This window comes from Micromonospora sp. CNZ285 (genome assembly GCF_004637285.1).
In genome coordinates, this window is sequence record NZ_SPQD01000001.1 from 2088689 (window position 1) to 2145953 (window position 57265).

General features: G+C 73.9%; 54 protein-coding genes (2 of these 54 cut by a window edge). 29 read left to right on the top strand and 25 right to left on the bottom strand.

Features of this window, described 5'->3' with window-relative positions; all coding sequences use genetic code 11:
- Together CLT75_RS09660 and CLT75_RS09665 are read right to left on the bottom strand one after the other, a co-directional pair.
- Positions 1-581 carry the start of an extracellular solute-binding protein gene (locus CLT75_RS09660; protein WP_135240482.1) on the bottom strand. It extends 763 nt beyond the left edge of the window, so 581 of the gene's 1344 nt are visible here — the first part of the coding sequence; it begins with the start codon at positions 579-581; the stop codon falls past the left edge of the window.
- Between the two features lie 97 nt (positions 582-678).
- Positions 679-1725 (bottom strand): LacI family DNA-binding transcriptional regulator, encoded by a 1047-nt coding sequence (locus tag CLT75_RS09665; RefSeq protein WP_135240483.1) that lies wholly within the window; start codon positions 1723-1725, stop codon positions 679-681.
- Positions 1726-1966: 241 nt separating this feature from the next.
- On the opposite strand from CLT75_RS09665, the gene CLT75_RS09670 reads away from it, so the two are divergent.
- The 8 genes from CLT75_RS09670 (at position 1967) to CLT75_RS09705 (ending at position 11580) form a co-directional block, all read left to right on the top strand.
- Entirely contained in the window at positions 1967-3295 is a 1329-nt protein-coding gene (locus CLT75_RS09670; RefSeq protein WP_135240484.1) for a Gfo/Idh/MocA family protein, read from the top strand.
- Between the two features lie 16 nt (positions 3296-3311).
- A complete protein-coding gene (gene uxaC, locus CLT75_RS09675) occupies positions 3312-4745 on the top strand; it encodes a glucuronate isomerase (RefSeq protein WP_135240485.1) in 1434 nt (477 codons plus the stop codon).
- Positions 4742-6043, top strand: coding sequence for an enolase C-terminal domain-like protein (locus tag CLT75_RS09680; RefSeq protein WP_135240486.1), 1302 nt, complete (start codon positions 4742-4744; stop codon positions 6041-6043). The genes uxaC and CLT75_RS09680 overlap by 4 nt, the downstream gene beginning before the upstream one ends.
- The gene (locus CLT75_RS09685; RefSeq protein ID WP_135240487.1) at positions 6034-7518 is read left to right on the top strand and encodes a mannitol dehydrogenase family protein; all 1485 of its coding nucleotides are present in this window, start codon (positions 6034-6036) and stop codon (positions 7516-7518) included. The genes CLT75_RS09680 and CLT75_RS09685 overlap by 10 nt, the downstream gene beginning before the upstream one ends.
- 52 nt (positions 7519-7570) lie before the next feature.
- Positions 7571-8737, top strand: a complete 1167-nt coding sequence (locus CLT75_RS09690) for a Gfo/Idh/MocA family protein (protein WP_135240488.1) — start codon at positions 7571-7573, stop codon at positions 8735-8737.
- Between the two features lie 26 nt (positions 8738-8763).
- The gene (locus CLT75_RS09695) at positions 8764-10107 is read left to right on the top strand and encodes a pectate lyase family protein (protein WP_135240489.1); all 1344 of its coding nucleotides are present in this window, start codon (positions 8764-8766) and stop codon (positions 10105-10107) included.
- A gap of 281 nt (positions 10108-10388) precedes the next feature.
- Positions 10389-10847, top strand: a complete 459-nt coding sequence (locus CLT75_RS09700; protein ID WP_135240490.1) for an ATP-binding protein — start codon at positions 10389-10391, stop codon at positions 10845-10847.
- A 7-nt stretch (positions 10848-10854) separates the two neighbouring features.
- Positions 10855-11580 (top strand): HD domain-containing protein, encoded by a 726-nt coding sequence (locus CLT75_RS09705; RefSeq protein WP_135240491.1) that lies wholly within the window; start codon positions 10855-10857, stop codon positions 11578-11580.
- Between the two features lie 183 nt (positions 11581-11763).
- Here CLT75_RS09705 and CLT75_RS09710 read toward each other — a convergent pair whose 3' ends face one another.
- From CLT75_RS09710 to CLT75_RS33115, 7 genes are all read right to left on the bottom strand, one after another.
- The gene (locus tag CLT75_RS09710) at positions 11764-12189 is read right to left on the bottom strand and encodes a barstar family protein (protein ID WP_135240492.1); all 426 of its coding nucleotides are present in this window, start codon (positions 12187-12189) and stop codon (positions 11764-11766) included.
- 59 nt (positions 12190-12248) lie between these two features.
- Complete coding sequence (locus CLT75_RS09715) at positions 12249-12689, bottom strand: ribonuclease domain-containing protein (protein ID WP_135240493.1); 441 nt, start codon at positions 12687-12689, stop codon at positions 12249-12251.
- A gap of 186 nt (positions 12690-12875) precedes the next feature.
- The gene (locus CLT75_RS09720) at positions 12876-15785 is read right to left on the bottom strand and encodes a M36 family metallopeptidase (RefSeq protein WP_486485109.1); all 2910 of its coding nucleotides are present in this window, start codon (positions 15783-15785) and stop codon (positions 12876-12878) included.
- Positions 15786-16012: 227 nt separating this feature from the next.
- Entirely contained in the window at positions 16013-16696 is a 684-nt protein-coding gene (locus CLT75_RS09725; RefSeq protein ID WP_486485110.1) for a DUF6642 family protein, read from the bottom strand.
- Positions 16697-16897: 201 nt separating this feature from the next.
- Positions 16898-17677, bottom strand: coding sequence for an IS5/IS1182 family transposase (locus CLT75_RS09730; RefSeq protein ID WP_030275477.1), 780 nt, complete (start codon positions 17675-17677; stop codon positions 16898-16900).
- A 43-nt stretch (positions 17678-17720) separates the two neighbouring features.
- Positions 17721-18224 (bottom strand): hypothetical protein, encoded by a 504-nt coding sequence (locus CLT75_RS09735; RefSeq protein ID WP_486485337.1) that lies wholly within the window; start codon positions 18222-18224, stop codon positions 17721-17723.
- Between the two features lie 119 nt (positions 18225-18343).
- A complete protein-coding gene (locus tag CLT75_RS33115; RefSeq protein ID WP_486485111.1) occupies positions 18344-18556 on the bottom strand; it encodes a hypothetical protein in 213 nt (70 codons plus the stop codon).
- Positions 18557-19304: 748 nt separating this feature from the next.
- On the opposite strand from CLT75_RS33115, the gene CLT75_RS09750 reads away from it, so the two are divergent.
- Positions 19305-20207 carry a hypothetical protein gene (locus CLT75_RS09750; protein ID WP_135240498.1) on the top strand — a complete coding sequence of 301 codons (903 nt, stop codon included), beginning with the start codon at positions 19305-19307 and terminating at the stop codon, positions 20205-20207.
- A 112-nt stretch (positions 20208-20319) separates the two neighbouring features.
- Here CLT75_RS09750 and CLT75_RS09755 read toward each other — a convergent pair whose 3' ends face one another.
- Together CLT75_RS09755 and CLT75_RS09760 are read right to left on the bottom strand one after the other, a co-directional pair.
- A complete protein-coding gene (locus CLT75_RS09755; protein ID WP_135240499.1) occupies positions 20320-20877 on the bottom strand; it encodes a M23 family metallopeptidase in 558 nt (185 codons plus the stop codon).
- Between the two features lie 103 nt (positions 20878-20980).
- Positions 20981-22771, bottom strand: a complete 1791-nt coding sequence (locus tag CLT75_RS09760; protein ID WP_135240500.1) for an ABC transporter ATP-binding protein — start codon at positions 22769-22771, stop codon at positions 20981-20983.
- A gap of 81 nt (positions 22772-22852) precedes the next feature.
- Here CLT75_RS09760 and CLT75_RS09765 point away from each other — a divergent pair, with 81 nt between their 5' ends.
- From CLT75_RS09765 to CLT75_RS09780, 4 genes are all read left to right on the top strand, one after another.
- Positions 22853-23269 carry a MarR family winged helix-turn-helix transcriptional regulator gene (locus tag CLT75_RS09765; protein ID WP_013286718.1) on the top strand — a complete coding sequence of 139 codons (417 nt, stop codon included), beginning with the start codon at positions 22853-22855 and terminating at the stop codon, positions 23267-23269.
- An 83-nt stretch (positions 23270-23352) separates the two neighbouring features.
- Positions 23353-23730 (top strand): SCP2 sterol-binding domain-containing protein, encoded by a 378-nt coding sequence (locus CLT75_RS09770; protein WP_135240501.1) that lies wholly within the window; start codon positions 23353-23355, stop codon positions 23728-23730.
- Positions 23723-25810, top strand: coding sequence for a glycogen debranching N-terminal domain-containing protein (locus CLT75_RS09775; protein ID WP_135240502.1), 2088 nt, complete (start codon positions 23723-23725; stop codon positions 25808-25810). Before CLT75_RS09770 ends, CLT75_RS09775 begins: the two co-directional genes overlap by 8 nt.
- 10 nt (positions 25811-25820) lie before the next feature.
- Positions 25821-26408 carry a cysteine hydrolase family protein gene (locus tag CLT75_RS09780; protein ID WP_135240503.1) on the top strand — a complete coding sequence of 196 codons (588 nt, stop codon included), beginning with the start codon at positions 25821-25823 and terminating at the stop codon, positions 26406-26408.
- A gap of 63 nt (positions 26409-26471) precedes the next feature.
- On the opposite strand, the gene CLT75_RS09785 is transcribed toward CLT75_RS09780, so the two are convergent.
- The 8 genes from CLT75_RS09785 to CLT75_RS09820 form a co-directional block, all read right to left on the bottom strand.
- A complete protein-coding gene (locus CLT75_RS09785) occupies positions 26472-27098 on the bottom strand; it encodes a TetR/AcrR family transcriptional regulator (RefSeq protein WP_135240504.1) in 627 nt (208 codons plus the stop codon).
- 95 nt (positions 27099-27193) lie between these two features.
- Complete coding sequence (locus tag CLT75_RS09790; RefSeq protein ID WP_135240505.1) at positions 27194-28465, bottom strand: ABC transporter substrate-binding protein; 1272 nt, start codon at positions 28463-28465, stop codon at positions 27194-27196.
- A gap of 50 nt (positions 28466-28515) precedes the next feature.
- Positions 28516-29661 carry a branched-chain amino acid ABC transporter permease gene (locus CLT75_RS09795; RefSeq protein WP_135240506.1) on the bottom strand — a complete coding sequence of 382 codons (1146 nt, stop codon included), beginning with the start codon at positions 29659-29661 and terminating at the stop codon, positions 28516-28518.
- Positions 29658-30536: a branched-chain amino acid ABC transporter permease gene (locus CLT75_RS09800; protein WP_135240507.1), complete on the bottom strand. Its 879-nt coding sequence runs from the start codon at positions 30534-30536 to the stop codon at positions 29658-29660. Before CLT75_RS09800 ends, CLT75_RS09795 begins: the two co-directional genes overlap by 4 nt.
- 13 nt (positions 30537-30549) lie before the next feature.
- Positions 30550-31266, bottom strand: a complete 717-nt coding sequence (locus tag CLT75_RS09805) for an ABC transporter ATP-binding protein (RefSeq protein WP_135240508.1) — start codon at positions 31264-31266, stop codon at positions 30550-30552.
- Positions 31263-32069: an ABC transporter ATP-binding protein gene (locus CLT75_RS09810; RefSeq protein WP_135240509.1), complete on the bottom strand. Its 807-nt coding sequence runs from the start codon at positions 32067-32069 to the stop codon at positions 31263-31265. Before CLT75_RS09810 ends, CLT75_RS09805 begins: the two co-directional genes overlap by 4 nt.
- Before the next feature lie 139 nt (positions 32070-32208).
- Positions 32209-33414: an RNA polymerase sigma factor gene (locus tag CLT75_RS09815; RefSeq protein ID WP_135240510.1), complete on the bottom strand. Its 1206-nt coding sequence runs from the start codon at positions 33412-33414 to the stop codon at positions 32209-32211.
- Positions 33411-33761 (bottom strand): YciI family protein, encoded by a 351-nt coding sequence (locus CLT75_RS09820; RefSeq protein ID WP_135240511.1) that lies wholly within the window; start codon positions 33759-33761, stop codon positions 33411-33413. Before CLT75_RS09820 ends, CLT75_RS09815 begins: the two co-directional genes overlap by 4 nt.
- A gap of 123 nt (positions 33762-33884) precedes the next feature.
- Here CLT75_RS09820 and CLT75_RS09825 point away from each other — a divergent pair, with 123 nt between their 5' ends.
- The 7 genes from CLT75_RS09825 (at position 33885) to CLT75_RS09855 (ending at position 39270) form a co-directional block, all read left to right on the top strand.
- Positions 33885-35210 carry an NAD(P)/FAD-dependent oxidoreductase gene (locus CLT75_RS09825; protein WP_135240512.1) on the top strand — a complete coding sequence of 442 codons (1326 nt, stop codon included), beginning with the start codon at positions 33885-33887 and terminating at the stop codon, positions 35208-35210.
- 126 nt (positions 35211-35336) lie between these two features.
- Positions 35337-36083, top strand: a complete 747-nt coding sequence (locus CLT75_RS09830) for a lysozyme (protein WP_135240513.1) — start codon at positions 35337-35339, stop codon at positions 36081-36083.
- An 88-nt stretch (positions 36084-36171) separates the two neighbouring features.
- Complete coding sequence (locus CLT75_RS09835) at positions 36172-36846, top strand: peptidoglycan recognition protein family protein (protein WP_135240514.1); 675 nt, start codon at positions 36172-36174, stop codon at positions 36844-36846.
- A 92-nt stretch (positions 36847-36938) separates the two neighbouring features.
- Positions 36939-37304, top strand: a complete 366-nt coding sequence (locus CLT75_RS09840; protein ID WP_135240515.1) for a metalloregulator ArsR/SmtB family transcription factor — start codon at positions 36939-36941, stop codon at positions 37302-37304.
- Positions 37301-37942 carry an SRPBCC family protein gene (locus tag CLT75_RS09845; RefSeq protein WP_135240516.1) on the top strand — a complete coding sequence of 214 codons (642 nt, stop codon included), beginning with the start codon at positions 37301-37303 and terminating at the stop codon, positions 37940-37942. Before CLT75_RS09840 ends, CLT75_RS09845 begins: the two co-directional genes overlap by 4 nt.
- A gap of 217 nt (positions 37943-38159) precedes the next feature.
- Positions 38160-38726 carry a riboflavin biosynthesis intermediates N-glycosidase gene (gene ybiA / locus CLT75_RS09850; RefSeq protein ID WP_486485112.1) on the top strand — a complete coding sequence of 189 codons (567 nt, stop codon included), beginning with the start codon at positions 38160-38162 and terminating at the stop codon, positions 38724-38726.
- A gap of 34 nt (positions 38727-38760) precedes the next feature.
- Entirely contained in the window at positions 38761-39270 is a 510-nt protein-coding gene (locus CLT75_RS09855) for an NUDIX domain-containing protein (RefSeq protein ID WP_135240518.1), read from the top strand.
- 21 nt (positions 39271-39291) lie between these two features.
- On the opposite strand, the gene CLT75_RS09860 is transcribed toward CLT75_RS09855, so the two are convergent.
- Positions 39292-40458: an LLM class flavin-dependent oxidoreductase gene (locus CLT75_RS09860; RefSeq protein WP_135240519.1), complete on the bottom strand. Its 1167-nt coding sequence runs from the start codon at positions 40456-40458 to the stop codon at positions 39292-39294.
- 143 nt (positions 40459-40601) lie between these two features.
- On the opposite strand from CLT75_RS09860, the gene CLT75_RS09865 reads away from it, so the two are divergent.
- From CLT75_RS09865 to CLT75_RS09890, 6 genes are all read left to right on the top strand, one after another.
- Complete coding sequence (locus CLT75_RS09865) at positions 40602-41573, top strand: sulfonate ABC transporter substrate-binding protein (protein WP_135240520.1); 972 nt, start codon at positions 40602-40604, stop codon at positions 41571-41573.
- Positions 41570-42406, top strand: a complete 837-nt coding sequence (locus CLT75_RS09870; RefSeq protein ID WP_135240521.1) for an ABC transporter permease — start codon at positions 41570-41572, stop codon at positions 42404-42406. Before CLT75_RS09865 ends, CLT75_RS09870 begins: the two co-directional genes overlap by 4 nt.
- Positions 42379-43104: an ABC transporter ATP-binding protein gene (locus CLT75_RS09875; protein ID WP_135240522.1), complete on the top strand. Its 726-nt coding sequence runs from the start codon at positions 42379-42381 to the stop codon at positions 43102-43104. The genes CLT75_RS09870 and CLT75_RS09875 overlap by 28 nt, the downstream gene beginning before the upstream one ends.
- Before the next feature lie 16 nt (positions 43105-43120).
- Positions 43121-44527 (top strand): selenium-binding protein SBP56-related protein, encoded by a 1407-nt coding sequence (locus CLT75_RS09880; RefSeq protein WP_135240523.1) that lies wholly within the window; start codon positions 43121-43123, stop codon positions 44525-44527.
- Positions 44524-45162: a hypothetical protein gene (locus tag CLT75_RS09885; RefSeq protein WP_135240524.1), complete on the top strand. Its 639-nt coding sequence runs from the start codon at positions 44524-44526 to the stop codon at positions 45160-45162. The genes CLT75_RS09880 and CLT75_RS09885 overlap by 4 nt, the downstream gene beginning before the upstream one ends.
- A gap of 82 nt (positions 45163-45244) precedes the next feature.
- The gene (locus tag CLT75_RS09890) at positions 45245-46528 is read left to right on the top strand and encodes a sulfite oxidase (RefSeq protein ID WP_135240525.1); all 1284 of its coding nucleotides are present in this window, start codon (positions 45245-45247) and stop codon (positions 46526-46528) included.
- A gap of 7 nt (positions 46529-46535) precedes the next feature.
- Here the strand turns inward: CLT75_RS09890 and CLT75_RS09895 are convergent, their stop codons facing one another.
- From CLT75_RS09895 to CLT75_RS09905, 3 genes are all read right to left on the bottom strand, one after another.
- On the bottom strand, positions 46536-47078 hold the full coding sequence (locus CLT75_RS09895) for an RNA 2'-phosphotransferase (RefSeq protein WP_135240526.1): 543 nt from the start codon (positions 47076-47078) through the stop codon (positions 46536-46538).
- A gap of 272 nt (positions 47079-47350) precedes the next feature.
- Positions 47351-48400 (bottom strand): aldo/keto reductase, encoded by a 1050-nt coding sequence (locus CLT75_RS09900; protein ID WP_135240527.1) that lies wholly within the window; start codon positions 48398-48400, stop codon positions 47351-47353.
- Positions 48401-48477: 77 nt separating this feature from the next.
- Positions 48478-50415: an ABC transporter ATP-binding protein gene (locus CLT75_RS09905; protein ID WP_135240528.1), complete on the bottom strand. Its 1938-nt coding sequence runs from the start codon at positions 50413-50415 to the stop codon at positions 48478-48480.
- A 247-nt stretch (positions 50416-50662) separates the two neighbouring features.
- On the opposite strand from CLT75_RS09905, the gene pgi reads away from it, so the two are divergent.
- Positions 50663-52297, top strand: coding sequence for a glucose-6-phosphate isomerase (gene pgi, locus CLT75_RS09910; RefSeq protein ID WP_135240529.1), 1635 nt, complete (start codon positions 50663-50665; stop codon positions 52295-52297).
- Positions 52298-52341: 44 nt separating this feature from the next.
- On the opposite strand, the gene CLT75_RS09915 is transcribed toward pgi, so the two are convergent.
- Positions 52342-52752: a hypothetical protein gene (locus CLT75_RS09915; RefSeq protein WP_013286745.1), complete on the bottom strand. Its 411-nt coding sequence runs from the start codon at positions 52750-52752 to the stop codon at positions 52342-52344.
- Positions 52753-52789: 37 nt separating this feature from the next.
- Complete coding sequence (locus CLT75_RS09920; RefSeq protein ID WP_135240530.1) at positions 52790-53332, bottom strand: GNAT family N-acetyltransferase; 543 nt, start codon at positions 53330-53332, stop codon at positions 52790-52792.
- Positions 53333-53391: 59 nt separating this feature from the next.
- Between CLT75_RS09920 and CLT75_RS09925 the strand changes: the two genes are divergently transcribed.
- A complete protein-coding gene (locus CLT75_RS09925; RefSeq protein WP_135240531.1) occupies positions 53392-54726 on the top strand; it encodes an SWIM zinc finger family protein in 1335 nt (444 codons plus the stop codon).
- Positions 54723-57265, top strand: the 5' portion of a protein-coding gene (locus CLT75_RS09930; protein ID WP_135240532.1) for a hypothetical protein. It continues 7 nt past the right edge of the window; only the first 2543 of its 2550 coding nucleotides appear in the window; its start codon is at positions 54723-54725; its stop codon lies off the right edge, out of view. Before CLT75_RS09925 ends, CLT75_RS09930 begins: the two co-directional genes overlap by 4 nt.

Below are 57265 nucleotides of genomic sequence, written 5' to 3' on the forward strand. Positions count from 1 at the left end.
CCGGTGGTCGGCTCGGGCAGCCCGTTCTTGGTCAGCAGCGTCTTGTTGTAGACCAGCCCCTGGGTGTTCTCCCCGGCGGCCACCCCGGCGAGCTTGCCGTCGACCACGCCGTACTCCAGCAGGCTCTTGGGGAACTTCGACACGTCGAGCTTGCCGGAGTCGCGGTAGCTGCTCAGGTCGAGCGTGGTGCTGCGGCCGGCGTACTCGGCCAGGTAGTTGTCGTCGATCTGGAACAGGTCCGGCGGGTTGCCGCCGGCGGTCAGCGTGGCGAGCTTGTCGAAGTAGCCCTGGTTGGCCTGCCAGGTCTTCTCGAACGTCACCTCGGGGTGCTTCTTGGTGTAGAGGGCCAGGGCGTCCTCGGTGAGCTTGGCCCGGGCCTCGCCGCCCCACCAGAAGGCGGAGAGTTTGACCGGGCCGCCGTCGCCGCCGGCGGAGTCGTCGCCGCAGCCGGCCGCGCCCAGGGCGAGCGGCACGGCGAGCGCGACGGCGGCCAGGCCGCGCACGAGTCGGCGTCGAGTCAGGGGGGTACGGTGATCCCGCCCGGCGGGTACGCCGGCGGTGGGGGACGTTGCGGGGTGCATCTGCGCTCACTCCTCGGCTGTGGGAGGCGACGACGTCACCGGCGGCCGTCCACGGGCCGCCCGGGTCCGCAGTGCTGTGCGGGCCCGGGCCACCTGCTCAGGCCCCGGTGCCGTCCCGGCCGGGCGCGGGGACGGGCCCGGTCGAGTCGCGGACGACCAGTTCGGTCTGGAGCATTACCTGTGCGGTGGTGCGACGGTCGCCGGCCGCCGCGCCCCGGCCCCGGGCGCCGCGTGGCGCGTCGGAGTCGAGTTGCAGCAGCATGTCGACGGCCGTCCGGCCGGCGGCCGCGGTCGGCGTGGCCACCGTCGTCAACTTGGGGCGGGTGAGCCGGCTCAGCGCGATGTCGTCGACGCCGACGACGCTCACGTCGTGCGGCACCCGCGCCCCGATCGCGTCCAGCCCTTCGATCAGGCCGATCGCCATCAGGTCGTTGTAGGCGAGCACGGCGGTGACGCCGCTGCGGCGTACCTGTTCGGCCAGGGCGCCGCCGCCGGTCTCGGTGGGCTGGTTGGGTCCGAGAATGGTCAGGTCCGCTCCCCCGCCCCGGGCGGCGGCGGTCGCGGCGCGGCGCATCTCCCGGGCGGTCCAGGAGCCGCGCGGGCCGCCGAGCAGCGCGATCCGGCGGTGGCCGAGCCCGAGCAGGTGCTCGATCGCGGCCCGGGCGCCCTGCCCGACGTCCATCATCACGCAGGGCAGGCCGGCGACCTGGCGGTTTATCACCACCACCGGGACCTCGCGGCTGACCTGCTCGATCAGGCTGTTGCTCATCCGAGGGCTGCACAGCAGCACGCCGTCGACCTGCTTGGCCAGGGCGTGGACCAGGTCCTCCTCGGCGACCGGGTCCTCGTTGGTGTCGGCCACGAACACGTGGTAGTCGCGGTGCCGGGCCTGCCCCTCCGCCGCCTTGATCAGCGGCGGGAAGAACGGGTTGGCGATGTCGGCCACGATCAGGCCGATGTTGTGCGTACGGCCGGTGATGAGGGCCCGGGCGGCCCGGTTGGGCCGGTAGCCGAGGTCCTCCGCGCAGGCCAGCACCCGGACCCGGGTCTCCGGGTTGACCAGGTGCGGGGCCGAGAACGTCCGGGACACGGTGGAGATGTGCACACCGGAGGCGCGGGCGACGTCCCGGATGGTGGCTGGCACGGCGGGCTCCCTCGTCCGATGTGGTGGGCGTCACGGGTGCCGCCCATTAATGCAAACGGTTGCGCCCGTGTCAACGGTCCATTGTTGCGGCTCGATTGCGCCGGCGTTCCCGCCACGTGCATGAATGCCCATCAATGCGGATGGATAGGACGGCTTGGGCGGCAACCGTTGACGATGCATCCATCGTCATGGTTTCTTCGGCTGCAAACCTTTGCAGCCGACTGGCGGGGAGGCCGACGTCATGTCACCACCGGCCCGGGAACGGGTCCGCCACGCCCTGGTGGGTGCCGGGGCACGCGCCGAGATGTTCGTCCGTGCCCTCGCGCTCGACCACGCCGACACCGCCGAGCTGGTAGCGCTCGCCGACGTCAACCAGACCCGGATGGACGCCCACAACCGCTGGCTGGCCGAGCTGGGCCACCCGCCGGTGCCCACGTACGCCGCCGCCGACTTTCCCGCCATGCTCGCGAAGGAACGGGTCGACGTGGTGCTGGTGACCAGCGTCGACGCCACCCACGACGAGTACGTGACGGCGGCGCTGCGGGCCGGCTGTGACGTGGTCGTGGAGAAGCCGATGACCGTCGACGCGGCACGGTGCCGCCGCATCCTGGACGCGGTCGCCGAGACCGGCCGGCGCGTCACCGTCGCGTTCAACTACCGCTACAACCCGCTGCACGAGCAGTTCCGGCGGCTGCTCGCCGACGGCGCGGTGGGCGAGATCGGGTCGGTGCACTTCGAGTGGCTGCTCGACGTGCGCCACGGCGCCGACTACTTCCGCCGCTGGCACCGCGACAAGTCCGTCTCCGGCGGCCTGCTCGTGCACAAGTCCGGCCACCACTTCGACCTGGTCAACTGGTGGCTGGACGCCCGCCCGGTCGAGGTGCACGCGTACGGCCGGCTGTTCTTCTACGGCGCGGACGGCCGCCGGCACGGCTACGCCCGCGACTACGACCGGGCGCACGGCTCCCCCGCCGCCGACGGCGACCCGTTCGCGCTGCGCCTGGCCGACCACCCGAGGCTGCGCGAGCTGTACCTCGACGCCGAGGCCGAGGACGGCTACCACCGCGACCGCAACGTGTTCGCCCCCGGCGTGACCATCGAGGACGACCTGGCGGTGCTGGCCCGCTACGACACCGGCGCGACGATGACCTACCACCTCACCGCGTACGCCCCCTGGGAGGGCTACCGGGTCATGGTCAACGGCAGCCGGGGCCGCCTCGAGCTGGAGGTGACCGAGAGCGACCACGTCAGCCCGTCCGTCGCCGGTGCCCTCAAGGGCGCGGCGCTGCACGGCGACGAGGCCGCCGTCGAGCAGGGCGCGGCCCGGCTCACGCTGCGCCCGTTCTGGGCGCCGCCGCAGGAGATCCCGGTCGAGGGCTGGACCCGGCGCGGGCACGGCGGCGCGGACGCCCGGATGACCCGGGTGCTGCTCGGCGGCGAACCCGACCCGCTCGGCCGGGCCGCCACCGCCCGCGACGGCGCGCTCGCCCTGCTCACCGGCCTGGCCGCCAACCGCTCGCTGGAGACCGGCGCGCCCGTCCGGGTCGCCGACCTGCTCACCCTGCCCTGACCGAGGAGCCCTCGCTGTGCCGATCATCCCCCGCGGCGACCTGCTGCTGCCCGCCGAGCCCGGGCTGCGCGCCCTGGCCCGCGAGCTGTACGCGCTCGCCGCCGAGCAGCCGCTCATCTCCCCGCACGGGCACGTCGACCCCGGGCTGCTGGCCGAGGACCAGCCGTTCCCCGACCCGGCCCGGCTGCTCATCGTGCCCGACCACTACCTGACCCGGATGCTGCTCAGCCAGGGCGTACCTCCCGCCGACCTGGGCGTGCCGAGCGTCGACGGCAGCCCGGTGGAGACCGACGGGCGGACCATCTGGCGGCGCTTCGCCGCGCACTGGCACCTGTTCCGCGGCACCCCGTCGCGGCTGTGGCTGGAGCAGACGTTCCGGCACGTGTTCGGCGTCGACACGCCGCTGAGCCCGGCCACCGCCGACGCCGTCTACGACGCGCTCGCCGCGCGCCTGGCCGAGCCGGGCTTCCGGCCCCGGGCGCTGTTCGAACGCTTCGGCATCGAGGTGCTCGCCACCACCGAGTCGCCGCTGGACGACCTGGGCCGGCACGCCAAGCTCGCCGCCGACGGCTGGGGCGGGCCGGGCGGCCGGGTGGTCACCACGTTCCGCCCCGACGACGTGGTGGACATGGAGTTCGAGAACTGGGCCGCGAACGTGGACCGGCTCGCCGAGGTCTCCGGCGAGGACACCGGCACGTACGCCGGATACCTGGCCGCGTTGCGGGCACGGCGGGAGGCGTTCGCCGCCGCCGGGGCCACCTCGTCCGACCACGGGCACCCCACCGCCCGTACCCTCGATCTCGGACCGGCGCAGGCCGCGGCGCTGTACGACAAGGGCCGGCGCGGTCTGGCCGACGCCGCCGACGCCGAGGCGTTCCGGGCGCACATGCTGCTGGAGTTCGCCCGGATGTCGCTCGACGACGGCCTGGTGATGCAGCTGCACCCGGGCGCTGTGCGCAACCACAACCGCTGGCTGCACGCCCGGCACGGCCGCGACGTGGGCGGCGACGTGCCGCAGGCCACCGAGTACGTGCACGGCCTCGCGCCGCTGCTCGACGCGCACGGCAACGACCCCCGGCTCACAGTGGTGCTCTACACGCTCGACGAGGACACGTTCACCAGGGAACTCGCGCCGCTCGCCGGCGGGTACGCGGCGCTGCGCCTCGGCGCGCCCTGGTGGTTCCTGGACTCCCCCGAGGTGCTGCGCCGGTTCCGGGAGGCGGTCACCGAGACCGCCGGCTTCTACAACACCGCCGGGTTCGTCGACGACACCCGCGCGTTCTGTTCCATCCCGGTACGCCACGACGTGGCCCGCCGGGTCGACGCCGGCTTCCTCGCCCGCCTCGTCGCCGAACACCGGCTGACCGGGGACGAGGCCGCCGAGACCATCGTCGACCTGGCGTACCGGCTGCCGAAGCAGGTCTTCAAGTTCGGAGGTGGGCCCGCATGACCACAATCGTCGACGTCGAGGTGCACGACGTGCGCTTCCCCACCGCCGCCAGCGGCGACGGCTCGGACGCGATAAACAGGGGCGACTACTCGGCCACGTACGTGGAGCTGACCACCGACGGCGGGCCGACCGGCACCGGGTTCACGTTCACCAACGGCCGGGGCAACGAGATCACCTGCGCGGCGGTCCGCGCGCTCGCCCATCACGTGCGGGGACGCACCGTCGCCGAGATCGCCGCCGAGCCGGTGGCGTTCTGGCGCTCCCTGGCCGCGGACGTGCAACTGCGCTGGCTCGGCCCGGAGAAGGGCGTGATCCACATGGCCACCGGCGCGCTCGTCAACGCGGTGTGGGACCTGCGCGCCAAGCTCGCCGGCAAGCCGATGTGGCGGTTCCTCGCCGAGGCGCCCACCGACGAGCTGGTCGCGACGATCGACTTCCACCACATCACCGACGCGCTCACCCCCGACGAGGCGGCGGCCATCCTCGACAAGGGACGCGACGGCCTGGCCGACCGGCTCGCCGCGCTGGAGCGCGACGGGTTCCCCTCGTACACCACGTCGGTGGGCTGGCTCGGCTACCCGGACGAGCAGGTGCGCGCGCTGACCCGCGACGCGTACGCGCAGGGGTGGCGCGCGATGAAGATGAAGGTCGGCGGGCGGATCGAGGACGACCTGCGACGGGCCCGGATCATCCGGGCCGAGATCGGCCCGGACGCGCTGCTCATGATGGACGCCAACCAGGTGTGGGACGTGGACGAGGCGATCGCCGCGATGGGCGTGCTCGCCGAGGTCGACCCGTACTGGATCGAGGAGCCCACGCACGCCGACGACGTGCTCGGGCACGCCCGGATCGCCCGCGCGGTCACCGAGCTGACCGACGGGCGCTGCCGGGTCGCCACCGGCGAGGTCGCCGCCAACAAGGTGATCTTCAAACAGTTGCTCCAGGCCGAGGCGATCGGCGTGATGCAGATCGACGCCTGCCGGGTCGGCGGCGTGGACGAGGTGCTCGCCGAACTGCTGCTGGCGGCGAAGTTCGGCGTGCCGGTGTGCCCGCACGCCGGCGGCGTCGGCCTGTGCGAGTACGTGCAGCACCTCGCGATCTTCGACCACCTGCGAGTCGGCACGAGCCTCGACGGCCGCATGGTCGAGTACGTCGACCACCTGCACGAACACTTCACCGACCCGGTCCGCACCCGGGGCGGGCGCTACCTGCTGCCCACCGCGCCCGGCTACAGCGCCACCATGCGTCCGGAGTCGATCGCGCGGTTCCGCTTCCCGGACGGCCCGGCATGGCGCTGACCCCCGACCGGCTCGGCCTGGCCACGCTGCGCCACCTGCCGCCGGAGTCCCGGCCGCTGCTGCGCCCCGGCACCGTACCGGCCGGCATCGTCCACCTCGGCCTCGGCGCGTTCCACCGCGCCCACCAGGCCGTGCACACCGAGGCGGCGGTCGGCGCGGCCGGCGGCGACTGGGGCATCATCGGCGTCGCGCCGCGCAGCACCGACGTGGTCGACGCCCTCGCCTCGCAGGACTGCCTGTTCAGCGTCACCACGCTCGCCGCCGACGACGCGGCCACCCGGGTGGTCGGCGCGCTCGCCGGGGTACGGCACGCCGCGAGCGACCCGGACGCGGTGGCCGGCCTGCTCGCCGACCCGGCGATCCGGGTGGTCACGCTGACGGTGACCGAGAAGGCGTACCGGCTTGATCCGGTGACCGCCGCGCTGACTGTGGACGCGGACCTGACCGCCGACCTCACCACCGGCCGTCCCCCGCGTACCGTGCCGGGCCTGCTGGTCCGCGGGCTGCTCGCCCGCGCCGCCGCCGACGCCGGGCCGATCGCGCTGGTGAGCTGCGACAACCTGCCCGCGAACGGGCGGCGGCTACGCGGGCTGGTCGAGCAGTGCCTCGCGCTGGCCCGGGTGCCGGACGCGAGCGCCGAACGGGTGCTGGCGGCGGTGACCTGCCCCGGCACCATGGTGGACCGGATCGTGCCGGCCAGCACCGACGCCACGCGGGACACCGCGCGGCGGGCGCTGGGCGTGACCGACCTGGCGGCGGTCGCCGCCGAACCGTGGTCGCAGTGGGTGATCGAGGACGACTTCCCCGGCGGCCGTCCGGCCTGGGAACGCTCCGGCGCGATCCTCACCGGCGACGCCGGCCCGTGGGAGCGGCTGAAACTGCGGGCACTCAACGGCGTGCACTCCGCCACCGCGTACCTCGGTGCGCTCGCCGGCGCGGAGACGGTGGCCGAGGCGCTGACGCTGCCGCACCTGGACGCGGTGCTGCGGCGGCTGCTCGCCGAGGAGATCGCGCCGAGCTTCACCCCGCCGCCCGGCGCCGACGTGGCCGACTACGGCGAGCAGGTACTCGCCCGTTTCGGCAACCCGGCGATCCGGTACCGCACGACGCAGGTCGCCATGGACGGCTCGCAGAAGCTGCCGCAGCGGGTGCTGCACACCGTCGCCGACCTGCGGGCCGCCGGCCGGTCGGCGCGGTGGAGCGCGCTCGTGGTGGCCGCCTGGCTGCGGTTCCTGCTCGGGTACGCCGACGACGGCCGGCCGCTGCCGCTGGACGACCCGCTCGCCGACCGGCTGCGCGCCGCGCTGGCCGCCGGAGCGCACACCCCGGCCGGGGTGGTGGACGCGGTCTTCGCGCTGCGCGAGGTGTTCCCCGCCGGCCTGGCCGCCGACGAGGAGTTCCGCGCCGACGTGACCGGCTGGCTCACCGCGCTGGAACGCCACGGCGTCCGGGCCACGCTGGCGGACGCCCGGTGACCGGCGGCGGGCCGGGGACGCCCGGCGGGCGGCGACCGGGCGGGGGCCGCCGGTGAGCGCCGGCGGGCCGCCGCGGGTGGCGCTGATCGGGGCGAACGGGCACGGCCGCTGGCACCGCCGGGCCATCGCGGAGCTGCACGCGGCCGGGCGGGCGCGCCTTGTCGCGCTGGTCGACGTACGCCCGCTGGAGGCCGAACCGGACGCGCCGGTCCCACCGGAGGCGGCCGTCCTCACCGACCACCGGACGATGCTCGCCGACTCCCGGCCCGACGTGGTGGTGGTCTGCACGCCGCCGCACACCCACCTGCCGATCGCGCTCGACGTGCTCGCCGCCGGGGCGGACCTGCTGCTGGAGAAGCCGCCGGTGCTCGACCTCGCCGAGCACCGGACGCTCGCCGACGCCGCGACCGCCGCCGGCCGGGCCGTGCAGGTCAACTTCCAGGCGCTCGGTTCGCCCGCGCTCACCGAGCTGACCGGCGCGCTCGGGCGGGTCGGCCCGGTCACCGGCATCGCCACGCTCGCCGCCTGGCAACGCCCGGACGCCTACTACGCCCGCTCCCCCTGGGCGGGGCGGCGGTCGGTCGACGGCCGCCCGGCGCTGGACGGCGCGCTGGCGAACCCGCTCGCGCACGCGCTCATGCAGTGCCTCGCCGTCGCCGAATCGGTCACCGGCGCGCCGGTGCGGCCGGCCCGGATCGAGGTGGAGCGCTACCGGGTCCGCCCGATCGAGGTGGACGACACGACCGTGCTGCGGCTGACCCCGCACGCCGGGCCGCCGGTGCTGGCCGCGCTCACCCTCGCCGCCGAGCAGCACGTCCCCGGGGAGGTGCTCGTCACCGGCGAGCGAGGGCGGGCGGTGCTGGAGTACCCGACCGACCGGCTGCGGCTACCCGGCGACGACGCGCTCCGCCCGGTGCCCGGCCGCCGGGGGCTGCTGGCGAACCTGCTCGACCACCGCGCGGACGGCACGCCGCTGATCGCGCCGCTGGCGCGTACCGAGCCGTTCACCGCGGTGCTGGACGCGCTGCGGGACGCACCCGTCCCGGCGCTGCTCGACGGGGACCTGGTGCGCGAGGCGGGCGACGGCCTGCAGCGGGTGCGGATGGTGCGGGGCGTCGGCGCGGTGCTGCGGGCCGCCGCGGAAACCGGCGCGCTGCCGTCCGAGGCGGGCGTGCCGTGGGCGGTCCCGCCGTACGTGGTGGACCTGCCCGCGCAGTGAATGTCCCCGAGAGAACGGAACGAGTCATGCGTACCCGAACCGCAGTCGTCGCGGCGCTGGCCGCCGCGCTCGTCCTCACCACCACCGCGCCCGCGCCCGCCGCACCCGGTCAGCCGTCCCGGGCCGCCGAGCTGATCGGCCGCCAGGCCCTTCCCGCGAACGACGGCTGGGCCGCCGCGGGCACCGGCACCACCGGCGGGTCGGCCGCCGCGCCGGACCGGGTACGCGTCGTGCGGACCCGCGCCGAGCTGGTCGCCGCGCTCGGCGGCGACAACGCCACGAACGCCGCCGACGCCACCCCCAAGATCGTGTACGTGGCCGGGACAGTCGACGGTTTCGAGGGACCGGACGGCACGCCGCTGGACTGCGCCGACCTCGCCGACCCGGAGTACTCGCTGCCCGCTTACCTGGCCGCGTACGACCCGGCGACCTGGGGCCGGGTCAACCCGAGCGGACCGCTGGAGGCCGCCCGGGTGCGGTCGGTGGCCGAGCAGACCCGGCAGACGCAGATCAACGTCGGCGCCAACACCACGATCGTCGGGCTGCGCGGCGCCCGGCTCACCGGCCTGACGCTGATGATCGACCGGGTGGACAACGTGATCGTGCGCAACATCGAGTTCGCCGACGCCCGGGACTGCTTCCCGGCCTGGTCCCCCACCGACGGCGACACGGGCAACTGGAACTCCCAGTACGACCAGATCTCCGTGCGTCGCAGCGAGCACGTCTGGATCGACCACAACACGTTCACCGACGGCGACAACCCGGACAGCGCGCAGCCCGTCTACTTCGGCCGGCCCTACCAGGTGCACGACGGCTCGGTGGACGTCACGCACACCGCCAGCCTGGTCACCGTGTCCTGGAACCGGTTCACCGGCCGGGACAAGGTGATGCTGATCGGCTCGTCGAACACGGTCGGCCCGGACGTGGGCCGGCTCAACGTCACGGTGCGGCACAACCTGTTCGACGGCACGCTGCAACGGCTGCCCCGGGTGCGGTTCGGCCAGGTCGACGTGCACGAGAACCACTACCGGCTCGGCGGGCCCGGCTTCGCGTACGCCCTCGGCGTCGGCGTGCAGTCCGCGCTGTACGCGGAGAACAACTTCTTCACGCTCACCGGCGACACCACCCCCGCCGACCTGCTCTACGACTGGGGTGGCACCGCGCTGACCGAGCGGGACAGCTGGGTCCGGCAGGGTGACCGCCTGCCCCGGCCGGTGGACCTGCGCGCCGCGTACAACGCCGTCCACGACCCGGACCTCGGCGGCGACGCCGGATGGACGCCCACGCTGCGCGCCGCCCGGCCGCTGCCGGCCCCGCTGGTCCCGTTCGTCGTGGACGTCTGGGCGGGAGCCGGGCGGCTGCCGCTCTGACCTGCGCCTAAGCCTGCACGCGCACCACCTCGACGCCGTCGGGACAACCGCGACCGCTCGTCCCGGGCCGGCGTCCCCTCGGGGGCGCCGGCCCGCCCCGTTGCCGCCTCTGCCGGGCCGCCGGCTGACACGCCGCCGCCGATGCGCGATGATCACGTTGACGGACATCGCCGCCGGGGGAATGAACCGGCGGCCACCGGGGACAACAGGGTGAGAATCAGGCGGTGAGAGCGCGAGTGGGCGCCCAGGCCCGGGGACGGGCACGGGACGGAGGGCCGGACGTGACGGGTGGGACATCCGGCGACGTCGGCCCGGTCCTCACCATCGACCTGCCGGCCGACCCGGCCCGGCTCGCCGCCACCCGGGAACGGTTGCGCGGCTGGCTGCACGCCCAGGGCGTCAGCGACTGGGACGTCGACACCGTGCTCATCGCCACCGGCGAGGCATGCGCCAACGCCATCGAGCACGGCTACCGCTTCGCCCCGGAGGGCATCACCACGCTGCGGGCCGAGCTGCGCGGCGACCGGCTGGAGATCGAGGTACGCGACCGGGGCGGCTGGCGCGCGGCCGACGGCGACGACAGCGGCGACCGGGGGCGCGGGCGGCTGATCATGGCGCGGGTGATGGACGAGGCCACCATCGTCGGCACGCCGGAGGGCACCTGCGTACGCCTGGTCAAGCGCCTCACCGGCGACGTGAGCGGCCCGGCGGGCACCGGATCTAGCGAAGATCAGCTATAAGGGACGCATGGAGTTCCCCGCGTACCTCGCCACCATGCCGATGCACGCGATCACCGAGATCCACGGTGAGCCCGGCCTGCTGGCCCGGTTCCGGCTGGAGATCGAGGCGTTCGACGAGACCGCCCGCGACCGGCTGACCGAGGCGCTCGACCTGGCCGCCGACCTGCACCGCGACGACCGGCGGGTACGCGAGCCGTACCTCAACCACCTGCTGCGGGTGGCGATCCGGCTGATGCACCACTACCAGGTGCGGGACGTGGACGTGATCGTCGCCGGGCTGCTGCACGACGCGGTCGAGGACCACCCCGCCGAGTTGGCCGGGCTCGACACCGAGTCGGGAGCCGAGGCGACTCCGGCGGCGCTCGCCGCGCTGTCGAACCGGTTCGGCTCGCGGGTCGCCCGGCTGGTCGCGGCGGTCACCAACCCGGCGTACGACCCGGGGCGGGACCGCGACGAGCAGTACCGGGAGCACGTGGCGGCGAGCCTCGAGCGGGAACCCTGGGCCCGGGTGATCAAGGTGTCCGACTTCACCGACAACGGCGTGGGCGTGATCCACACGGTCGGGCCGAAGGTGACCCGCGCCGCCACCAAGTACCGCCCGCTGGTGCCGGTCTTCCGTGACCTGGTCGCCCGGCCTGACACGCCGCTGTCGGCGCCGGTGAAGCAGCACATCCTCGCCCAGCTCGACCTGGCCGAGGAGCGCTTCAGCGCCATCCTCGACCAGCCCGCCTGACCCCCATCCCACCCTTCCGTTCCCGCCCTCCCCTCCCCTCCCCTCCCCTCCTCTCGCCCCGCCCCGCCCTCTCGGCGTTGATCAAGGAGTTTGTGTCGCTGTGAGGGCCTGATCCGGACGCAAAGTCCTTGATCACCGCCCGGTCCGCGGGTGGCGGGTGCGGGTGATGGGTTGCGGGGGGGGTCAGTCGGCGGGGGGTGGGGCGCCGACGTGGCCGCCGAGCACGGCGGCGACCCGGTCACGCAGGGCGCGCAGCCGGGCCGGGTGGTCGCGCAGCACCACCCGCAGCGTCTCGTGGCCACCGGCGGCGACCGCGCCCAGCACGTCGAGCAGCGTGCCGAGCTGGGCGGGCGGCTCGTCGGCGAGCAGGTCCGCCGCGTCGGTCACGACCAGCGTCAGCGGACCGGCGTCGAGGCGGTCGGCGAGCGCGTCGGCGAGGGCGTCCCAGTTGCGGCCGTACCAGCCGGGCAGCTCCAGCGCCCCGGCCAGCGTCTCGTGCAGCCCGGCCCGGGTGCGGGCCTGCGCGCCGGAGACCGGCACACCGTCCGGCTCGGGCGGCGTGCCGTCGTACACGAGCCAGGCCGGCGGCTGCGCGGACGCTGCGCCCATGGTCCGTCCTTTCCCGACGGCGCCGGCCGGGCGTAGCGCCCGGCCGGCGCCGAGGCTGCTCAGAGCCGGTAGAAGTTGGCGTAGTGGTCGGGCGAGAACCAGGTCGCCCCGGTGCTCTTGTTGACCACGATCCGGTACGCGTCCCGGGAGGCGTTGCAGGCACGCGGGTACACGTCGTACTCGTAGTAGGTGGCGCCGGTGGGCAACTGTCCCTCGTAGTTGTAGAACCGGCCGCCGGCGAAGTTGCACTGGCCGCCGCTCCACGAGTACCAGCCACGGCTGGTCGGGAAGCTCTTCGCGGACCAGCCGGACCGCGCGGTGCGCGCGTCCGCGCAGCGGGACTGTGTGCAGGAGCCGTAGACGGCTGCCGCGGCGGGTTCGGCGAGGCGGGTGGAGACCGTCGACGGTGCGACGAGCGCGGCGGCGGCAACGGCGGTGACCAGGGCGGACGCGGCGAGGGCGCGGCGGACGCGGGTGACGGCGGCGCGGAACGGGGTCAAGGGATCCTCCTTGAACGGGACGACAGCGCATCGATCGGCATTAATGGCCGATCGATGCTCAGTCTGTCGAGGATCCTGCCCGCCGTACAGTCCCGATCCGGCGACGGCGCCCCGAACCCCGCGTGAACACACGGTGGCGGGTGCGGACGGACGAAAGAGGCCGCCCGTCCGCACCCGCCGTGTGGATCAGTGCGTGAACGCCTGGAACTCGGCGATCCGCACGTTCTGCGCCTGCGGGCTGGCGGTGGCGCAGTCGGTCGCCGCCCGCGGGTCGTCGTCCTGCTCACCGGCGTAGTCCGGCGCGCCCGTGCACTGGTTGGTCAGCACCTCGACGCGCAGGTGCGTGGCCTTGGTACGCGGGATGTCGAACGACCGCATGATCAGCTCGGGCGCCCGGGGACGCGGCGCCACAGCCGGGAACGCGTCCGGCCGGCTCGTGTAGACCGGCCGGAAGTCCGCCGCGTCGGCGCAGGTCACCGGCCCGGTCGCGGTGCACGCCAGGACCCGGAACTGCCGCACCGCGGAGTACCGGCTCTGGGTGCCGGCGTCCGCGTCACCGGCCACCGGCGGGCGCAGCATGGCGCTCACCTGCACCCGGCGTACCTGCTGGACGCCACCGGCCAGGTCGACTGTGACCTGCCGGCCGGCTACCGGCGCGCCGAGCGCGGCCCAGTTGGTGGCCTCGTCGTCGTCGGCGATCTGCGGCAGGTTGATCCCGTCACCGGTGACCGCCGCGCCCGCGGTGGCCGAGGCCAGGTTGGGCCGCAACGTCACCGGCAGCGTCCGGTTCTGACCCGCCTTGACGGTCACCGGGCCGATCCGGGTGTGGCCGTAGCCGGGCGCCCGCACCACGAACTCGTACGTGCCGGGCACGAGTTCGACCCGGTCGGTGAGCGGGGTGGCGGCGTCGGTGTCCGCCACTGGCACGGCCCGCGCCTGGTAGCGCCCGACGAACAGCTGCGCGCCGGCCACCGGCCCGCGCTCGCCGACCGGCAGGAAGCGCAGCGCGGCCTCCCGCGCGTACGGCGAGGTGAAGCCCGGCGTGGGGTCGGCGTCGGTGTGGCCGACGCTGGCCGCGGTCTCGCCGAGGCCGCGCTTGGCGAACGCGTTCCACAGCAGGTCCTGGTTGGCCCCGCCGAAGCGGATCCGGTCGGCGGCGAGCATCGCGTCCCGGGCGTCGACCATGCTGACCTGGCTGACCGACATCAGCAGGAACGAGTCGAAGACCAGCTGGATCCAGCGCCGGTTACCCGGGCAGGCGGTCACGTCGCGGGCGCCGGTGGCGCACGCCTTCTGGATCGCCGGGGTGCCGCTGCCCCACCGGCGCATCATGGCCGCCCGGATGTCGGTGTTGGTGGCGCTCCACACCTCACCGGAGGCGTGCACCTGGAGGCCGACGAAGTCGTAGTCGACCGAGCTGTAGTTGAGCGGGCTGTCGCTCATGTTGTAGTTGCGGATACCCGCGTTCGGGTCCCCGGTGGTGTACTCGCCGATGGTGAAGCCGCGCCGGCCGGGTGCGGCGTACCCGTGCTCGAAGAGGTACTCCATGGCGAGCTGGTCGGACCAGCTCTCGCTCATGCCCTGCGGCGAGCTGACCCCGGCGCTCGGGCCGGCGATCATGCGGTTGGTGACCGCGTGGCCGTACTCGTGGGCGATCACCGACATGTCGAAGTCGCCGTCGACGCACGGCGCGTAGAACGAGCCCGCCATGGGCTGCCACAGGTACATGTTCGTGGTCGGCGCGACGCCGTCCGGCGGCGTGATCTGGTTGGCGTTGTTGCGGGCCGCGAAGTTGGGCGGGCCGCCGCTGACCCCGCCGGCCTGGGCGTTGCCCTGCTCGGGGTCGTTACCGAGCCCGCCGCGGCCGAGGTTGTCCTGCTGCATGTTCCAGGTCTCCTCGGTGAACCCGAGGTGGTAGGTCCAGTCGTGCATCCGGTTGTGCATGGCGAACAGGTTCGCCCGCGCCGCGTCGATGTCGTTCGCCTGCGGCGACGTGAACACCTCCGGGTTGCAGCGCTGCTCCTGCCACTGGTTCGTCCACGGGTAGTCGTACCGGCGGTCCGGGCGGGGCGTCGCGGTCTCGGTGCCGACGCTGAACGGGTCGTTGCTGAACCAGTTCTGCACGGCGATCGCGTTGTTGCCCTTGGTCGTGGTGGTGGACTGGCCGGTGGCCGGGTCCACGTCCCACGCCGGGTGCCCGGGCACGCCCACCACCTCGGCGCAGCCGCTCGCCGGCACGGCGCACCACCGCTTGCGGGTGTCGACCGAGGACCTGTCGACGCGCGGCGAGTTCGGGAAGACCTCCCACGAGGGGTGGTCGGCGTCGTGGTCGATCAGGTCCTCGCGGACCAGCACGGCGCCGTCGCGGGCGTCCACGTAGGTGGCGTAGGCGGCCGGGTCCGCGCCGGTGGTGTCCGCGCCGAGCACCACCTCCCACGCCGCGCGCGGCCCACGGTCCGCGGTGGGCACCGCGACCAATGAGGTACGCACGACCTGCGCGTCGGCGCGGCCGGCGTCGGCGATGGCGGCCGTGCGGGCCTGCTCGGCGCTGATCGTGGCGGGGGCGGGCGTACCGGCGTCGCGGGCGAGCGAGGAGCTGACGTGCCACACCGCTCCGTCGCGTACACCGACCGACAGCATGCCGTCGACGGCGGCCGGCAGGTCGCCGAAGCGCTGCCGGAACAGGACGGTCGCGCCCTGCCCCATCGGCGCCACGGTGAGCAGCTCCAGCGCGGCGGCGCCCTCGGCGGTCAGGCCCAGCACGTCCCGGTTGGCTGCGACGTACGCGCGCGCGGCGGCGGCCGGGTCGGCGGGCAGCCCGGTAGCCAGGGGCTTGCCGGTCGAGGTGAGCGTGGCGGGCGTACCGAAGTCGGTCCAGCGCACACGCGCGCCGAGCGCGGCGGCGCGGTCGCGCTGCCGGTCGCTGGCGAGAACGCGGCCCTTGCGGTTGTCAGTGGCCTTGGTGTCGTGCCGGTCGCCCGGCAGGTGGTCGGGTGGCGCCTGGGTACGGGTCTGTTCCCGGGGTGCCGCCTGGCCGCCGCCAGCGGCGGTCAGGACCAGCCCGGCTGCCAGCAGCAGCGCGGTGGTCCCCGTCAACGCACGGGATGGTGTGCGCACGGTCCCTCCTGTCATCGTCGAACGGCGATGTCCGTTCCGCCATCCGACCAGGATGATCAACCGTCCGACACCATCCGAACATCCATAAATGTTGCTGCGTCGATTTCTCGGCGCCCGTTAACAGAGATGCGCCACCCACCCGGCACGTCGACAGAGCCACCGGCGCTCCGCACCGAGTCCTCGTCGGAACGTTGTCGAAGTTCTTCTCAATCCCATCCGACAGAGGCCGCCGATCCTCCTACCCGCATCGCCGGGATCTTGAAGCTCTCACCAGTTGCGTAGACCACGCGGAACCCGAGGTGGTGCGCCAACGGCGCCCATCGCGCGGAGGCAACGAGCTGCTGAACGCTGTTGACCTTCCCGCTATTGACGAGCCTGTCCAAGAGCACCGTCTCGAAGGCTGCCGCTTCGATCCAGTTGACCTGTTTTGTGAAGCCGCACATCATCGCGGCGCCGGTCTGGCTCAGGAACTCGACCATGTCGGCGTCAGACCCTCGAAGGACCGAACAAGCCCCGATGTAGATTCGCTTGCCGCTCCACGCACCCGCCGCCCACTCCGCCAGTTCGGCGAGGCTCGTTGACTCTTTTTGCGACAGCCATAGCTGACGGGGGGAGCCATGCAACGCGAAGAACCCGACCTCGAACGAGGCGTACCTGGCCAAGGACCACTGTCCGAGAAGGTACCGCAGTTGATCGCGGGTGACGGCGCTCCGATGAATAGCTCGGAGGCTACCCAGCCCTTCTAGCAGCTCCAACATCGGCCTCACAGACCAGCGCTTGGTCAAGTCTGGATGCCATTCGCCCTCAACACAGAAGACGCCTTTGCGCGTCGGCAAACGGATCTCCCCACGGTCACCGAAACTGCAACGGTACGGGGCACCGAGACGCAATCTCCATCCCGGAAAACGTCCTAGCTGGATGGCCGATCGTCGCTTGCATCCAGAGCCGAGGACTGGCGCTGCAACAACACCGCAGGGGTCGCTCTACTGGACTTTGGGAGTAGGCGCCTCACCTGCTCCACCGACCCCCCGCGGACACCTAAGGGACGTCTCGTAACTGGGTGAAGGCGTTGCGTGGGATGGGGCCGGTGGTCAGCCGGCGAGGATGATGTTGTGGAGGTTGGCGATGCCGGAAGCGGCGTCGGTCAATGTGTGGGCGGCGCGGCGGTAGTCGCGCAGGATCTTGAAGCACTTCATCCTGGCCAGGGCGTGTTCGACCCCTGCTCGGACGGTGCGGTGTTCGATGTTGAGGGCTTCCTTCCAGTCCGGCAGTGTGCTGCCGTCGGTGGGCTTGCGGTACGGCATGATCACCTCGGGGTTGCCGCGGTAGCCGCCGTCGGCCATCACCGGCCGCCCGTCCAGCTTCTCGGCAATGCCGGAGGTGCGGTAGACGATGGTGTCGTTGCGGTTGCCGGGCTGCGGGTCGCCGACGGCGATGACCAGGCGGGTGGAGGCGTCGATGGCGACCTGCAGGTTCGTTGAGTACCGGTAGTTCTTGCTCCGGGCTGCCAGGCGGTGATCGCGGGTGGGGATCAGGGTGCCGTCGACGATGGCGATCTGCTCGACCGGCCGTTTACGCACCGGCGCCAGGGCCAGCAGCGGCGCGAGGGTGTCGATGACCCGGTGCGCTGCGGAGTGCGACACCCCGAACAGCGGGCCGATCTGCCGCATGGTCAGGTTCGTGCGCCAGTAGGTGGCGACCAGCAGCACCCGATCGGCGAGATCCAGGGCCCACTGCCGACCCGGCCGGCCGTCGGCGATGCCGTCCCCGCCGCGTTCGGCGACCAGCCGGACCAGCTTGCAGAACTGGGCGGGCTGCAGCCCAGTGAACGGGAAGATCCAGTCAGGGTTGGCTGCGGTGATCACCTGCACCCAGGGATCCTGACCGATCGTCCTGACTAGACAGACACCGGGGTTACGAGACGTCCCTTAGGCTCTGCCGCGCTGCGCGGTAGAAGCCGTCACGGCCGACGTCGGCCCGATGAATCATCCCCGATACGTCCGTTGGGGGAAGGGGAAGCGCACGCGCCGCCGACTCGATGTCGCGCACGGCGTGCCGCCACTCAGCAGCAGCGCGGACGGTGATCTCATCACCAAGGAGCAGCACCGCCTCCCAGGCCAGGGTATGCCGGACATCCGCCTCCGCCAGCCGAACCAGTCCTTCATTCCGGTCCAGCGCCGGTCGCCTCGCGTTGGGCCGATGCTCTCCGAGCATCCGGGTGGCCACGGCGTGGATCTCTTTGACCGCTTTCGTCAATTCCACATATGCGTCAAGACGCCGCTCGTCCCATCTGACCGTCTGCGTCCGGCGCCACCGGGTTCGCTCGTTCAGGCCCGTGGCGAGCATCGTGCCCACAGTGCCGACCAGGACACCGAGCAGAGCGGGTAACTGCGTCGCCAGGATCTCCAGCACGTTCACCAACCGCCATCCCGCCTGAATTCTGTGGATCACCACGCTATCGCGGGTTGGCGGCTCGTATGGGGCTCGACACGACCCGCGACTGCGCCGTGTGGATGCGGGTCGGACGGGATCGGCCCCTATGGCTGCGGCATCCAAAGTCTCGGATCGGTGATGAAGATGCCCTTGCCTCGGTGCCGCCGGATCACGCCGAGCGCTTCCAACCGCACGTAGACCATCAGTCTTGCGTGCCGGCGAACAGCGTCCAGGCGTCGATCTCGGTCGGTGCCAGCGGCCGCGCCGGCAGGTAGGACGCCAGGTCGCGGAAGTCCGCCACTGCGTTGTGCACGCACACCGCGAGCGAGAAGTGCAGCAGTTCCCGCGCCACGTGCGCGTCGGGCGCCGTGACGTCGTCGAGCAGCGGGCTGCGTACGTCGAGCGCGAACACCACGTGACAGGCGCTCTGGTCGGCCTTCACGACGCAGTAGTAGCGCCCCGCCTCGGCCAGCCGGTTGCGGATGTTCGCCCAGGCCATCGCCCCGGAGATGTCCGGCACGTCGGCGCCGGCCGCGCAGGCCATCCGGAACACCCAGCGGGCCGGATCCTCGGGTGACACCGCGCCGTAGACCAGCACCAGGCCGCCGCGGTGGAACACGGCGAAGCCCTGCACGTCCGGGCTGAGGTGCAGGAAGTCCGGCGCCCAGACCCGGTCGTACTGCCGCTCGGCGAGGGACCGCATGAACTGCACGGTCCGGCCGGCGGCGCGGCGAGCGTCAACACCCATGCGTTCTGGTCCTCCCCGAAGGATCACGGAAATTCACGCTATGGAGCGGCACGGACACGGATCAAGGTGTGCCGATCGAGTCTGGATGGTCGGTCCCGTGAACGGGACCGAACCCGCTCCGAGTCCCACGGATAGGACTACGGGGCGGCTCCTCCGATCGGTCAACACCCGACGCGCGGCTGCGCACGTACACCGGTCGGGGTTGTTAGCGTGGATCGCGGACCGCCACGGCGGTCCGGCCACCCCTCGCCCGACGGCCCGCGCGTCCCGGTGACGCCGCGGGACGCGGTGCGGCGATCCGGCATGGAGGGGGTGCGATGACCGCGGTGCCGGAGGGGCCCGCGCCGGGCGGCGGCCGGCCGAAGCCCGGCGCGCCGGTGGACAGCCGGCGGCGGCGGTGGGCCGGGCGGGCGCGGGCGCTGGGCGAGGCGGCGCGCGTGCGGACCCGGCGCTTCTGGGACGGCGCGCAGCCGACGCTGCGGCAGCTCTGGTGGACCGAGGAGCCGGTGACGCCGGTCACGACCGTCGACCGGCGCGTTCCGGAGCCGCTCGCGGTGCCGGCGCAGGGCCAGGTGTACGTGTTCCTGGTCCGCGCCACCTACACCTGGTCGTCGGAGACGGCCCGGCCGGAGCTGTTCGGCTGGTACGTGGACTACTTCCAGCAGCAGGCCACGCAACGCCTGAACCGTCTGGCCGTGCGGTGCGCGGCGGAGGTGCCACCGCACCGTCCGCGCGACCTGCACGCCGCGTTGATCGCCGCGCTCGCCGACGAGGACCCGCCGCCCTGGACGTACGCGCGCGGCGAGGTGACGTTCGCCTGCGAGCCGGACGTGACCGTCCATCTGGACGAGCGGGTGCGCAAGCTGCTCCAGCCGTACTGGGAGCAGCGCATCGCGCTGGAGTGCGAGCGTGACCTGGCCCGGCGCCGCGCCGAGTACGCCGAGGAACGCGACAGGCGCGAACGGCCGGCGGCGGCGCGAGCCGGGAAGGACGGCGAGCCGGCCGCCACGGCACCGCCTGCCGACGGGACCGGGCCGGCGGGCGCGGCACGGGACGCGCGAGGGATGCCGAGCGAGGCGGGGCGGGCGCGGCGTGGATCGAGGCCGGGCGGGCCGGTGGAGTCGTTCACCCCGTTGGAGCCGCTGCTCCCCCCGCCCGCGCCGCGCACGGCTCCGGAACAGCGGCCCCGCCCGGACGAGCCGGAGCCGCCCCAGGTCTGAGCCGGGACGGACACCGGGTCTGAGCCGGGACGGTCAGCCCGGGACGGCGGCCGTGTCGGGGCGGGCCTGGCGGGCGGCCAGGTACGCGGCCAGCCCGGTGCCGTCCTCGGTGTCAGCAGCCGTTGGTGCTGGTCTGGTTGCGCTTCAGCCCGTCGGACCAGGTGACGCCCTGGACCACGGCCACCACCACGCTGCCGTCGTGGATCTGCTCGTAGTGCAGGTGCGGGCTGAGGTCGTACTTCGCCGACGTCGCGCCGACCCGGCCGATGACGTCGCCGCGCTTCACGGTGTCGCCCTTGGACACCGCGCGCGAGTCGAGGTGGGCGTACCGGGTGCGCCAGCCGTCGCCGTGACCGATGACGATGGTGTTGCCGTAGCCGGAGGTGGTGGAGTAGTACGACTCCAGCACGGTGCCGGCGGCGCTGGCGACGGTCCGGCGACCGAGGTCGTCGGGGCTGCCGTTGGCGTTGTAGTGATTCCAGTCGATGGCGTGGGCGGGGCTGTGCCCGTTCCAGTTGTTGCCCTGCCAGGTCTGGCCGCACAGGAACGGCATCCGGAAGCCCGGCCGGGCGGCCTGCGCGGGCTGCACGCCGAGCATCGCCCCGGCGACGACAGCGGTCGTGAGCAGCGCCGGCACGCGCCACCGGGCGGCGGTGGTCATCAGCGACATCGTTCCCCTCCTCGTATCGAGTGATCCGGGTCGATGCTAGGGGCGGTGCGGAGATCAGGTAAATACCTACAGGGATGAATGCCTGACCAAAACTTTCCTACGCTCAGCCGACCAGGGCGGCATAGCGGCCGCGCCGGTCCAGCAGCGCGTCGTGGGTGCCTGATTCGACGATGCGGCCGTGGTCGAGCACGGCGATATGGTCGGCGTCGCGAACGGTGGAGAGCCGGTGCGCGATGGTCACCACGGTGCGGCCCCGGGCCAGCTCGTCCAGCGCCCGCTGGACCGCGCGCTCGGTCTCGGTGTCCAGCGCGCTCGTCGCCTCGTCCAGCACCAGGATCCGCGGGTCGCGCAGCAAGGTCCGGGCGATCGCCAGGCGCTGCTGCTCGCCGCCGGAGAACCGGTGGCCGCGCGAGCCGACCATGGTGTCGTAGCCCTCGGGCAGCGCGGTGACGAGGTCGTGGATGCGGGCGGCACGGGCGGCGGCCTCGATGTCGGCGTCGGTGGCGTCCGGGCGGGCGTACCGGAGGTTGTCCCGCACGGTGCCGTGCAGCAGGTACGTCTCCTGGCTGACCACGCCCACGACGGCGGCCAGGTCGGCCGGGCGCAGGTCGCGCAGGTCGATCCCGTCGATGGTGATGCGGCCGGCGTCCGGGTCGTGCAGCCGGCTGATCAGCGCGGCGAGCGTGCTCTTGCCGGAGCCGGTCTCCCCCACCAGGGCGAGGCTGGTGCCGGCCGGGACGTCCAGGCTGACGCCCGCGAGGGCGGCCGTGTCGCTGCCCGGGTAGCTGAAGGTGACGTCCTCGACGCGCAGGTGGCCGCGGGCGGTGGCCGGGTCGAGCGGGACCGGCCGGGCCGGCTCGGCGACCTCGACGGGCAGGTCGAGGTATTCGAAGATGCGGGCGAACAGCGCCAGTGACGCGGTGAGCGTGACGCCGACGTTGAGCAGGCCCATCAGCGGCCGGAACAGGTTGCCCTGCAGCGCGGTGAACGCGACGAGCGTGCCGATGGTGAGCGTGCCGGCGGTGCCGGGCAGGCCGGCGCTCAGGTAGATCACCGCGGGGATGGCGGCGAAGACGATGCTCATGGCGGCCATCCGCCAGCGTCCGGCCAGCTCCGAGCGCAGTTCCAGGTCGACCAGGCGGGCCGAGGAGGCGGTGAACCGGTCGACCAGGGCCGGGCCGGTGCCGAGCGTCTTGGCCAGCCGCACGCCGCTCACCGACAGCCCCTCCTCGATGGTCACGGTGAGGTCGGCCAGTTCGCGCTGGCGCTGGGCGGTGATCTCCCGGCGCAGCCGGGCGACCCGGCGGGTGAGCCAGAGCGCGGGCGGAAGCACGACCGCCGAGACGAGGGTGAGGCGCCAGCTCAGCGCCAGCATGGCGATGGTGGTGGCGACCACTGTGGTGAGGTTGGCGGCGATCGAGGTGGCGGTGGAGGTGACCACCGACTGCATACCGCCGATGTCGTTGGTGATGCGCGACTGCACCTCGCCGGTGCGGGTGCGGACGAAGAAGCCGATCGACTGCCGCTGGAGGTGGGCGAAGACGTCGGCGCGCAGCCGGTGCATGACCTCCTGGCCGACGCGGGTGGAGATCCAGGTCTGGGCGACGCCGAGCACCGCGGTGACCGCTGCGACCGCGACCATGCCCGCGACCAGCCAGGCCAGCAGCGTCAGGTCACGCTCGGGCAGGGCCCTGTCGATCACGGTACGCAGCAGGAACGGCGTGGCCATCGCGATGATCGAGGACGCCACGATGATCGCCACCACGGTGGCGAGCGGGCCGCGGTGTGCGGTGAACAGGCCGCCGATGCGGCGCAGAGACACGTCGCGGGCCTGGGCCTTCTCGGCGGGGGAAACGGTCCGGCCGTCACGGCGGCCGTCGGGGATGCGATCCAACTGTGCTCCTCATGCAGGGGGACAATACTGAGGTTACCTCAACATGAGGGAACAACACGAAAGGCTGGTACCGTATTCCCCGTGAACGGCAGCGACGAGAGCCTGGCCGAGACGTTCTGGGCGGTGACCCGCCGGCTGCGGCACCAGACCAAGCGCGCGCTGGAGCCGTGGGAGATCAGCCCCGGGCAGGCGCGGGCGCTCGGCGTGCTGATGCGTCACGGCGCGCTGCGACCCGGTGCGCTCGCCGAGCACCTGCGCATCGCGCCGCGCTCGGCCACCGAGGTGGTCGACGGGTTGCAGGAGCGAGGGCTGGTCGAGCGCCGGCCGGACCCGGGCGACAGGCGGGCCACGCTGGTCGCCCCCACCGCCGAGGGCGAGCGGGTGGGCACCGCGATCCGGCAGGCGCGGGCCACCGAGGCGGAACGGTTCTTCGGCGCGCTCGCACCGGACGACCGGGCCGAGCTGACCCGCATCCTGCGCCTGCTGCGCGAGGATTAGGTCTCCGACTTCCCCGGTTTCACCCGTTCCGGGTGAGGCGACAGGCCCCGTGGCGGGGAATAGCGCCATCGGGAGGAGGGCCGATGGTCGACGCCACCGAAGAGTTCTTCCGGAGCCTGGGGCAGCGCAGGCAGCGCAGGCAGCGCGGGCTGACAGCGCTGCACGAGGGCACCGTCCGGTTCGACATCGCCGGCGACGGGTCGGTCGACCACTGGCTGGTCTCCATCGCCAGGGGCGAGGTCACCGCGGCGCGGCAGGCCACCGGCGGGGACGCGGTCGTCCGCGCGGACCGGGCCGTCTTCGACCGGATCGCGCGGGGCGAGGCGTACTTCCTGACCACAGTCCTGCGCGGCGAGGCCGAGGTGGAGGGCAGCCCGCGGCTGTTCGCGACAGTACGCCGGCTGTTCCCCTCCCCGCCCGGCTCGCGCCCGGAACGACACCGGGGAGACGACGATGGGTGACGACCGCGTCGGCATCTTCGATGGGACGATCTTCCTGGTCTGTGACCGGGCGGGCGACATCGTCCCGGCGGCCGACGCCACCCACGGCCTGTTCGCCCACGACACCCGTCTGCTGTCCCGGTGGCAGCTCACCATCGACGGCGAGCGGCTCAGCACGCTGTCCATCGACGACATCCAGTACTTCGAGAACCGGTTCTACCTGGTCCCGGGCAGTCAGGACGTCTACGTCAACAGCACGCTCGAGGTGCGCCGGACCCACCGGCTGGACACCGGACTCCAGGAGGACCTGCTCCTGGTCAACAACGACCGGCGGCCCGTCGACCTGACCGTGCGGATCGAGGCGGACGCGGACTTCGCGGACCTCTTCGCGGTCAAGGAGGGCACGACGAACCGCGAGGGGCGGCACTACCGGCGGGTCGACGGTCCGCGACTCGTCCTGGGTTACCAGCGCGGACGCTACCGCCGCGAGACGATCGTGTCCGCGACGACTCCGGCGGAGGTGGACGAGAACGGCCTGACGCTGCGCGTGCACATCGAACCGCACGGCCGGTGGCAGACCCGGCTGACCGCCGAGCCGGACCTCCCCCTGCCCCGAGGGCTGGAGCGGCTCAGCCTGCCCGGGCGGGTCGAGGGCCACGCCCGGAACAAGCCCGCCGAGCTTCGGGAATGGCTGGACCGGGCGCCGCGCCTGGAGACCAGCTGGGGACCGCTGCAGAACACGTACCGGCAGAGCCTCATCGACCTGGCCGCGCTGCGGTTCAGCCCGTTCCTCGCCGGAGCGGGGTGCGTCCTGGCCGCCGGGTTGCCCTGGTTCATGTGCCTGTTCGGCCGCGACAGCATCCTCACCAGTCTCCAGGCGCTGCCGTTCGCCCCCGAACTCGCCGCCACCACGCTGACAGTGCTCGCCTTCCGCCAGGGCAGCCGGATCGACGACTTCCGGGAGGAGGAGCCGGGCCGGATCCTGCACGAGATGCGCTACGGCGAGCTGACCGTCTTCGACGAGACACCGCACAGCCCCTACTTCGGCAGCGCGGACGCCACTCCCCTGTTCCTCGTGCTGCTCGACGAGTACGAGCGGTGGACCGGCGACGCCGCCCTCGTCCGCGCGGTGGAGCAGGAGGCGCGGGCGGCCGTCGACTGGATCGACCACTACGCCGACCGGGCCGGCAACGGGTACGTCTCCTACGAGCGGCGCAACCCGGTCAACGGTCTGGAGAACCAGTGCTGGAAGGACTCCTGGGACAGCATCTGCTACCGCGACGGCCGGCTGCCGGGCTTCCCGCGCGCCACCTGCGAACTCCAGGGGTACGCGTACGACGCGAAGGTGCGCACCGCCCGGCTGGCCCGCGAGATCTGGCACGACCCGGCGTACGCGGACCGGCTGGAGCGGGAAGCAGCCGACCTCAAGCGCCGCTTCAACCACGACTTCTGGATCGACGACGGCGAGTACATGGCGCTGGCGCTGGACGGCGACGGCAGCAAGGTGGACGCCCTGTCGTCGAACATCGGCCACCTGCTGTGGAGCGGCATCGTCGAGGAGCCGAAGGCCGAAGCCCTGGTGCGGCACCTGATGTCACCGGCGATGTTCAGCGGCTGGGGTGTCCGCACGCTGGCCGAGGGCGAGGCCCGCTACAACCCGGTCGGCTACCACGTCGGGACCATCTGGCCGTTCGACAACTCGTTCATCGCCTGGGGTCTGCGGCGCTACGGGTACGCCGACGAGGCGGCCCGCGTCGCGGCCGGCATCCTGGACGCGGCGGCGTTCTACGACGGCCGGCTGCCGGAGGCGTTCGCCGGGCATGCCCGGTCCGAGACCCGCTACCCGATCCGGTATCCGACCGCGTGCAGCCCGCAGGCCTGGTCGGCCGGTGCGCCGCTGCTGCTCCTGCGGACGATGCTCGGCCTCCGGCCGGTCGGCGACGATCTCGTGGCCCGGCCCGCCCTGCCTGCTAGCCTCGACTACGTGGCGTTGCTCGACGTCCCCGGCCGCTGGGGGCGGCTGGACGCCTTCGGCAGGAGCACCGCCGCCGGCGGCCTGAGCCGCTACGAGCTGGCGCCGCAGCAGCTCTCCGCACCCTGACGGGATCGACATGCAGCGCATCGACTGGGGGCACACCGCGGTCGTGGGCGTCCACTGGCAACACGAGGTGGTCAGCCCGGACGGCGTCTTCGGCCCGTTCTTCGCCGACCAGGTGGCCCGGCACGGCGTGGCCGCGAACGCGGCGCGGGTCGCCGCCGCCGCGCGGGCCGCGGGCGGCCTCGTGGTGTTCACCCGGGTCGCGTACCGGCCCGGCTATCCGGACCTCATCGCCAACACCCCGAGCTTCGCGATGATCAGGGAGCGCGGGGCGTTCCTGGAGGGCGACCCGAAGACCCGGATCGTCGACGAGGTCGCGCGGCAGCCGGACGACGTGGTCGTCACCTCCACCCGGCTCGGCGGATTCTCCGGCACCGAGCTGGACGTGATCCTGCGCGGCCGGGGCGTGCGGACCGTGGTGTTCACCGGCGTCGCGACGAACCTGGCCGTCGCCGCGACCGCCTACCAGGCGGTCGACAACGGGTACCGCATCGTCACCGTCTCCGACGCGTGCACGGCGGCCACCGACGAGCTGCACGACGCCTACCTGAGCACGCTGGGCCAGCTCGGCGAGGTCGCCGCCACCGGCGAGATCGCCTGACCGGCCGCCGGGAGCACTCAGCGCAGGTCGCCGGGACCGCTCAGCCCGGGCCGGCGGGACCGCTCAACGCAGGCCGGCGGCGATCGCGTCGACCAGCAGCGCGCCGAGCGTGCGGGCCATCACGGCGCGGGCCGCCTCGACATCGAGCCCCATCGAGTCGCGCATCATCGACCACGCCGACCAGGTGCCGGCCACCGTCAGCGCGTCCAGCAACTGCGCGCGGCCCGGCCCGGCCTGCGCCAGTTCCGGGGCGAACACCGCCTCGATCTCCTGCCGGACCCGGGCGACCGCCGCCTCCCGGTTGCGCCGCAACTGCGGGGAGAACGGCTCCCGCAGCGCCGACGCGCGGGCCGAGGGCGCCAGCACCTCCAGCAGCCGTGCGCGCTGGTCGCAGAACGCGGCGATCCGGGCGGTCAGCGGCAGTTCCGGCGGCACCGGCCGCCAGAGCGCGGCCTGCCGCTCGCCGACCCGCCGCCCGGTCGCGGCGAACAGCGTCTCCATGTCCTTGAAGTTGGTCCAGAGCGTGCGCAGCGACACCCCGGCCCGCTCGGCGATCCGTTCCCCGGTGGGCCGCAGGTCACCGGAGTCGATCAGGGCGAGGTGCGCCTCCACGATCGCGGCCCGGGTCCGCTCGGCCCGCGCCGCCCGGCCGTCCACCCGCTCCGGCGGGTCGGTCTCCAGCTCGATCATGGGTACGGGATCTCCTGTTGCTCGTCTGCCGGCGGCCACTCTACGTGCGTGCCGCCGGGCGGCTGGCACCCGGCCACCCGGCGACAGCACTGCGGTCAGGACGTCGGAACGGCGTCCGCCGGCGGGTTCGTCGGCGGCTCGGTGAACTCGGTGACGGCGCCGTCACCGTCGTCGGTGGTGTACGCGGGGCCGAAGTACGCCTGCGTGCCGTTGCTCACCTTGGTGAGCCGCACGCCGCCGTAGCCGGCGTGCACGCCGTCGGCGTACCGGAAGGGAACCAGGCCGGGCCCGCGGAAGCCGCCCTTGCGCACGGCCTCGACCAGCTTCTCCCGGGTGGGGTCGGGCCCGGCGGCGAGCATGGCCTGGACGAACGTGTACGCCATCGAGTAGCCGTAGATCGCGTTGCCGTCGACCGGGTTGCCCGCGTTGTACTTCTGGTGGATCTTGGTGAATTCCTGGATCCACGGGTTCGCGGTGTCACTCACGTTCGGCAGGTAGTTGTCGGCGACCATGCCCTCGAGGATCACCTTCTTGTCGCCGAGCTGGGCCGAGAGCGTGGTGTAGTCGGCGCCCACGTTGGAGACCACCCACTGCGCCTTGAAGCCCTGGCCGGCGGCCTGGCCCATGGCGAGCGCGGTGAAGCCGGGGATGGTCGCCGCGATGACCACCTGGCAGCCGGCCGCGCGCAGCGCCCCGATGGCCGGGCCGACCTGCTGGTTGGTGGTGGTGTACGTCTGCTTCGCCGCCACCGGGCCGAGAATCTGCTCCACCCCGGCGAGCGAGTCCCGCCCGAAGTCGTCGTTCTGCCCGAAGTGGCAGACCTTCGCGCCGGGGAACTCCCGCTTGACGTAGCTCGCCAGGATCTTGCCCTCGACCGTGTAGTCGGGCTGCCAGCCGAACGTCGTCGGATACTTGTCCGGCTGGTTCCAGTTGCGGCTGCCGGACGCGACGAACAGGTCCGGCACCTTCTGCGTCTTGACGAACTCCAGCACGTTCGTGTGCGTGGGCGTGCCCAAGCCGCCGAGCAGCGCGAAGACCTTGTCGTCGAGCACCAGCTTGCGGACCACGTTCTCGGTGCTGGCGGGGTTGTAGCCGTCGTCCATGACCTTGTAGACGATCTTCCGGCCGTGCACCCCGCCCTTGCTGTTGACGTGCTCGAAGTACGCCTTCGTGGCGGCGGAGATCTTCGAGTAGCCGGGCGCGGCCGGTCCGGTGAGCGGTTGGTGGGTGCCGATGACGACCTCGGAGCCGGTGACGCCGGGGACGTTCTCGGCGGCCTGCTTCTCGTCGTCGGCGCAGGCGGGCAACGCGGCCAGCAGGGCGAGGCCGGTGGCGGCCGCGAGAACGCGACGGGTGGTGGGGCGCATGGTTCTCCAATCCGGTGCGGCGGTGTGAACGGTGGGTGGAACCGGTGAGGTCAGCGGTCCGGCGACCGGTGGGGGACCCGGCGGCGGCGCAGCGCGGCGCGCAGCCGGGCGCGCACGGCGCGGACGCCGCCGGCGATGCCGCCCGGCGCGGCGAGCATGACGACGATGAGGACCAGGCCGAACACGGCCAGCGCGAGGTTGCCCTCCAGCCGCTGGGCCAGCCCGGCGGAGAGGCTGAGGTGCTCGGTGAGCAGGCCGGGCAGATCCTGGAGCGCGACCAGCAGCACCGCGCCCCAGACCGCGCCGGCCAGGGTGCCCAGCCCGCCGATCACGATGGCCATGAGCAGGAACAGCGACAGGTCCAGCGGGAACTTGCCGGGCGCGACGGTGGCGGTGATCATGGCGTACACGCCGCCACCCAGGCCGGCGCAGGCGGCACTGACCACGAACGCGAGCACCTGCGTGCGGGCCACCGGGATGCCGGCGAGCCGGGCCGCGACCTCGTCGTCGCGTACCGCCCGCAGGGACCGGCCGAAGCGGCTGCGCACCAGGTTTGCCAGCAGCAGCATGGTGAGCAGCGCGGCGGCCAGCGCGATCCAGGCCAGCCAGCGTTCCGGCTGGAAGTAGGCGCCGAGCGCCGCCGGTGGCGTCTGCGCCGGAAACGGCAGACCCTGTTCGCCGTTGAACACGCCGGTGAAGATCGTGGTGACCGCCGGGACGAGCGTCGCCACCGCCAGCGTGACGCCGGCCAGGTAGGGGCCGCGCAGCCGGGCCGCGGCCAGCCCGACCACCAGCCCGCCCAGCGCGGTCAGCACGACGGCCGCCAGCAGCGACGCGGGCAGCGTCCACCAGCCGGACACGGCCCACTCGTCCAGGGCCCGCTGGGTCAGCGCCACCGTGTAGGCGCCGGTGGCCATCAGCGCGCCGTGCCCGAGCGAGAGTTGGCCGTTGAGCCCGACCAGCACCGTGTGCCCGGCGGTGACGCAGAGGAATGCACAGACGCGCGCCACCTGCAGGTTCTGGTACGGCGCGAGCTGGTTGGTGACCAGCACGACGAGCGTGCCGGCGAACACGGCCAGCGCCAGGTGACGCAGCAGCGTGGAACCGCGCGCCTCGCGTCCGGCCGGTGCGCCGGGGAGCAGCCGCCGCAGCGGGGACGGTGCCGGGGACGCGATCTTGGTGGGGGTGCTCGTCACACGTGCCTCGCTCTCGCCGCGGAGAAGAGCCCGCCGGGGCGGACCAGCAGGACGGCCAGCAGCAGCACCAGGACGGCCAGCGGAGTGGTGTCCGGTCCGAGGTAGCCGGTGACGTAGGACAGGATCAGCCCGACCAGCAGGCCGCCGACCACCGCGCCGACCGGGCTGTCCAGGCCGCCGACCACGGCGGCGGTGAACGCGACCACGAAGACCAGGTCCATGGCGTGCGAGTGCAGGCCGAGTCCGGTGGGGACGACGAGCATCCCGGCCAGCGCGCCCACCCCGGCCGCGAGCGCCCAGCCGAGCGTGAGCATCCGGCCGACGCTGACGCCGAGCAGCCGGGACACCTCGGGGGCGAACGCGGCGGCCCGCATCCGCAACCCGACCGGGGTACGGGTGAACAGCAACGCGAGCAACGCCACCACTGTCAACGCCGCGCCGAGCACCCACAGGTCGTACGGGGACAGCGCGGCGACCCCGCCGATGGTGAGCGCGTCGGTGTCGAACGGCGCCGGCGCGGGCCGGTAGTCGTTGCCGAAGACCATGCCGAGCACCGCCTGGATGACCAGCACCAGGCCGAGCGCGACGATCACCTGGTTGAGCGGGCCGCCCGGGCCGGCGAACCGCATCAGAAGCCGCTCCACCAGCGCGCCCAGGGCCAGCCCGGACAGGATCGCGGCGGCCAGGCCCAGCCAGTACGAGCCGGTGGCGGAGACGACCGCGTACCCGACGTAGGCGGTGGCCACGGCCATCGCGCCCTGGGCGAAGTTGACCACCCGGGCGGCCCGCCAGATGAGCACGAGCGCGAGCGCGAACGCCGCGTAGACCGCCCCGGCGGCGAGCCCGTCGAAGGTGAGGAACCAGAACCGCTGCATCCGCCACCCCTTCCTAGAATCCGAGGTACGCGTGCCGGAGCTGGTCGTCGTCGCGCAGCCGGGCGGCCGGCGCGGCAGTCACCACCCGCCCGAGCGACATGACGATGCCCTGGTCGGCGACGGACAGCGCGGAGCGCACGTTCTGCTCGACGAGCAGCACGGTGAGCCCGCGTTCGTCGCGCAGCCGCCGCAGCAGCGCCATGATCTGCGCGGTGACCTTCGGCGCCAGCCCGAGCGACGGCTCGTCGAGCAGCAGCAGCCGCGGCCGGGCGATCAGTGCCCGGCCGATCGCGAGCATCTGCCGTTCCCCGCCGGAGAGCTGGTGTCCGGCGTGGTCACGGCGGCGGGCCAGGGCGGGGAACAGCTCGTACACCTCGTCGAGCGCGCGCCGGGCGTCCGCCCGGTCGCGCCGCCACAGCCCGCCCAGGCGCAGGTTCTCCGCCACCGTCAGCTCGGTCACCACGCCGCGCCCCTCCGGCACGTGCGCGAGGCCGCGCCGGACCAGGTGTTCCACCCGGACGCCGCGCAGGTCCTCGCCCGCGTACCGGACCCGGCCGCCGGTGGGACGGAGCAGACCCGAGAGGGTACGCAGCAGCGTGGTCTTGCCCGCGCCGTTGGCGCCCAGCACGGCGGTGACCGTGCCGGCCGGGACGGTGAACGCGACGTCCCGCAGCACCGGCACCGGCCCGTAGCCGCAGCTGAGCGCCTCCACCTCCAGCACGGCGGTCACCGCGTGCTCCCCTCGGCCGGCACGTCGGCGCCCAGGTACGCCTCGGTGACCCGGGGGTCGTCGCGGATGCGCTCCGGCGGGCCGGCCGCGATCACCTTGCCGAAGTCGAGCACCACCAGTTCGTGGCAGACGGACATGACCAGGTCCATGTGGTGCTCGACGAGCAGCACGGCGCAGCCGTCCTCCCGGTCGGGCAGCGCGCGGACCAGGTCGGCCAGCTCGGCCACGTCGTCGGCGCCGAGGCCGCCGGCCGGTTCGTCGAGCAGCAGCAGCCGGGGGCGGGCGATCAGCGCGCGGGCCAGCGCGACCCGCTTGCGTACCGGGTACGGCAGGGTGGCCGGCGCCGCGTCGGCGTACTGCTCGATGCCCAGCTCGGCGAGCAGGCCCATGGCCCGGGCGCGCAGCCGCCGCTCGTCGTTGTCGCTGCGGGGCAGGCCGAACAGCGCGGCGGCGAAGCCGGCGCGGGCGGTGTGGCTCGCCCCGGCGACCACGTTCTCCAGCACGGTCAGCCCGGCGAACAGCCCGACCCCCTGGAGTGTGCGGGCGATACCGAGCCCGGTGAGGGCGTGCGGGCGGGGCCGGAACGGCCGGCCGTCCAGGGTGAGCGACCCCTCGGTCGGCCGGACGAAGCCGCAGACCACGTTGAACAGGGTGGTCTTGCCGGCGCCGTTGGGCCCGATCACGCCGACGACCCGGCCGGGCGGCACCCGCAGCGATACGTCGTCGAGGGCGACCAGGCCGCCGAAGCGTACGCCGACGTGGTGCAGCGCCAGGCCGTCGGCGGCTGTGGCCGGTGGGCTCATAGTCACCTCGTGCCGGTCGACGGAGCGGAGAAAACTAATTACACCGGGAGTGTACTTTTCTCTGCCGCCGCGTCAATGCCCCGACGATCACCGCTCGTTTCCCGGGGTTGTCGGCCTCCTACGTGCACGGTCGGTGCGATCATCCCGGCATGCGGTCGCGGGCACGGCGCAGAAACGTCCGCTCGGCCGCGTTGCCGGTGCCGGCGATCGCCGCGTCGTACGCCGCCCGGGCCTGCACCGGGCGGTCCAGGCGGCGCAGCAGGTCGGCCCGGATCGCGTGCCACACGTGGTAGCCGGCCAGGTCCAGACGCTCCACAGCGGCCAGTCCCGCCGCCGGCCCGCGTACCTCGGCGAGCGCGACCGCCCGGTTCAGCGCCACCACCGGCCCGGGCGCGACGGCGGCGAGCTGGTCGTAGAGCGCGAGGATCTGGGTCCAGTCGGTGGCGGCGGCGGTGGGCGCGTCCGCGTGCACCGCGCCGATCGCGGCCTGGATCTGGTACGGGCCGGGCCGGTCCCGGCGCAGGCACCGGCGGACCAGGTCCTGTCCCTCGGCGATCAGTTCCCGGTCCCACCTGCCGCGGTCCTGCTCGGACAGCGACACCGGCACCCCGTCCGGGCCGGTCCGGGCGGCGCGGCGCGCCTCGGTGAGCAGCATCAGCGCGAGCAGGCCGAGCGCCTCCGGCTCGTCCGGCATCAGCGTCACCAGCAGCCGGCCCAGCCGGATCGCCTCGGCGCCCAGCTCGGCGCGGCCCAGCCGCTCCCCCGCGCTCGCCGTGTGCCCCTCGTTGAAGATCAGGTACACCACGGCGAGCACCCCGCGCAGCCGGTCCGGCAGGTCCGCGTCGCGCGGCACCCGGTACGGGATGCCGGCGTCGCGGATCTTCGCCTTGGCCCGGACCAGGCGCTGGGCCATCGTCGGTTCCGGCACCAGGAAGGCCCGCGCGATCTCGGCGGTGCTCAGGCCGCCGAGCAGGCGCAGCGTCAGCGCCACCCGGGCGGGAGCGGCGAGCGCCGGGTGGCAGCAGGTGAAGATCAGGCGCAGGCGGTCATCGGGCACGGGCCCCTCCTCGGCGGGCGGGTCGGCGGCGTGCAGCAGGGCGGCCTCGGCGTGCCGCGCCGCCCGGGTCGCCTCGCGCCGCAACCTGTCGATCGCCCGGTTCCGGGCGGTGGTGATGATCCAGCCGGCCGGGCTGGGCGGTGGCCCGTCGGCGGCCCAGCGCGACACGGCGACCGTGAACGCCTCCTGGACCGCCTCCTCGGCGAGGTCGATGTCGCCGAGGAGGCGGACCAGGACGGCTACCGCGCGGCCGTACTCGGCCCGGAAGACCCGTTCGACGTCGGTCATCCCTCGCCCTGGAACGGGCGGACCTCGATCGGCAGCGTGGTCGCGAGGGCGTAGCGGCGGCCCCAGTCCAGCGCGGCGTCCAGGTCGGGCGCCCGGATGATGGTGACGCCGCCCAGGTACTCCTTGCCCTCGGCGAACGGCCCGTCGGTGACCAGCACCTCGTCGCCGGCCGGGCGCAGCACAGTGGCGGTCTGCGGGTCGTGCAGGCCGTTGCCGAACACCCAGCACCCCGCCTCCCGCAGGTCGCGGCCGACGGCCTCGACCTCCCGCATCACCCCGTCCAGGAACTCCGGGTCCGGGCGGCCCTGGCCGGCCGGCTGGTACATGCTGATCAGGTACTGCTTCATCGGCTTCTCCTCGTCAACGCCGGACGGCCCCGCGCCGTCCCTTCACCCTCCACACGAACGGTGGGCGCCCGTTTCGACACGCCGGGCCGGGTGAATCCGGCCGGGAGCGGGGTACGCCGTCGCGTGCGCCGTCACCGGGTCGTCGTCGTGGGCGCCGGGTTCTCCGGTCTGGCCTGCGCGCTCGCGCTGGACGCGGCCGGCGCCGAGGTGCGGGTGCTGGAGGCGCGGGACCGGGTGGGCGGCCGGACGCTCAGCCGCCCGCTGCCCGGCGGCGGCTGGCTGGATCTCGGCGCGCAGTGGATCGGCCCGACCCAGGACCGGATGTACGCGCTCGTCGCCGCGTACGGCCTGACCACGTTCTCCTCCCCCGCGCACGGCGCGGCGACGCTGCTGCTCGGCGGACGCCCGGCCACCGGCGAGCCGCCCGGGCTGTCCGCGCTGCTGGGCACGCTCGACGAGATGGCGGGCGCACTCGACCCGGCCGCGCCGTGGCGGGCCGCCGAGGCGGCACGGTGGGACCGGATCACGTTCGGCGGCTGGCTCGACGCGAGCGCTGCCGACCCGGTCACCGCCGGGTACGCGGGCCGGATGCTCGCCGGTGGGCTGCTGGCCGCCTCGCCGGACGAGGTCTCGCTGCTGCACATGCTGTTCTACCTGCGCAGCGGCGGCGGCACCGGGTCACTGCTGCGCATGGCCGGTGGCGCGCAGCAGGACCGACTGGTCGGCGGTCCGGCCGCGCTGGCCGAGCGGATGGCCGCCGCGCTGCCACCGGGGAGCCTGTGCCTGCGCGCCCCGGTGGACGGCGTCGCGCAGGACGGCGACGGTGTGCGGGTGCGCTCCGGCGGCGAGACGTACCGCGGCGACGCGGTGGTGGTCGCGCTGGCGCCGACGCTGGCCGGGCGCATCCGGTACGACCCGCCGCTGCCGCCGCTGCGCGACGGGCTGACCCAGCGGATGCCGATGGGTGTGGCGCTCAAGGTGCACGCGCTCTACCCGGAGCCGTTCTGGCGGGCCGACGGTCGCTCCGGCGTGTCCAGCACCGACACCGGGCCGCTCACCGAGACGGTGGACAACTCGCTGCCGGACGCGCCGGGCGGGGTGCTCACCGCGTTCAGCTACGGGGCGCAGGCCCGGGCGCTGCGCCGGCTGCCTGACGACGCGCGCCGGGACGCGCTGTGCGACGCGCTCGCCGCGATCTTCGGCCCGGCCGCCGCGCGCCCCGACGATGTCGTCGAGTACGACTGGTCGGCCGACGAGTGGACGCGCGGCTGCTTCTGTGGCGTCCTGCCACCCGGCGCGTGGTGCGCGTACGGCCCGGAACTGCGGACGTCAGTGGGCCGGGTGCACTGGGCCGGCACCGAGACCGCGACCCGGTGGAGCGGCTATCTGGAGGGCGCGGTGACCGCCGGCGAGCGCGCCGCCGCCGAGGCGCTCGCCCAGCTCGGCTGAGCACCCGATTCAGTGAGATTCTTCGATGCAATCTATTGAAAAGTTTCTCCGCCCTGTGCCCTAATGACGACAGTTCCTTTCGTCATACTCCCGCCGCCGGAGCGCGGCAACCCCCAGGGAGGACCGATGCACAGTTCGATCCGATCGGCGCTGCGCGCGGCCGGAGCCGCACTGCTCGCCACCGTCACCGTCGCCGCCGCGGCCCTGTCCGGGGCGGCCCCCGCCGGCGCCGCCCCGGCCGGACTGCCCGGCATGGACGTCTCCAGCTACCAGGGCAACGTGAACTGGTCCGGGGCGTGGGCGAACGGCGCCCGGTTCGCGTACGTCAAGGCGACCGAGGGCACGTACTACACCAACCCGTACTTCGCCCAGCAGTACAACGGCTCGTACAACGTCGGGATGATCCGCGGCTCGTACCACTTCGCCCGCCCGGACACCACGAGCGGCGCCACCCAGGCCAACTACTTCGTCGACCACGGCGGCGGCTGGTCCAAGGACGGGCGGACGCTGCCCGGGGCGCTGGACATCGAGTACAACCCGTACGGCGCGACCTGTTACGGGCTGAGCCAGGCGTCGATGCGCAGCTGGATCGCCTCGTTCGTCAACCAGTACTACGCCCGCACCGGCCGGTGGGCCACCATCTACACCACCACCGACTGGTGGAGCACCTGCACCGGCAACACCTCGCAGTTCGCCGCCAACAACCCGCTGTGGATCGCCCGCTACTCCAGCAGCGTCGGCACGCTGCCCGCGGGCTGGGGCACGTACTCGTTCTGGCAGTGGTCCTCCTCCGGGGTCTTCCCCGGTGACCAGAACGTCTGGAACGGCTCGCTCGACCGGCTGCGCGTCCTGGCCTGCAACGGACCCTGCTGAGACCGGCCCGGGCGTGGCGGGCGGTGCCGGTCCCGCCACGCCCGGCGTACCGGCCGATCCGGCGCTCCCCTTCCGCGAGGAGGTTGCGATGTCCGTTCCCGTACCCCGGCGGACCGTGCTGCGCGGCGCGGTCCTGCTCGGCGCCGCCGCCGGCGTCGGCGCGCTGACCCAGATCGGCTCCGGCCCCGACGCGCGGGCCGCCGCCACCCGGGTCGACCAGCCGGCCATCGCCAACTGCGCGACCTGGGGCGCCCGCCCGCCCTCGTCGCCGGTGAGCGTGGTGACCAGCCGGCCGAACAAGATCATCGTGCACCACACGGCGTTCCCGAACACCACCGACTACAGCCTCGCCCAGGCGTACCGCAACTCCCGCGACATCCAGAACCTGCACATGGACGGCAACGGCTGGCTCGACTCCGGGCAGCACTTCACGAACAGCCGGGGCGGCTACCTGACCGAGGGCCGGCACGGCAGCCTCTACGCGCTGCTGCACGGCCAGACCATGGTGCAGGGCGCGCACTGCGTCGGGCAGAACAGCCAGGCCATCGGCATCGAGAACGACGGCATCTACCTGGACGTGCAGCCGCCGCAGGCGCTCTGGAACAGCCTCGTCACGTTCTGCGCGTTCACCTGCCAGCAGTACGGCATCGCGCCCACGGAGATCTACGGGCACAAGGACTTCAACGACACGCAGTGCCCGGGCCTGCTGCACGACCGCCTGCCGGAGCTGCGCCGTACCGTCGCCGCCCGTCTCGGCGGCTGACCCACGGGGGTACGCGGGGCGCCCGGGTGCGACGGGCGCCCCGCGACGCGTCAGTCCTCGCTTATATAAGCCGTGCGTGATACAAAGGGATCGTGCACGCCTTCGACGTCCTCGGCGACCCGGTCCGGCGCCGGATCCTGGAGCTGCTCGCCGACGGCGAGCAGCCCGCCGGCGCGCTCGGCGAGACCGTGCGGCGGGAGTTCGGCATCAGCCAGCCCGCCGTCTCCCAGCACCTCAAGGTGCTGCGCGAGCACGGCTTCACGACAGTGCGCGCCGAGGGCACCCGCCGCCTCTACGCCGTGGATCCCGGCCCGCTGCGCGAGATCGACGCGTGGCTGGACGGGTTCCGCCGCTTCTGGACGCCGCCGCTGGCGGCGCTCGCCACCGAACTGGCCCGGAGCCGCCGCGAACGACGGCTGCGCGAGGACACCACAGACGACGAGAGGACCGAACCATGATCGACGTGACCGGACAGATCAGCGCCGTCGAGCGCCGCATCGGCGACCGCACGCTCCCCGCCGGGCACGCGCGGGTGCTCACCATCGCCCAGACGTACGACGCGCCCGTCGCGGACGTCTTCGACGCCTGCACGAACCCGGAACGGATACCCCGCTGGTTCCTGCCGGTCTCCGGTGACCTGAGCCTCGGCGGCCGGTACCAGTTGGAGGGCAACGCGGGCGGCACCGTCGAACGCTGCGACCCGCCGCACGGCTTCGCCGCCACCTGGGAGTTCGGCGGCGAGGTGAGCTGGATCGAGGTACGGCTGCACGAGGCCGGCCCCGGCCGCACCCGTTTCGAGCTGGAGCACGTCGCGCACGTCGACGACCAGCGGTGGGCCGAGTACGGTCCGGGCGCGGTCGGCATCGGCTGGGACCTGGCGCTGGTCGGCCTGGCCTCCCACTTCGCCGCCGACGGTACGGGCGTCGACCCGGCCGCCGCAGCAGACTGGATGGCCTCGCCCGAGGGCCTGCGCTTCGTCACCGAGTCCAGCAGAAGCTGGACAACCGCAAGCATCGAGGCCGGCACCCCCACCGAGCAGGCACACACGGCAGGCACCCGAGTAACCGCGTTCTACACAGGCGCCCCCACCCCCTAACCCCCTCCCATCCCGCCCCGCCCTCTCTCCCCGTCGATCTTGCGCTTTGAGCCCGCAGAATGTCCGGTAGGCGCGTTATGCGGGGCACCAAAGCGCAAGATCAACGGGGAGGGCGGGGACGGGCGGAGATGTCCGGGGTGGACGGTCAGGTCGGTGCGCCATCACCGGGGCGAAATGTGGCGGTGGGATGTCGGTGGGGTGGGGCAGACTGCGGGGCATGTCGATCCGTACCGTCGCCGACCTGACCGCCGCGCTCGACGCCGGGCAGACGGTCACGTACCTGCACTTCTGGGGGCACCGGCCGAGGCCTGACGGCAGCGTCGGCGCGAGCTGCCTGAGCCAGTGGTGGCCGGCGGCGTTCACAGTGGACGGCCGGGAGTTCGCCACCGCGGAGCACTGGATGATGTGGCACAAGGCCAGCCTCTTCGGTGACCACGCGATCGCCGAGCGGGTACTGACCGCCGGGCATCCGCACCGGGCCAAGGCGCTCGGCCGGCAGGTCCGCGACTTCGACGAGGCGGCCTGGACGGCCCGCCGCTACGAGATCGTGGTGGCCGGCAGCGTCGCCAAGTTCGCCCAGCACGAGCCGCTGCGGCGGTTCCTGCTCGGCACCGGCGACCGGGTGCTCGTCGAGGCCAGCCCGACCGACCGGATCTGGGGCATCGGCCTGACCGCGGACGACCCGCGCGCGGCCGACCCGGCGACCTGGCGGGGCGACAACCTGCTCGGGTTTGCCCTGATGGAGGCCCGCGCCACGCTCGCCGGCCGAGGGGGTGACGCCTGACCTCGGGCCATGGGTGCGGGTAACGTGCTGCGGCGTGACCGCGTACTCGCACTGCTCGTTCTGCGGCGCGGCCTACCCGGCGGACGCCGGGTGGCCGCGTGTCTGTTCCTCCTGCGGCGAGACGGTGTGGCGTAATCCGCTGCCGGTGGCGGTGGCGGTGCTGCCGGTCCGCACACCGGAAGGGCTCGGCGTGGTGGTGGTACGCCGCGACATCGAACCGGCCCGGGGACAGCTCGCGCTGCCGGGCGGCTTCATCGAGTACGGCGAGGAGTGGTCCGAGGCGCTCGTGCGTGAGCTGCGCGAGGAGACCGGGCTGCGGGCCGAGGCCGGTGAGGCGCGGCTGTTCGCGGTGCACGGCGCCCCGGCCGGCGGCACCATGATGGTCTTCGGGGTCCTGCCCGAGCGGCCGGTCGGTGACCTGCCGCCGTCGGCGCCGACCGAGGAGGCCACCGAGTGGCTGGTGCTCACCGATCCGGTCGAGCTGGCCTTCTCCACGCACACCCGGGTGCTGGCCGACTTCCTCGCCGAGCAACGCCCGATCTGACCGGAAGCGGGCGCGGCGCGGTCAGACGCGGGCCGGGACCGGCTGAGGTGAGAACGGCACGGCGGCCGGCGCCTCGGTCTCCGGCTCGCCGGCCGGGTGCCGCCACAACCCGCGCCGCCGCAGGATCGGCAGCACGCCCTCGCCGAACCAGTACGCCTCCTCCAGGTGCGGGTGGCCGGAGAGGATGAACTCGTCCAGGCCGAGCGCGTGGTACTCGGCGATCCGGTCGGCGACCTCGGTGTGGCTGCCGACCAGCGCGGTGCCCGCGCCGCCGCGTACCAGCCCGAATCCGGCCCACAGGTTGGGCGAGACCTCCAGCCCGTCGCGGGAGCCGCCGTGCAGGTCGAGCATCCGCCGCTGCCCCTCGGACTCGCTGCGGCGCAGGCCCTCCTGCACCGCGCGGACGTCGGCCTCGGGGATGCCGTCGAGCAGCTTGCGCGCCTGGGCCCACGCCTCCTCGGCGGTGTCCCGGCTGATCACGTGCAGCCGGATGCCGTACCGCAGTTCGCGACCGGCCTCGGCGGCGAGCCCGCGGATCCAGTCCAGCTTGCCGGCCACCTGCGCGGGCGGCTCGCCCCAGGTCAGGTACACGTCGCTGTGCCGGACCGCCACCGGCCCGGCCGCGCCGGAGGACCCGCCGAAGTAGACCGGCGGCACCGGGTCGGGCACCCGGCCGAGCCGGGCGCCCTCGACCCGCACGTGGGCGCCGTCGTGGTCGACCGTCTCGCCGCGCCACAGCGCCCGCACCACGTGCAGGAACTCGTCGGTACGCGCGTAGCGGGCGTCCTTGTCCAGGAAGTCGCCGTACGCGCGCTGCTCGGCGGACTCGCCGCCGGTGACCACGTTGAGCAGGAGCCGCCCGCCGGACAGGCGCTGGAACGTGGACGCCATCTGCGCGGCGAGGGTGGGTGAGAGCAGGCCGGGCCGGAACGCGACGAGGAACTTCAGCCGCTCGGTGACCTCGGTGAGCATGGCGGTGGTCAGCCAGGCGTCCTCGCACCAGGCGCCGGTGGGGGTGAGCGCCCCGGCGAAGCCGAGCTGCTCGGCGGTGCGGGCGATCTGCCCCAGGTACGCGACGCTCGCGGGCCGCGCGCCACCGGCGGTGCCGACCGGTACGCCGTGTCCGCCGCCCACGATGTCCCGGCTGTCGCCGTAGGTCGGCAGGAACCAGTGGAAGGTGAGCGACATGGTGTACCTCCGGTGCGGGATCGGACGGGTCGCCTCCTGAGTGGTGGGACGACCACGCCGACACACTACCCATAAAACCTATCGGGTTGGTAGGTTGCTGTCGCCCGCCGACGGCCGGGCCCATCCCTCCCCGAGGAGTCGCCATGCGTACCCCCAGATCCCGCCGCCGGCCGCTGGCCGCGCTGCTCACCACCCTCGCGCTGCTCGCCGCGACGGCGCTGACGGCCTGCGGCGGCGAGGCGGCCGACGCCAGCGGTGGCGGCGACGGCCCGCTGCGGATCGGCTACCAGCGCTTCGGCGGGCTCAGCCTGGTCAAGGCGCGCGGCGACGCGAAGAACGTCACCTGGTCGCTGTTCGAGAGCGGACCGGCGCTGACCGAGGCGCTCAAGGCCGGCTCGATCGACATCGGCCAGGTCGGCGAGGCGCCGCCGGTGTTCGCCGCCGCCGGGAAGATCCCGTTCTCCGTGGTCGGCACGTCGGCGCCGATCCCGCAGGGCGAGGCGGTGCTGGTCAAGGCGGACAGCCCGTACCGGGGCTTCGCCGACCTGCGCGGCAGGACGGTCGCCCTGAACAAGGGCTCCAACGTGCACTGGCTGCTGGTCAAGCTGCTGGAGGCGAACAAGATGACGCTCGCCGACATCAAGGTGAAGTACCTCAAGCCCGCCGAGGGTCGGCCCGCGTTCGACAACGGGCAGGTCGACGCGTGGATCATCTGGGACCCCTACTTCGCGCTGGCCGAGCAGCCCGGCGTGCGGGTACTCGCCGACGCCACCGGCCTGGCCGGCAACCGCGAGTACGTGCTGGCCGCGCCGGACGCGGTGAAGAACCGCACCGCTGACGTACGGGCGTTCCTGGACACGTACCGGCAGACCACCGACTGGGGCATCGCCCACCCGGCCGAGCGGGCCGCCGTCCTCGCCCCGGAGCTGAAGATCCCGCTCGACGTGACCACCCGGGCGCTGGCCCGAAGCGCCAAGCCGCTCGCCCCGGTCACCCCGGAGATCGGCGCCGAGTTGCAGGCCATCGCGGACAGCTTCGTGGAGCTGAAGCTGGTGCCCGGACCGGTCGACATCGCCGGGCGGGTGGACGGCCGGTTCAACGAGGCGTTCCAGTGAGTGGTCCGGCGCTGGCCGAGGCGACCGCTGCTGTCGTACCCGATCGGGCGACGCCGCGGCGGTCGCGGGCCCGCGTCTCGCGGCGGTGGCGGCGCGCGGTGAGCCCGGTCGTGCTGGTGCTCGGCTGGGAGGTCGCCGCGAGGACCGGGCTGCTCGCCCCCGAGAAGCTGCCCGCGCCCAGCGCGGTGCTGGCCACCGGGTGGCGGCTGGCGGGCGACGGCACGCTCGGCGTGCACCTGCTCGACTCGCTCACCCGCGCCGCGCTCGGCCTGCTCATCGGCGGCGGCCTGGCGCTGGTGCTCGGCGCGGCGGCGGGGCTGCTGCGCCTCGGCGACGACCTGGTCGACCCGCCGGTGCAGATGGCCCGGATGCTGCCGCACCTGGGCCTGGTCCCGCTGCTGATCATCTGGGTGGGCATCGGCGAGTCGCTGAAGGTCACGCTGGTCGCGCTCGGCGCGTTCTTCCCGATCTACTTCAACACGTACGCCGGCATCCGCGACATCGACGAGCGGCTGGTGGAGGCGGCGCGCACCTGCGGCCTCGGCGCGGCGGCCCGGCTGCGGCACGTGGTGCTGCCCGGCGCGCTGCCGGCGCTGTTCCTCGGGCTGCGGCTGGCCATCGGCGCGGCCTGGCTGAGCCTGGTCGTCGGTGAGCAGGTGAACGCGCAGACCGGCGTCGGGTTCCTGATGATGGAGGCGCGCGAGTTCAGCCAGACCGACGTGGTGGTGCTCGGCCTGCTCATCTACGCGCTGCTGGGGCTCGCCTCCGACCTGCTCATCCGGTACGCGGAGAGGAGGACGCTGGCGTGGCGACGCGGACTGCGCGCGACCTGACCGGGCCGGTGCTCACCGCACGGGCGGTGACCCGGTCCTTCGGCCTGGCCGTGGTGCTGGCCGGGGTGGACCTGACCATCGCCGCCGGGGAGACGGTGGCGCTGCTCGGCGGCAGCGGCTCCGGCAAGAGCACGCTGCTGCGCGTGCTGGCCGGGCTCGACGGCGACGCGGGCGGCGAGCACGCGGTGCACGGCACCGCCGCCGTGGTGTTCCAGGAACACCGGCTGCTGCCGTGGAAGCGGGTGGCCGACAACGTGGCGCTCGGCCTGACCGGGCCGGACGTGGGCGGGCGGGTCGGCCGCGCGCTGGCCGAGGTGGGGCTCGCCGACCGGGGCCGGGCCTGGCCGGCCGAGCTGTCCGGCGGGCAGGCGCAGCGGGTCGCGGTGGCCCGCGCGCTGGTCCGCGAACCGGACCTGCTGCTGCTGGACGAGCCGTTCGGCGCACTCGACGCGCTGACCCGGCTGCGCATGCAGGGGCTGCTGCGGCGGCTGCGCGCCCAGCACGGCTTCGCCGCGCTGCTCGTCACCCACGACGTGGAGGAGGCGCTGCTGCTGGCCGACCGCGTCCTGCTCCTCGACGACGGCGTGATCGCCGAGGAGGTGCCGGTACGCCTCGGCCCGTCCCCGAGCCCCGACGACCCGGCCCTCGGCGCGCTGCGCCGCCACCTGCTCGACCGCCTCGGCGTACCCGCCGGCTGACCGCGAGGGAGAACCTATGACCCGCTGGACACCCGACCCGACCTTCTACCCCTCCCCCGCGCTCGCCGCCGCCGCGCCGGCCGAGAAACTCGCGTACGTGGCCGCGTTCGACCGCGCCGGGCAGCGCCCCGACGCCATCGCGGTACTCGACACCGACCCGGACTCCGGCTCGTACGGCCGGGTGGTGGGCTGGACCGAGCTGCCGGACACCGGCGACGAGCTGCACCACTTCGGCTGGAACGCGTGCAGCAGCGCGCTCTGCCCGACCGCGCCGCACCCGCACGTGGAACGCCGCTACCTGATCGTGCCGGGCCTGCGCTCGTCCCGGATCCACGTGCTCGACACCAAGCCCGACCCGCGCCGCCCCGAGCTGGTCAAGGTGATCGGGCCGGAGGAACTCGGCAGGCGCGCCGGGTACTCCCGCCCGCACACCGTGCACTGCGGGCCGGACGGCATCTACGTCTCCGCGCTCGGCGGCGCCGACGGGCAGGAGGGGCCCGGCGGCATCGCCGTACTCGACCACACCACGTTCGAGGTACGCGGCGCGTGGGAGGCCGACCGGGGGCCGCAGTTCCTGGCGTACGACTTCTGGTGGCACTACACGCAGGACGTGCTGGTCACCAGCGAGTGGGGCACGCCGTCGATGATCGAGGACGGCATCGTCGGTGAGCTGCTGCTGGGCCGCCGGTACGGGCACGCGATCCACTTCTGGGACCTGGCGAAGCGCCGGCACGTGCAGCGCGTCGACCTCGGCGACCAGTACCAGATGCCGCTGGAGCTGCGTCCCGCGCACGACCCGACGAAGTCGTACGGCTTCGTCGGCGTGGTGATCAGCGTCGAGGACCTGTCCGCGTCGATCTGGCTGTGGCACCGCGACGGCGACGCCTGGGCGGTCACCAAGGTGATCGACATCCCGGCCGAGCCGGCCGACCCGGCCGACCTGCCGGACCTGCTCAAGCCGTTCGGGGCGGTGCCGCCGCTGGTCACCGACATCGACCTGTCCGTCGACGACAGGTTCCTGCACGTGTCCTGCTGGGGCACCGGCGAACTGATCCGCTACGACGTCAGCGACCCGTTCCACCCGGTACGCGTCGGCTCGGTACGCCTGGGCGGCATCGTCAACCGCACCCCGCACCCGGCGTACCCGGACGAGCCGCTGGCCGGCGGGCCGCAGATGGTCGAGATCAGCCGCGACGGCCGCCGCGTCTACGTCAGCAACTCGCTCTACGGCGCCTGGGACGACCAGTTCTACCCCGACGGGGTGGGCGCCTGGGTGGCGAAGCTCGACGTCGACCCGGAGCACGGCGGCCTCGTGCCGGACCCGCGGTTCTTCCCGCGCGGCGAGGAGTTCCGCGGCCTGCGCGTGCACCAGACCCGGTTGCAGGGCGGCGACGCCTCGTCCGACTCGTACTGCTTCCCGTGACCGGCGCGACCTGGGCGGCGCTGGCCGGCCTCGGCGCGTTCCACGGCCTGAACCCGGCGATGGGGTGGCTGTTCGCGGTGGCCCGGGGCCTGCAGGAGCGCCGCCGGGCGGCGCTGCTGGCGGCGCTGCCGCCGATCGCGGCCGGTCACCTGGCGTCGGTGGCGGTGGTCGCCGCGCTGGTCAGCGCGACCCGGTCGGTGACGGCGAGCACGCTGGTCGCGGTGACCGGCGGGGTGCTGCTGGTCGGGTTCGGGCTGTGGCGGCTGCTGTCCGAGCGGCACTTCCGGTGGGCCGGGATGCGGCTGTCGGCGGCGCAGCTCACCTCCTGGTCGTTCCTGATGTCGGCGGCGCACGGCGCGGGCCTGATGCTGCTGCCGGTGCTGCTCGCCGAACCGGCGGCCGGCGCCGGCCCGCACGCCGGGCACCTCGCCGCCGCGCCGGCCGGCGCGCTGACCGGCCTGCTCGTCGCCGCCGTGCACACCGTCGCCATGCTCGCCGTCGCGCTGGTCGTGGCCCTGCTGGTGTACGAGGTGCTCGGCGTCGGTGTGCTCCGCCGGGCCTGGTTCAACGTCGACCGGCTGTGGGCCGGTGTGCTCGTGGCGGCCGGGGTGGTGACGCTGATCGCTGCGGCGTGAGTCGCCACCACCTGCGACGGATCGATGAAAAGTCCTACTGATTGAATAGGAAAGGCAGCGTCGCCTACCCCGGAGGTCAGCCGTGAGTCAGTCCCCGTCCCCCGCCGAAGCCGTCCACGACGCCGACCGGAGCCGGCAGTGGCTCGCCGGGCAGGCGCACGGGCCGGGCGTCGACCGCGACCGGCTGCTTGAGGTGGGCGCGGCCATGGCCGCGGTGACCGCCGCCGCCGCGGAACGCGAGCCGGTCGCGGTGGCGTCCGCGCCGGTCGGCGTCGACCCCGGCGCGCCGATCGTCAAGCCGCTGCCGGCGGACCTGCTGCGCCCGCTGGACACCAACGCCGAGATGCGCTGGCCGTCGATGGCCGGCCAGGGGTACGTGGTCCCGATCGACCGCTTCTTCGTCCGCAACCACACCGTCACCCCGCACCTGGACGCGGCCACCTGGCGGCTGCGCCTGTTCGGCGACGGCCTGCGCGGCACGCCGACCCGGGACAACCCGGTCGAGTTCGACCTCGACGAGCTGCGCCGGCTCCCCGCCGAGGAGCACGCGGCGCTCCTGGAGTGCGCCGGCAACGGGCGGCGCTACTTCGCCGAGCAGCAGGACGAGCCCGCCCCGGGCGTGGCGTGGGGGCTGGGCAGCGTCGGCGTGGCCCGGTGGCGGGGCGTGCGGCTCGGCACGGTGCTGCGCCTGGCCGGGCTGCGTGACGAGGCGGTCGACGTGATGCCCGAGGGCCTCGACCCGGACTACGTCTCCGGCGGGGTCAACCTCGGCCGGGTACGCCGTCCGATGCCGGTCGCGAAGGCGCTCGACGACGTGCTGCTGGCGTACGAGATGAACGGCGAGCCCCTGCCCCCCGACCACGGCTTCCCGGTACGGGTCGTGGTGCCCGGCTGGGTCGGCATCTCCTCGATCAAGTGGGTGGGCGCGATCGAGGTCTCCACCAGTCCTCTGTTCTCGCCGTGGAACACGCAGTTCTACCGGATGTTCGGCCCCGGCCACCCCGCCGACGGCACCGTACTCACCGCCCAGCCCGTCCGCAGCGCGTTCGAGCTGCCCTGGGACGCCCGGGTGCCGGCCGGCGAGGAGATGCTGCTGACCGGCCGTTCCTGGTCCGGCAACGGCCCGATCGCGCACGTCGAGGTGGACACCGGCGACGGGTGGCGCCCCGCCGACCTGGTCGCCGCCGACCGGGGCGGAGCCTGGCAGCGCTGGACCGTCCGCTGGTGCCCGCCGACAGCGGGCCGGCACGTGCTGCGCGCCCGCGCCACCGACTGCACCGGCGCCGTCCAGCCCGACCGGGCCGCGCCGAACGACCTCGCGTACCTGTTCGACGCCGTGGTGGCCCACCCGGTCACCGCCTGCTGACCGGCGCTCAGGTGGTGCCGAGGTAGGGCGGCGGCACCGTGTCGGTGAGCCACACCCCGTTCGCCGAGCGGTAGAACAGGTACCCGGCCTCGGCCATCGCCGCCGCGTCCACTGTCAGCACCACCACCGCGCCGCCCCGGCGCGCACCGACGCGCCGGGCCGTCGCCACATCAGGCGACAGGTGTACGTGGTGCCGCCCGCCCCGGCGCAGCCCCTGCGCCCGGATCGCGTCCAGCACGGCCTCGCCGGTGCCGTGGAACAGCCGGGGCGGCGGCGCGGCCGGGGTGAGGCCGAGGTCGACCGGGACGGAGTGGCCCTGGTTGGCGCGGATCCGGTCGGCCCCGTCCGGACCGGCCTCCACCGCGAAGCGCTGCTTGTCGTTGCCCGCGACCACGGCGTCCAGTTGGGCGCGGGTGATCCGCAGCCCGGCGAGCACGTCGGCCACAGGTACCCAGCCGGCCCGGTCCAGTCGCAGCCCGTACGCGTCGGGCCGGTGCCGCAACGCCAGCGACAGCCGCTTGCTCACCCGAACAAGATCGCGATGTTCCACCCGCCCAGTGTGATTCCGCAGCCGTCCCCTGTCGACGCAGTTCCCCTGCCCGCCCTCCCCCTCCCCCTCCCGGCCCCGCCTCCCCCGCCCCGCCCCGCCCCGCCCCGCCCCGTCGATCTTGCGGTTTCGGCCCCTCGGGTGCCCGGTTCGCGCTCTTTGCCGGGGCAGGAAGCCCATGATCGACGAGCCGGGGAGCCGAGGGTCGGGACGGAGGCGGGACGGACGGAAGGGCGGGTGAGCGGGCGGGACCGGGCGGGCGGCAAACACGTGGGTCAGGCTGCGGCCCGCTCGGGGAGAGGGCGGCGGCGGTGGGACGGGTCGGTCAGCGTGGGCGGGGACCAGACGCCGTCGGGCTGGTAGAGGTTCGTGCCCGGTGGCACGATCTCGTCGATGCGGTCCAGCACCGCGTCGTCGAGCGTCAACTCCGCCCCGGCCAGCAGCGCGTCCAACTGCTCCATCGTGCGCGGTCCGATGATGGTCGAGGTGACAGCCGGGTGCGCGGCGGTGAACGCCACGGCGAGCTGCGGCAGCGTGCAGCCCACCTCGCCGGCGAGCGCGACCAGTTCCTCCACGGCGGCGTACTTCGCGGCGTTGCCCGGCAGCGCCGGGTCGAACCGGGCCGGGGTGAGTGCCGGCCGGCCCGCACCGAGGTCGACGGGCTTCCCCTGCCGGTAGCGGCCGGACAGGAACCCGGAGGCCAGCGGGCTCCACACCAGCACGCCCATCCGGTAGCGGCGGCACACCGGCAGTACCGACGTCTCGATGCCGCGGGCCAGGATCGAGTACGGCGGCTGCTCGGTGCGGAACCGGCCGAGCGCCCGCCGTTCGGCGACGTGGTGCGCCTCCACGATCTCCTCGGCCGGGAACGTCGAGCAGCCGAACGCGCGGATCTTCCCGGCCCGGACCAGGTCGGTGAGCACGCCGAGCGTCTCCTCGACGTCGGTGGTGTGGTCGGGACGGTGCACCTGGTAGAGGTCGATCCAGTCGGTGCCCAGCCGGCGCAGGCTGTCCTCGACCTCCCGGACGATCCAGCGCCGCGAGTTGCCGCCCCGGTTGGGCCCCTCCCCCATCGGGAAGTGGACCTTCGTGGCGAGCACCACGTCGTCGCGCCGGCCGCGCAGGGCCTTGCCGACGATCTCCTCCGACTCGCCGGCCGAGTACATGTCGGCGGTGTCCACGAAGTTGATTCCGCGGTCGAGTGCCGCGTGGACGATCCGGGCGCAGTCGTCGTGGTCGGGGTTGCCGACCGCGCCGAACATCATGGTGCCGAGGCAGTGGACGCTGACCTCGATGCCGGTGCCGCCGAGGACGCGATAGCGCATGTGAACTCCCTGGGTTGCACCGCGCCGGCCGGGTGGCGCGCGGTCCGGTCACGGTAGGAGTTCGAGTGCGCTGGAGGTCAACCGTCGGCGGGTTCCGCGCTGCCGGCGAGGTAGCCGGCCGCCTGCAACTCGAACAGCTCGCGGTAGAGCCCGCCCTGCGCCATGAGGGTGTCGTGGTCGCCTGACTGCACGAGCCGGCCGTGGTCCATCACGAAGATCCGGTCGGCGTGCCGGACGTTCGCGAGCCGGTGGGTGATCAGCACGACGGCCCGGTCCGGGTGCCGCCGCAGGTGCTGGAAGAGGGCGTGCTCGGCACGCGCGTCCAGCGCGGCGGACGGCTCGTCGCAGATCAGCAGCCGGGCGTCGCGGTAGAGGCCGCGTGCGGCCACCAGCCGCTGCCACTGCCCGCCGGACAGGTCCTGCCCGTCCTTGAACTGCCGGTCCAGCAGCGTGTCGTACCCGAACGGCAGCTCGCTGATCATGTCGTGCGCGGCGGCGTCGCGGGCGGCGGTCTCCACGCTGGGTCCCTGCGCGCCGGCGCGGTCGTGGCGGCCGACGCGGATGTTCTGCCGGGCGGTGAACGGGAACCTCCACCAGTCCTGGCTCATCACCGCGACCTGGGCGGCGGTCCGGCGTGGGTCCAGTTCGGCGGCGTCCACGCCGTCCCAGCGGATCGTGCCGCCGGTGGGCCGGTAGAGGCCGGCGATCAGCTTCGCGAGCGTGGTCTTGCCGGAGCCGTTCTCCCCCACCAGCGCGATCACCTCACCGCGCCGGAACGTGAGGCTGACCTCGTCGACCGCCGCGCTGTCGGTGTCCGGGTAGCGCAGGCTGACCCGGTCGACGTCGATGCGCGTGAACCCGTCGACTGGCAGGTGCCCGCCGGCCGGGATCCGCCGGGTCGCCCGGTCGAGGAAGTCGCGGTAGTCCTGGTAGTAGAGGGCGTCCTCGTAGAGCGAGTTGGTGGCGAAGATGGCGGTGCGCAGGCTCGTACGCGCGGACTGGAGCGCGAGCAGCGCGGTGGCGGCGGCCGCGAGCGCCACCACGCCCCCGACGAGCAACGCGCCCAGCACCACGTAGAGCCCGAACGTGGCGATGCCGGTGATGGACAGGCCGATCGCCCGGGTGACCGTCTGCGCGCGGGCCAGGCGCAGTTCGGCGCGGGTCTCCAGGCGTGTCATGAGGTGGTATTCGGAGAGCAGGAAGTCGCGCATCTGGTACGCGCGGATCTCGGCCGCGGTGTGCCGGTTGGCCATCAGGTCGCCCAGCATCCACTTGCGTCGCCGCCGGGTGATCCGGGCGAGCCAGTCGACGTGCTGGCGACGGGCCATCCGCACCGCCGTCACCGCCTCCGGAGCGGCGGCGACGATCAGGCAGGGCAGCAGAAGCGGGTGGATGATCGTCACGGCGGTTGCCGTGGCGATCACGCCGACCACGCCGGTGACCAGGTTGACCGTGTCGTTGACCAGGGAGCCCGCCTCGACCAGTCCGCGGTCGCGGGCGCGGTCCATCTCCTCGGCGAAGCCGGCGTCGTCGAAGGCCGCCAGCTCCACCGCTGAGGTCGTCTCGAACAGCCGCCGCTCCACTGTGAAGTTGATCTGGGGTACGAGCCGGGCCTGCGCCCATCCGGCGGCGATGGTCAGCGCGCCGCGCCCGGCCACTGCGGCCGCCGCCAGCGTCAGGGCCGGCAGCGCCGCCCGGATGCGGTCCGGTGTCGGGCCGGCCGCGAACAGCTGGTGGAGCACTCCGGTGGTGGCGAGCAGGCCCAGCGTGGTGAGCACGCCGGCGGCGACGTTGAGGCCCAGCGACGCGGCGGTGTCCCGGCGGCTGGTCGCCCAGGCGAGGCTGATCGCCTCGCGGATCAACGCGGGCAGCCGGCGTGCCACCGACCAGAATCCGGTGTGGGCCAGCTCGGTGGCCCGGTGCATCCAGTGCGGATCGACGAGCTCGGGCAGGGTCGTCTCCCCGGCCGGCTCCTCCGGGTCGGACGGCGGACGAGGGTGGATCACCCCGGCCATGGCACCCCCTCGACGCGTTCGGGCAGCAACGCTGGATACTACGCTCCGCTATCGAAGGATGTCACTCAGTAGTCGGCGTGTCGTACAGGCGTCCCAACGGCGCGTCCCGCGGCGGTGACCGGAAAGACCCGCCCGCACGGTGGTCGCCGCCGGGTCGCGTCGCGCGCGACCGGTCCGGGTGGCAGGCTTGTGGGGTTCGCCGGCGCGCGCCGGCCGACCGCCCGTCGTGAAGGAGAAGATCGACCCGATGGCTGTGGACGTCACCACCACCGACGAATGGCAGGCGCTGCGCAAGCACGCCGAGGCGATGCGCGCCACGCACCTGCGCGACCTGTTCGCCGCCGACGGGCAGCGGGGTGAGCGGCTCACCGGTGAGGTCGCCGACCTGCACGTGGACTACAGCAAGAACCTCGTCACCGACGAGACGATCGCGCTGCTCGGCGCGCTCGCCGAGCGGGTCGGCCTGACCGACCGGATCGCGGCCATGTTCGCCGGACGGCACATCAACGTCACCGAGGACCGGGCGGTGCTGCACACCGCGCTGCGCCTGCCGGCGGACGCGTCGCTCACCGTGGACGGCCAGGACGTGGTCGCCGACGTGCACGCCGTGCTGGACCGCATGTCGGCGTTCGCGCAGCGCGTGCGCTCCGGCTCGTGGCGGGGCCACACCGGCGAGCGGATCACCACCGTGGTCAACATCGGCATCGGCGGATCCGACCTCGGGCCGGTGATGGCGTACGAGGCGCTGAAGGCGTACCGGGACGCGGGCATCAGCTGCCGGTTCGTGTCGAACATCGACCCGACCGACATCCACGACAAGACCGCCGACCTGGACCCGGCGAGCACGCTGTTCGTCGTGGTGTCCAAGACGTTCTCCACCCAGGAGACGCTCGCCAACGCCGACCAGGCGCGGCGCTGGCTGCTCGCCGGACTGGACGCGGACGACGACGCGGTGGCCCGCCACTTCGTCGCGGTCAGCACCAACGAGCAGCGGGTCCGGGACTTCGGCATCGACCCGGAGAACATGTTCGGCTTCTGGGACTGGGTGGGCGGCCGCTACTCGCTGCCGTCCGCGGTCGGCCTGTCGGTGATGCTGGCGATCGGGCCGGACCGGTTCCGCGAGATGCTGGCCGGCTACCACGCGGTCGACGAACACTTCCGGTCCGCACCGGTGGAGCGCAACGTGCCGGTGCTGCTCGGCCTGCTCAACGTCTGGTACACCGACTTCCTCGGCGCGGAGACCCACGCGGTGCTGCCCTACTCGCAGTACCTGCACCGGTTCCCCGCCTACCTCCAGCAGCTCACCATGGAGAGCAACGGCAAGTCGGTACGCGTCGACGGCTCGCCGGTGACGTACCCGACCGGGGAGATCTTCTGGGGCGAGCCGGGCACCAACGGCCAGCACGCGTTCTACCAGCTCATCCACCAGGGCACCCGGCTGATCCCGGCGGACTTCATCGCGTTCAGCCGGCCCAACCACGACCTGGGCGACATGCACGACCTGTTCATGTCGAACTTCTTCGCCCAGACCGCCGCGCTGGCGTTCGGGCGGACCCGGGAGCAGGTGGAGGCCGAGGGCACCGCGCCCGAGGCGGTGGCGCACCGGGTGATGGCGGGCAACCACCCGACCACCTCGATCCTGGCGCCGAAGCTCACCCCGGCGACGCTGGGTCAGTTGATCGCGCTCTACGAGCACATCACGTTCACCGAGGCCGCGATCTGGGACATCAACGCCTTCGACCAGTGGGGTGTGGAGCTGGGCAAGGTGATGGCCAGCCAGCTCGCGCCGAAGCTCACCGGGCCGGACCCGGACCTGGCCGACGTGGACACCTCGACCGCCGAGCTGATCCGCCGCTACCGGGCCGAGCGCGGCCGGAGCTGACGCACGCCGTGGCGTCCCGCGTACACCGGGCGGGACGCCACGGGTCAGCGGCGCAGCAGGTCGGCGTGCGCGGCGCGCAGCCGGGTCAGCGCCGCGTCGCCGGCCGGCGCGCGGCGGTCGAGTTCGGCCCACGCCTCGGCGAGCGCGTCGGCCAGCGCCCGCAGCTCGGCGGCGTGCCGCCGGCTGGACTGCCGGTGCAGCTCCTCCAGGCGGCGGGCCCAGCCGGCGCTGATCGCGGCGACGCGTTCGGCGTCGGCGCGGGCCTGGGCGCCGGTGCGGGCGGCGGACGCGGGCACGATCGCGGCGACCGGCCGGGGATCGCCGTCGCGGGTGACGACTGTGACGGTGTCGGTCAGCTCGGCCAGGGAGACGAGCTGGGTGAGCCGGGTGCGGACCTCGCGCAGCGGCAGGGCGCGCGGCTGGGGGGACCGGTCGGCCAGTGCGGGGACAGCCATGGACAGATGTTCACGTCCGGGTACGACAATTTCCCGGTCAGGCGGTCCACTCCGGTGCCAGCACGGACCAGACCTCCAGGTCGGCGCGGCCGTCGGGCGTCGGCGCGGCGCCGCGCATGACGCCGTCGCGGCTCATGCCGAGCCGCCGCGCGACGGCGACGCTGCGGTCGTTGCCGGCCTTCGTGACCCACTCGACGCGGTGGATGCCGCGCTCTCGTACCGCCCAGTCGATGACGAAGCGGGCGGCGCGGGTGACCAGGCCCTGCCCCTCGGCGCCGGGTTCCAGCCAGCAGCCGGCCTCGCACACCCCGCGTTCGGTGCTCAGCGACACGAACAGCACGCCGCCGACGAGCGTGCCGCGCTGCCAGATGCCCCAGATGCCGCCGTCGTCGCGGGCCCACCGGTCGGCGTACGCCTGGAGGACCTTGCGGGCCGACTCGGCGTCGGTGGCGACGAAGGACGCGCCGACCCAGGGCGAGATGTGGTCGCGGCAGCGGTCGAGGTTGGCCAGGAACTCGTCGGCGTGCCAGGGCGACAGTGGACGCAGCTCGGCGTCGTCGGTGAGGGCGTGGGCGAACATCAGGGGAAGCTAGCAGGACCGTCGCGCTTTTGTCGGTCGGTCCCTCTACGGTCTGCGCCGTGAACGCCGTCCAGACGTACCGATACCTTCAGCCGTCCGCGCTGCGCGCCGCCGGGCTCGATCTGCAGACCTGTGGCGGCCCGGCGGCCAACCCGCGCTTCTTCGCCGGGTTCCTCACCGCCCCGGCCGCGTCGGCGGCCGGGCTGCTCGCCGTCGCCGAGGTGGCCCGCACCCGCTACCACCAGCCGGTCAACCCGGCCAGCCTGGACCCGGTGGTCACCGGCAGCCGCGGTCGCCTGCGGTTCGAGTCGTTCTCCGGCTGCTGCGGGGTGTACGCGCGGATGGACGTGCTGCCGGCCGGGCTGGACGGGGAGATCAGCGGCCACGGCACCACGAACGTGGACGTGAACCCGCCGTTGCGGGAGGCGCTGGCCCGGGTGGGCGGCATCGAGCCGCTGCATGTGGCGGTCGGCCCGGACGACCTGACGGTCTCCACCATGGACCGCTCGGTGGTCGAGCGGAAGGTACCGCTGCCCGGCCGCTGGCTGCGCGGCTTCGCCGAGGTGCACGTGCTCACCGCCGGCTTCGAGCCGCGCACCGAGATCGCGGCGGCGGAGGCGGCGGCGTTCCTGCGCCGGCTACCCGCCGCGAACGACCGCAGTGTGCTGTGGGCGGTGCCCGCCGGGCGTACGCTGCGGCTGACCTCCCGCCCGGTGCCGGGCGCTGTCTGCCTGGCCGGCGCGGGCCGGCTCGCGGCGCTGCGCGGCGTGCTGCGGCACGCGCGCACCCTGCGGGTGTACGGCCCGGCGGTGCGCGCCGGGTCGCCGGCCGTGCCGAGCACGTGGGAGCTGGACACCGGGGCGCTGCGGGTGTCGCTGACGCTGTCCCCCGAGCCGTACCGGGGGTTCTCCGGTGAGGGCGCGGCCTTGGCGGCGCTCGCCGGTGACGACGTGGTGGACGACGCGGAGCTGGTGGGCGCGCTGCTCAACTGGGATCCGGCGATCGACGTGGCCGCGCTGGCCGATGCCGCCGCGCTGCCCGACGAGCGGGTGCGTGCCGCGCTCGCCCAGCTGGGCACCGCCGGGCGGGTCGGGTACGACGTGGCGGACGGGGCGTACTTCCACCGGGTGATGCCCTACGACGCGGGCCGCGCGGAGCGGGACAACCCCCGGCTGGTCGGCGCGCGGGCGCTCGTCGAGCGCGGCGCCGTCGAGCGCGACGGCGAGAACGCGACGGTCCGCACCGACGCCGACACCTACCGGGTACGCCGGCACCCGGACGGCGCGTACTCCTGTTCCTGCCGCTGGTGGGCGCGGCACCGCGGGCAGCGGGGGCCGTGCCGGCACGCGCTGGCCGTGTCGATGGTCGCGGCGCCGGTGGGGGCGCTGTCGTGACCGGCTTCGTCGAGGCGGTGGTGCACGGCCGGATGTCGCAGGTCCGGTCCGCCCTGGCCGGGCTGGACGAGCCGGCCCGGCGGGCGCTCGGCGACGAGTTGGTCGCCGAGGTGCGCCGCAGGCGGGACGCCTGGTGGTGGCGGGGCGAGGCGGCGACGCTGGCGGTCGCGGCGGTGGGGACGCTGAGCACCCCGACGAAGGTGGCCGCGCTGCTCGGCCGCCGCTCGGTCTGGCTGAGCGGCGTCGACGCGGCACCGGTGGTCGACGTCGCCCGGGAACGCGGGGTGACCTGGCTGGCCGAGGTGGCGTACAAGCTGGCCGACCGGCTCCCCCGGGACCGGATGGTCGCGGGCTGGCGGTTCGTCGCCGGCCTCCTGACGGCCGAGAAGGCGCCGCCGCCGACCGGGGACGACTTCGTGCGAGGCTGGGCCGCGGCGCAGGGCTGGCCGGATCCGCGCGGGACGCGCCCGCCGACTGTGGACCGGCTGCGCGCGGACCCGTTCCTCGACGCGCTGCTGCCGCGCCTGTTCGAGGTGGACGGGGTGGGCACCGAGCTGGCCCGCGGCGACGGTACGGGCACGGAGGCGCTGCCCCGGGCGCTGGTGGCGCTGGCGGCGGAAGGGCGGCTCGACCGGGCGGTCCTGCTCAACGGCGTCCTCGGCCGGCTGTTGCGCGGCGACCGGCCGGGCGCGCTGCGCCCGTTCCTGGTCCTGCACGACCTGCTGGCGCCGACCCCGGACGAGGTGGCGGTGCGGTCGAGCGCCTATCTGCGGCTGCTCGCCGACGGCCCCGGGCCGGTGGCCAGCGCCGCCCAGCGGACGCTGCGGCAGGCCGGTGACGTCGCCGAGCCGGAGGCGCTGTGGGAGGCCGCTCGAACGGTGCTGGCCCGGCCGGAGAAGGCGCTGGTCCGGGCGCAGGTGTCCTGGCTCGACCGGCTGGCCCGGCAGCACCCGGATCAGGCCCCGGAGATCGGCGCGGTGCTCGCCGTCGCGGCCGGCCATCCCGACGCCGGCCTGCGCGAGCGCGCGCTGGCGCTGGCGGCGCGCCACGGTCACCGGCCGGTGGCCGTCGTCATCGTGGCCGAGGCCCGCGACGACCTGCCGCCGCCGCTGCCGGCGGCGGCCGCGCCGCCGCCGATCCAGGACGTGGACGAGCTGGTGGAGGAGGTCGCGGCGTCGCTCGGCCGACGCTGGCCCGCGCTGACGACGGAACGCGTCATGGACGGGCTGGTCCGGCTCGGCACCGCCGACCGCGAGCGGCTCGCGGCGGCGCTCCTGCCTGTGGTCCGCCGCGAGCGGGTCGGCGCGTACGACCATCCCTGGTCGGTGTTCAACCAGTCGGTCCAGATGCACGGGCTCCTGCTGGCCGTCTGCGGCGAGGCCGAGGCGGCGACCCGCCGCGACCAGTGGAGCACGCTGCTGGCCGAGTCCCGCCCACGCGCGCCGCTCCCGTTCCGGGGTGGTCCGCCGGTTCCGGCCACCCGCCGGCCCGCGCCCGTCCAGCTCGCCTGCGCCCGGCTGGCCGAGATCGGGCAGCGGCTGGACGGCCGCGACGATGCGGGCCTGCTGGCCGCGCCGACCTCGGTCACCGGGGCGATCGAGCCGGTGGCGCTCTACGAACGGCTGGCCGCGCTGGGTGACCGTCCGGTGTGGCGCTGGGATCTCGCGCAGGCCCTGCTGCGCCTGCCGGCCGGCGTCGACGAGCCGCTTGCCGAGCGCGCCGCGGCGCTGCGCACGCCGGCCGGTGACGAGCTGGCCCGCTGGCTGCGCGGCGACGCCGTTCCGGCACCGGCTCAGCAGGTGGTGACGGTGGGCCGGCGGGCGCGGTCGGCCGGGTACGACTGGGGCTACGAGCAGCTTCCCGAGGGCCGGACGCTCGTCGCGCTCACCCCGCCGGACGGCGTCGAGGACCGGCTCGGCCTGCTCACCCTGACGCCCACGCCGATCGGCCGGTGGACCGACGGCTGGGGTGACGTCTGGCCGGCCGTCCTGCCCGGGCATCGGGGCGTGGTCGCCGCCCACCTGCTGCCCGAGGTGGCCGGCGCGGCGCAGGAGGACACCCTCGGGCACGCCGCCGCCCTACCGGTGCTGGCCGAGTGCACGGGCGCGGGCGGACCGGCCCTCGATCTGGCGCTGGCCTACGGGCTGTGCGCCCGCCACGAGGCGGACCGGGTGGCCGCGCTCGACGCGGTGCTGATCCTGGCCGCCGCAGGTGACCTGGACGCGCCGGCGACCGGCGGGCACCTCGGCGCGCTGGCGGCCGGCGGGCAGGTGACGCTGACCCGGGCGGTCACGCCGCTGCACGACGCGGTGGCGGCGGGCGCCCCGCTGAGCGTGTGGCGGCTGCTCGCCGCGGCGTTGCCGCCGCTGCTGGCCGCGCCGACGCCGCCCCGGGGCACGCCCGACCTGCTGGCGCTGGCGGCGGAGACGGCGGCCGCGACGGGCGTGCGGATCGAGGTACCGGGGCTGGCCGACGTGGTGGCCCGGGGCGGCGGCAGCCGGCTGGCCGCCGAGGCCCGCCGGCTCACCGCCGCCCTGGT

Coding starts and splice junctions, on each gene's coding strand:
- CLT75_RS09880 (WP_135240523.1), top strand. CDS start 43,121: ATGACCCGCTGGACACCCGACCCGACCTTCTACCCCTCCCCCGCGCTC.
- CLT75_RS09710 (WP_135240492.1), bottom strand. CDS start 12,189: ATGGGCGCAGCGTCCGCGCAGCCGCCGGCCTGGCTCGTGTACGACGGC.
- CLT75_RS09830 (WP_135240513.1), top strand. CDS start 35,337: ATGCACAGTTCGATCCGATCGGCGCTGCGCGCGGCCGGAGCCGCACTG.
- CLT75_RS09780 (WP_135240503.1), top strand. CDS start 25,821: ATGCAGCGCATCGACTGGGGGCACACCGCGGTCGTGGGCGTCCACTGG.
- CLT75_RS09705 (WP_135240491.1), top strand. CDS start 10,855: ATGGAGTTCCCCGCGTACCTCGCCACCATGCCGATGCACGCGATCACC.
- CLT75_RS09790 (WP_135240505.1), bottom strand. CDS start 28,465: ATGCGCCCCACCACCCGTCGCGTTCTCGCGGCCGCCACCGGCCTCGCC.
- CLT75_RS09905 (WP_135240528.1), bottom strand. CDS start 50,415: ATGGCCGGGGTGATCCACCCTCGTCCGCCGTCCGACCCGGAGGAGCCG.
- CLT75_RS09785 (WP_135240504.1), bottom strand. CDS start 27,098: ATGATCGAGCTGGAGACCGACCCGCCGGAGCGGGTGGACGGCCGGGCG.
- ybiA (WP_486485112.1), top strand. CDS start 38,160: ATGTCGATCCGTACCGTCGCCGACCTGACCGCCGCGCTCGACGCCGGG.
- pgi (WP_135240529.1), top strand. CDS start 50,663: ATGGCTGTGGACGTCACCACCACCGACGAATGGCAGGCGCTGCGCAAG.
- CLT75_RS09815 (WP_135240510.1), bottom strand. CDS start 33,414: ATGACCGACGTCGAACGGGTCTTCCGGGCCGAGTACGGCCGCGCGGTA.
- CLT75_RS09755 (WP_135240499.1), bottom strand. CDS start 20,877: ATGTCGCTGATGACCACCGCCGCCCGGTGGCGCGTGCCGGCGCTGCTC.
- CLT75_RS09750 (WP_135240498.1), top strand. CDS start 19,305: ATGACCGCGGTGCCGGAGGGGCCCGCGCCGGGCGGCGGCCGGCCGAAG.
- CLT75_RS09670 (WP_135240484.1), top strand. CDS start 1,967: ATGTCACCACCGGCCCGGGAACGGGTCCGCCACGCCCTGGTGGGTGCC.
- CLT75_RS09865 (WP_135240520.1), top strand. CDS start 40,602: ATGCGTACCCCCAGATCCCGCCGCCGGCCGCTGGCCGCGCTGCTCACC.
- CLT75_RS09685 (WP_135240487.1), top strand. CDS start 6,034: ATGGCGCTGACCCCCGACCGGCTCGGCCTGGCCACGCTGCGCCACCTG.
- CLT75_RS09915 (WP_013286745.1), bottom strand. CDS start 52,752: ATGGCTGTCCCCGCACTGGCCGACCGGTCCCCCCAGCCGCGCGCCCTG.
- CLT75_RS09845 (WP_135240516.1), top strand. CDS start 37,301: ATGATCGACGTGACCGGACAGATCAGCGCCGTCGAGCGCCGCATCGGC.
- CLT75_RS09920 (WP_135240530.1), bottom strand. CDS start 53,332: ATGTTCGCCCACGCCCTCACCGACGACGCCGAGCTGCGTCCACTGTCG.
- CLT75_RS09775 (WP_135240502.1), top strand. CDS start 23,723: ATGGGTGACGACCGCGTCGGCATCTTCGATGGGACGATCTTCCTGGTC.
- CLT75_RS09770 (WP_135240501.1), top strand. CDS start 23,353: ATGGTCGACGCCACCGAAGAGTTCTTCCGGAGCCTGGGGCAGCGCAGG.
- CLT75_RS09680 (WP_135240486.1), top strand. CDS start 4,742: ATGACCACAATCGTCGACGTCGAGGTGCACGACGTGCGCTTCCCCACC.
- CLT75_RS09835 (WP_135240514.1), top strand. CDS start 36,172: ATGTCCGTTCCCGTACCCCGGCGGACCGTGCTGCGCGGCGCGGTCCTG.
- CLT75_RS09820 (WP_135240511.1), bottom strand. CDS start 33,761: ATGAAGCAGTACCTGATCAGCATGTACCAGCCGGCCGGCCAGGGCCGC.
- CLT75_RS09860 (WP_135240519.1), bottom strand. CDS start 40,458: ATGTCGCTCACCTTCCACTGGTTCCTGCCGACCTACGGCGACAGCCGG.
- CLT75_RS09695 (WP_135240489.1), top strand. CDS start 8,764: ATGCGTACCCGAACCGCAGTCGTCGCGGCGCTGGCCGCCGCGCTCGTC.
- CLT75_RS09810 (WP_135240509.1), bottom strand. CDS start 32,069: ATGAGCCCACCGGCCACAGCCGCCGACGGCCTGGCGCTGCACCACGTC.
- CLT75_RS09800 (WP_135240507.1), bottom strand. CDS start 30,536: ATGCAGCGGTTCTGGTTCCTCACCTTCGACGGGCTCGCCGCCGGGGCG.
- CLT75_RS09900 (WP_135240527.1), bottom strand. CDS start 48,400: ATGCGCTATCGCGTCCTCGGCGGCACCGGCATCGAGGTCAGCGTCCAC.